This is a genomic window from Yimella sp. NH-Cas1, from assembly GCF_022359705.1.
Lineage (GTDB): Bacteria > Actinomycetota > Actinomycetes > Actinomycetales > Dermatophilaceae > Yimella > Yimella lutea.
The window spans coordinates 2,520,626-2,576,276 of record NZ_JAKSGG010000003.1 but is presented as its reverse complement, the minus strand read 5'-3'; the positions used below and the strand labels follow the sequence as shown (position 1 = coordinate 2,576,276).

The following is a 55,651-nucleotide window of genomic DNA, read 5'->3' as shown; positions in this document are numbered from 1 at the left end:
GCTCGCACCCGGCGCGCTCGCAAGACCTACCGGGTGCTCGCCGACTTCTACCCGTACGCGCACTGTGAACTCGACTTCGAGACGCCGCTGCAACTGCTCGTGGCGACGATCCTGTCGGCCCAGACGACGGACGTCGGGGTCAACAAGGTGACGCCGGTGCTGTTCGAGCGCTACCCCGACGCGAAAGCGCTCGCGGAGGCCGATCGCACCGAACTGGAGGAGCTGTTGCGTCCCACCGGGTTCTTCCGGGCCAAGGCGAACTCGGTGCAGACACTCGGCCAGGTGCTGGTCGAACGATTCGGGGGCGAGGTGCCGAACAAGCTCGCCCACCTCGTCACCCTGCCCGGTGTGGGCCGCAAGACCGCGAACGTCGTGCTGGGCAATGCTTTCGACGTCCCGGGCATCACGGTCGACACCCACTTCGGCCGGGTCGCCCGACGGCTCGGCTGGACCGACGAGACCGACCCGGTGAAGGTCGAGCACGCGATCGGTGAGCTGTTCCCGCGCAAGGAGTGGACGATGCTCAGCCACGTGCTGATCTTCCACGGCCGACGCATCTGTCACGCCAAGCGTCCGGCGTGCGGTGCGTGCCCGGTCGCGCGGTGGTGCCCGTCCTACGGCGAGGGCGAGATCGACGAGGACAAGGCGCGCAAGCTGTTGAAGTTCGAACTGGCGCCCGGGCGTGAGGACGACCTCGCACGCCTGCGCGCGGAGTACTCCTCGTGACCGCTCCCGTCCCGGCCTGGCTGCCGAGGTTGATGGAGCGGGCGGGCGCCGACGACTCGTTCTTCAACTCCTTCGGCCTGCCCGAGGGGCGGCGCTCGGCGGTGCTGATCCTCTTCGCCCCGCACCCCGACGCAGGCGAGGACGTGCTGCTCACCCAGCGCTCGGAGGTGATGCGCAAGCATCCCGGCCAGGTGTCGTTCCCCGGCGGCGGCATCGACCCGACGGACGCCGACGCGACAGCGGCCGCGCTGCGCGAGGCCCACGAGGAGGTCGACCTCGATGCGTCCGAGGTCACCGTGCTGGGCGAGTTGGCACCCGTACCGCTCACCGTCACCGGCTACCACGTCACCCCGGTGATCGGGTGGTGGCACGACCCGGGCGAGATCCACGCCAAGAGCCGGCAAGAGGTCGACCGCGTGGTGCGTGTCGCCCTGTCGGACCTCACCGATCCGGCCAACCGGTTCAGTGCCGTCCACCCGGCCCGCACCTTCAAGGCTCCGGCATTCGAGGTCGACGGCCTCTACGTCTGGGGTTTCACCGCGATCCTGCTCGACGCCGTCCTCAAGCTCGCCGGCCTGGAGCAGCCCTGGGATGTCGAGGACGAACGTCCGGTGCCTGCACGCTTCCTGCTCCGTTGATGCTCTGACACAAACACGAAGTCTGCGGTCCCTCGCGGGTCCGGGGACTTCGTGTCTTGAGTCAGGAAGCCTTCGGCGGCTTCAGCGCGGCAATCGTCTTCTCCGCGTTGTCGATCGTCTTGACCGGCTTGCCCTGCATCTTGCTCAGCGCGCTCTTGCCCATCAGGGCGAGGATCAGCGTGATCAGCAGCAGCACGCCACCGACGATCAGGAAGGCCGCCCAACGCGGAAGGCCCGCAGCGAACAGGCCCCATGCGCCGGCAGTGAGCAGGAAGCCGAGCGTGAAGAGACCGAAGATCCCTGCGCCGACGAGCAGGCCTGCACCCTTGCCGCCCTTGCTGACGTCTGACTTGATCTCCATCTTGGCAAGGGCGATCTCACCCTTGACGATCGACTGAAGATCCTGCGACGCATCAGCGACCAGCTGACCGAGTGTGCGCTCCTGGGCCATTCGAATTCCCTCCGAGACTTGCCGGGGACGGTTAACTACGCCGTTTTCCGGCGTGACATCGCACCTACCCTAGCGTTCACTTCGCGCCCGTGGTCCCTGCGCGTCCACCGTCCTGAGCACGCTGGTAGACGTCCGGGATGCCATCGAGGTCGTCGTCGCGCGACTCCTGCTCGTGGATGCGCTTGTAGACCTTGTCGCGGCGACGCAACACGATCGTTGCCAGCAATGCCGCGGTGAGCGAGCCGAGAAGCACCCCGATCTTCACGTGCTCGTCGGCCTCGCTGCCGGGGCCGAACGCGAGCTCGCCGATCAGCAGCGACACCGTGAAGCCGATACCGGCCAGCAATGAGAGACCGAACACATCGGACCAGGCGAGGTCGTCGTCGAGGTCGGCGCGGGTGAACCTGGCGAGCACGTACGTCGAACCGAAGATGCCGATCACCTTGCCGACGACGAGGCCGACCATGATCCCGATGGTGATGGGGTCGGTCAGCGCGGCCAGGATGTCGCCGCCGACGAAGCTGACACCGGCTGCGAAGAACGCGAACACCGGCACGCAGAAGCCGGCCGACAGGGGACGGACGCGGTGCTCGATACGCTCGCCGAGGCTGTGACCGTCTGCGCCCCTGGCGGCCGGAACGATCAGGCCGAGCAGGACGCCGGCGATCGTCGCGTGGATACCGGAGTTCAGGACCAGCACCCACGTCGCAACGCCCAGCGGGATCAACAGCCACCACGGGTGACTGCGGGTGCGCGCCACCCAACCGAACAACGCCAGCGGGACGATCGCGAGCGCGAGCATGACCAGGTTCAGATCCGAGGTGAAGAACAACGCGATGATCGTGATGGCGATCAGATCGTCCACGACGGCGAGAGTCAACAGGAACGAGCGCAGCGCGGACGGCAGATGACTGCCGATGACCGCGAGCACGGCCAGCGCGAAGGCGATGTCGGTGGCCGTCGGGATCGCCCACCCCTTTGTGTTGCCGTCGAGCACGAGCTGGGCGACGACATAGAGAAGGGCCGGCACGGCCACACCACAGGCGGCGGCGACAATCGGCACAGTCGCCTTCGCGGGGTCGCGCAGGTCACCGTGCACGAACTCGTGCTTGAGCTCCAGCCCCACCACGAAGAAGAAGACGGCGAGCAGGCCGTCGGCGGCCCAGTGCGCGAGCGAGAGCTCGATACCGAGCGCAGGAATGTCGAGGTGGGTCTTCGACAACGAGGTGTAGGCGTCGCGCCACGGCGAGTTGGTCCAGATCAGCGCGAGCACGGTCGCGATCAGCAGCAGCGCACCGCCGACGGTTTCGAGCCGGAGCAGCGCGGCGATGCGCTGCGCTTCGGGCCATTCGCCGCGAGAGAACAATTTCGGACGGGTGGGAGTGGTCATCGAGCCTCTTGTCGATCGGGGTCGGTCAGGACGTTGCCGACCAGACTTCCCGGCTCACCATGAGCTTCGAGTTTACCGGGGCCTACCGTTGTCGCGTGTCCGACGTCCATGCTGCAGTCGCCCAACTCGCTCGTCTTCCGCAAGTGCCGCAGGCGGTGGATGCGGCCCGCGAGGCCTGCACCGCCCTGCGCTGGCACCCGGCGCTGCGCCGGCGCATCCCGGAGGCGTCGGCCGAGTCGCGTGTGCGTGGAGCGACGGCGAGCGCGGCACTGGACGGCGCACAGATGTCGGTGACGCTCGTGCGCGATGTCTTCCGTGGGGCGCGCCGGCTGCCGGAGCACCCGGACCCTGTCGAGCGGACGATCGGTGCGGCCCTGCGTGCCACCGCGGAAGCCGAACATGTGCGAGCGATGGTCACCTCCGCGCCCCGGCAGGCGTTGGCCCGGCTGCACGTGGCCGCGATGGCGGATCTACTTCCGCCGGACCAGGTCGGACGGCCGCGCACCGGTTCGGAGGACAGCCGAGAGATGCTCGAACTGGGCCCGGCGCCGTCCGCGTCCGACGCGGGGGAGCGACTGACCCAGTTGTGCGAATTGCTCCAGGGCTCAGCGCACTTGCCGACCGTCGTCGTCGCGGCGATCGTCCATGCGGAGCTTGTGGCGGCACGCCCGTTCGTCCATGGCAATGCACTGGTTGCTCGCGCGTTCGAACGCGCCTTGGTGTGGGGCAGCGGGCTCGACCCCACCGGAGTCGCGGTACCGGAACAAGCGCACCACTCGATGGAGACCGACTACCACGGCGGGCTGGCGGCGTACGCATCCGGTGACCCGCAGGGCGTGCGGTTGTGGATCCTGCACGAAGCGACGGCTCTCACCCGGGCGGCGGGAGCCGGGCACGATGTGTGCGACGCAGTGCTCGCCGGAAGACTCACATCGCCTCCCTCTGCATCTCTTGATTCCCGGCCGACGCAGGAGTAGACCTGTTCTCAGGCGAAAGCCTGAAGACCACCGCAACTGAACAGGGCACCCACGCGAAGGCAGTTCACTAGTGAACCGCTCGTTCGACCCCTTGTGGGTCGGCGACAATCGGGAAATGCACGCTTGGTAACCCTGCAGAGGTGCGGTCGATGAAGCCCTGCTCCGATCTTTCGGAGCAGGGCTTCAACCCGGCGCGGCGCGTCCGGTCACCTTTCACCCGTTGTGGGGAAGGTAAGAACTTGGTATGGAGATGGTCAGGACGCTTGTCCCTGCCCACCTCGGCTCGCATGATTGACCTGTCGGCGCTCCCAAAACATGGTCGTAGCGCGGTGTTCGTCCCCATCCCCCTGGGCGAGGAGCATCGGGAAGGCCCCGTCGTCCCCCCGGCGGGGCTTTCCCCTGTTCACCTCTCAGGTTTGTCCACAGCCCGACCAGCGGTCGTCGGTTGTTCACAGCCGGTGATCCGCCCCTCGCCGCGCAGCAGTCCCGCAGGGTCGGATGCGGTGCATGAACGGTTTTGCGCGTGCTCTGCATCTGGTCGGTGGCGAGTTTGCCGCACCCTTGCGCGCGGCCACGGTCCGTGTCGCCGCGGAGCAGGGCCTGTCCCCGGTGCTCATCGATCTGTCTGCCTGGTCAGGTGGCAGCGATGTGTTGCTCGGTCTCGAACACGCGCCGGGGGTGCGCTGGCACGACCTCGACGGTGCCGATGGTGAGTTCGACGCCGACGGCCTGTTCGACAGACTGCCGGTCGGGCCGCTCGGCGAACGGGTGCTGGCGCATGACCGGCATGCAGCCTCACCGGTGTCGGACGGCATCGTCCGAGCAGCGGTGCACGCGCTGCGGTTGAGCGCGTCGTTGCTGATCATCGACGTCGTCAGTCCGGTCGCGTCCGCCGACATCCACCGCACCGGCGACGGCCTGTGGGTCATCGCCGGCGACGAAGTGCGCTCGACCGCGGCCGGAGTCGCTGCGGCGCAATGGTTCTCACGACACGGCTTCGTCCATGGCACGCTGCTGCTGGGCGACGGTGTCGGTGGCAGCGAGGACTTCGACACGATCGACGGAGCGGTACGGGTCGGACGCACCGACCGGCGTGACCTCGAGCGGGGAGTGCTCTGCGGACGACGTAGGTCATCGTTGCGCGCACCGGCCGAGCGGATGATCGCCGACCTGGTCGGTTCGGAGAACGCGGCATGAGCATCGTCGGCCGGACGATGTGGGAGCACATCCGTTCAGGCGAGGTGCCGACGAAGGATCGCATCACTGCGGTCGCCGGTGCGGAGGCGGCCGTCCTCGGTGAGCGCAGCGCCGGAGAGCTCGGACAGCGGTGGACCGCCGAGGTGCTCGGTGGCGGCCCCTTGCAGCCGTTGCTCGACGAGCCCGACGTCACCGACGTCTTGGTGAACGGACCGGGCCAGGTGTGGATCGATCGCGGCGACGGCCTGCAGCCGGTCGACCTCAACCTGGGCGACGAGGACGCGGTACGCCGCCTGGCGGTGCGGCTCGCGGCCATCGCCGGTCGCCGACTCGACGACGCGAGCCCCTGGGTCGACGGCCAGCTGCCGAGCGGTGTTCGCCTGCACGCGATGCTGCCGCCTCTGGTCTCCGATGGCCCGCACCTCTCCCTGCGGATTCCGCGTCGCACCGGAATCGGACTGTCCCAGTTGTGTGCTCGCGGACTGACCGACGCGCTCGGGGAGCGACTGCTGACTGCCTTGGTCGAACAGAAGGTGGCGTTCGTCGTGACGGGCGGCACCGGCAGCGGGAAGACCACGCTCCTGTCGTCGATGCTCGCGCTGGTGCCGGCGGCCGAGCGGCTGTTGGTCGTCGAGGACGTTCGGGAAATGATCGTCGAGCACCCGCATGTCGTGCGACTGGAATCGCGGCCGCCGAACGTCGAGGGTGCCGGCGAGGTCACGCTGGCGGCGCTGGTCCGGCAGGCGCTGCGGATGCGCCCCGACCGAGTGGTCGTGGGTGAGGTGCGGGGTGCCGAGGTGCGGGAACTGATGAGCGCTCTGAACACCGGTCACGAGGGCGGCTGCGGCACGCTGCACGCGAACTCGCCAGTCGATGTCATCTCCCGGTTCGAAGCACTCGGTGCCCTGGGCGGTATGGCCCCGTCGGCCGTGCGTTCGCAGCTGGCGAGTTCGGTGCGTGTGGTCGTGCATGTGCAACGGACGCCGGCCGGTCGGCGTCTGGCCCAGGTGGGTGTCATCGGCGTCGACGAAGGCGAGCTTCGCGTCCGTCCGGCACTGCGGTGGGAGGCCGGGCAGGCCGTCCCGATGGAGGGTCTGTCTGCCCTCGAATCTGTGCTCGGACGGGCGGTCCGGTGATGGTGCTGGCGACCGTATTGGCCTTCGCGGCAACGCTGCTGTGGTTCACCCCGGTTCGAGTCACACTTCCCCGTTCACGGCGGCTGAGGCCCGAAAGACCGGCAAGCACCACGCTGGACGTGTGGTCGGTGCTGGTGGAGTCGATCGCGACCGGGGTCCGTTCGGGCGCTGCGCCGACCTTGGCCTGCGCGGCGGCGTGCTCCGCAGTGGGCCAGTCGATGACCGAACCACTGCCGCAGATCGGTCGCCTGCACGCGGCGGCGGTGTCGGGTGGGGATCTCGCAGCGGCGTGGCGCGACGCGGCGGACAGCCTTGATGATCCGGGTCTGTGGGCGGTTGCGTCCGCGTGGGCACTGTCCGATTCCACCGGTGCTCCCTTGGCGGACGCCCTCGCGGTGGCCTCCCGGTTACGCCGCTCGGAGACCGAGCGTGCCGCGCGTGCCAAGTCTGCCCTCGCGGCTCCGGTGACGTCCGTCAATCTGCTCACCGGCCTCCCGATCTGCGGAGCCGGGCTCGGCGGCCTGCTCGGCGTCGATGTCTGGTCGGTGTACGCCTCTCCGCTGGCCGTCGTCACCGTCGTGCCCGGCGTTGTGCTGATCGTCGCCGGACGCTGGTGGTGCAGAAGATTGGTCGCCCGCGCCGGCCGCACGAGGCGACTGACATGAGCGAATCCACGGTCTTGGACGCCGCTGCGGCGATCGATCTCGTCGCGATCGCGCTCGGTGGCGGCCTCCCCTTGGCCGATGCGCTCGGTGCGGTCGCGCAGGTGAGCAGGGATCGCATCGAGCACGATCTGCGCCTGGTCGAAGCAGCCCTGCGGTGGGGCGTCGAGCCGTCCGTCGCCTGGCGCGAGGCGGGCGAGGTGTGGGCCGCGGTCGGAGTTGCCTTCGCCCTCGCCGGCGACCTCGGTCTGCCGCCACGCGGCCTGCTGCACGACGCCGCCGAATCGATCCGCCTGAACGAAGCCGCCCGCTCCGAGGCGGCGGTGGGACGGCTGAGCGTGCTGCTCGTCCTGCCGCTCGGACTGCTGTTCCTGCCTGCCTTCGCGCTACTGGCCGTGGTGCCGGTCGTGATCAGCCTCGCCCGATCGACGCTCGACGGCATCGGGTGAGACACAGACCACCGGAGGACATCCGGTCGGAATCAACAGAATCCGAACACGAAGGAGAACGAGATGAATGAGAAGACCCTGCCCGGCGTCCTCACCCGGCGTTGGCGCGCGGTGCGCGAGGGCGATGCCGAGTCCGGCATGGCCACGAGTGAGTACGCGGTCGGCATCCTCGCCGCGGTCAGCTTCGCAGTCGTGCTGATCGCGATCGTGAAGTCGGCGGCGGTCAAGACCGCGCTCACCGGGATCATCACCTCGGCCCTGTCGGTCGCGGGGTGAGCAGCGCAGCCGTCCGGGCTCGGCGACGGGACGCGGGCATGGTCTGCGCCGAGCTCGCGGCTGCGTTCCCTGTCGCGGTGTTCGCCCTTCTGCTGGTGCTCGGGGTGGCGCAGCACGCGATCACCGCCACCCGCGCGGAGGAAGCTGCGCGACTGGCCGCTCGGTCGGCGGCACGTGGCGACAGCCGGGCGGAGTCGATCAGCCTCGCCCGTCGCGCAGCGCCCGCTGCGTCCGTCGAGATCTCCGGTGAAGGCGAACGGGTACGCGTCCACGTCGTCCTGCCGGCGCGCGGGCCGACGGCCTGGCTGGTGCCTTCCGGCCGGTTCTCCGCCTCTGCGGTTGCGGCGATCGAGGAGGCACCAGGTGAAAAGCCCTGATCCGGAACGAGGTTCGGGCAGTGTGCTGATGCTCGGGGTTGTCGCGGTGGCGGTACTGCTGTTCGGTGCTGCAGCCACGTTGGCGAGCGCGCAGCAGGCTTCGGCGCGAGCGCGCACCGCCGCCGACCTCGCAGCACTTGCAGCTGCCGGCGCCGTCGCCCGAGCGGAGTCGACGGCTGCGTGTGCCGCCGCGTCCCAGGCGGCTGCTGCCAACGGTGCTGCCCTGGTCCGCTGCTCGGATCTCGGTGCGGGTGACTTCGAGGTCGTTGTCACCGTCCGGCCCCGGTCCCGCGTGCTCGGTCCGGCTACGGCTCGATCGCGGGCCGGACCGGAGGGCGCAGGTAGTCACGCACCAGCCCGAGCACCTTGATCGCACCGTCCTTGTCCAGCGGCTCGTTGCCGTTCCCGCACTTGGGCGACTGGATGCATGCCGGGCACCCGCTGCGGCAACGGCAGTTGCGCACGGCGTCCAGCGTGGCTTCGATCCACCGCGCCGGCTGACGGAATCCACTGTGTGCGATGCCGGCACCACCCGGGAACCCGTCGTAGACGACCACCGTCGGGAGGCCGGTGTCCTGGTGCAGCGCGGTCGAGACACCTCCGACGTCCCACCGGTCCGATTGGGCGACGAAGGACAGCAGGCCGATCGCGGCGTGCTCGGCGGCGTGCAGTGCGCCCGGCAGTGACGGCTCGTCGACGCCGGCCGCGGCGAGGACGTCGGCCGGCAGCGTCCACCACGTGCCCCGGGTTCGCAAGGTGTGCACCGGGAAGTCGAGCGGGTGCTGACCGATCACCTCACCGCCCGGCAGCCGCCGTAAGAACCCGGTTACCTGCTTGTGGACGACGATCTGCCCGTAGTGCCACTCCAGGTCTCCGTGCCGGCCGCCGGCCTCGACCTGCGCGATCTCGAACTGGGAGTCCGACGTCGCCCAGGTCGTCCAACCCGGGTCGCCGGGTGTGACTTCGGCCAGCGCTGCCTCGACGTCGTAGTTCGTCACGACGTAGGTCTTGCCTTGATGCACGTACACCGCACCGGTGTGCACGGTCGTCTCGGCACGATCACCGTCCACCGTTCCGAGCACCGCTCCGCTGCGCTTCTCGACGATCGCCACGGGAGTGCCGAGGTTGCCACGCAGGTTCAGATGGTCACCCGGACGGTCGTCGCGGTCCCAGAACCAGCCTCGCGGGCGGCTGCGCAGGATCCTCGCGCGGGCAAGGGTGTCGGCGAGTTGGGGCAGGCTCTCACCGAAGTACTCGACATCGTCCGGCGTGAGCGCCAGTTCGTAGGCGGCCGCCGCGAGGTGTGGTGCCAGGACGTGCGGGTTCTCCGGGTTGATCACCGACGGCTCGACCGGACGGCCGAACAGCGACTCCGGGTGATTCACCAGATAGGTGTCCAGCGGGTCGTCGGCCGCGACGAAGAGTGCCAGGGACCGCCGCCCGCTGCGACCGGCCCGCCCGACCTGCTGCCACAACGACGCGGTGGTGCCCGGCCAGCCGGCGACGATCACCGCGTCCAGGCCGCTGACGTCGATGCCGAGTTCCAGCGCGTTCGTGGCGGCCACACCGCGCAGCCGTCCGGTGCGCAGGTCTCGTTCGATCGCACGACGTTCCTCGGGAAGGTAACCACCGCGATAGGCGGCGATCTGCGTCGTCGGCTCGGTGACGTGGTGCCGCACCGAGTCGGCCACTCGTTCCACCCCGACGCGCGACTTGGCGAACGCCAGGGTCTGCACGCCGTCGTCGACCAGCCGGGTCATGAGATCGGCGGTCTCGGCGATCGCGCCGCGCTGCACCTCGCCCTGCGGTGTGTCGATCATGCCCGGCCGCCAGAGCCCGAAGGTCAACTCCTGGCGGGGAGACCCGTCATCGGTCACCGCGGTGACCGGTCGTCCCACCAGGGCGCTCGCATGGCCGGCCGGGGAAGCGATGGTCGCTGAGGCCAGCACGAAGACGGGATCGGATCCGTACCGTGCCGCCACCCGGCGGAGCCGGCGAAGGACCAGCGCCACGTGGGTACCGAAGACGCCTCGGTACTGGTGACACTCGTCCACGACCACGACCTGGAGCGAACGGAAGAACGATGCCCAGCGTTCGTGTGTCGGCAACAGTGTGTGGTGCAGCAGATCGGGGTTGCTCAGGATCAGACCCGCGTGGTCGCGGATCCAGCGACGTTCGTCGCGAGGGGTGTCACCGTCGAGCACCGCCGCCCGCACCGTAGGGATCGCCCAGGAACGGATGCGAGCCTCCTGGTCCGCGGCCAGGGCCTTCGTCGGTGCGAGGTACAACGCGGTCGCGCCGCGGCCGGTGGGTGCGTCCGCGCCCGCACTGACCGCGCTCAGCATCGGCAACTGATATCCCAGGCTCTTGCCCGAGGCGGTGCCGGTGCACAGGACGACATCCTCGCCGCTGTGTACCAGGTCGGCGGCTCGGCGCTGATGCGACCACAGTGAGGTCACGCCGGACCCTCGCACAGCAGCCTCCACCTGGGGATCCACCCAATCCGGCCAGTCACGCAGATCGGCGGGCCGACCCGGGATGGTTTCGACGTGTATCAGCCCGCCGGTGCCCGTGCCCGCGAGTCGTTCGAGGGCAGAAGCCGGCTCGAACGGGTCAGGCGCGGAACTGGTCATGGGCAAGCGTGGTCCTCGAACAACGGATAGGCGAAGTGCGCTACTTGAGCGTATGGTGCATTCGTGCGGCTCTTGCCGCGCGTGCTTGCACTGCCCTAATGACGACCATGGATGGGACCCTGCCAGTGGATCTGACGGTGACACGGCGCCAGGAAGACGGGCGCACGATTCTGCACCTTGTTGGCGAGATCGATGTCTCGACCGCTCCGAGGGTACGCGATGAGTTGAGCCGGGTGATCGCAGACGGCGGCCACGATCTCATCGTGGACCTGTCCGATGTGCCCTTCCTCGATTCCACCGGTCTCGGTGTGCTCGTCGGACGCCTCAAGGCAGTACGTCTGGTCGACGGTGACCTCGTGCTTGCGGGTGCTCAGGAGCGCACGTTGCGCAACTTCAAGATCACCGGCCTCGACAAGGTCTTCCACCTGTACGACTCGGTCGACGCCGCGCTCGCCGCGAAGGTCGAGCCGGACGCCGCTTCGTCGATGTGAACCACACCGGGCTGCACGCCGACCCGGAACTCTTCACGGCACTCGCCGCCGACCTCAGGTCGGCGGCGTTCACCGTTGACGGTGTCCAACAACGTCTCGGCCCGGTCGCGGCCGCCGCACTTCACCGCGAACAGGTCACGCCCGCGCGGCGGGTCGTCACCGACGACGATCCGCTCGACGTCCTGATCCGCTTCTTCGCCCTCGGCGACGCCGTGCCCGGTGAACTGCTGGACGTCGCGGTCCCGGGCCTGCGGTCGCACGGACTGCGTGAGCTGGGACTGCTGGCCGATGACGGGCGAGCACGATTCGACCTGCGACCGCACGCCGACGACACCCACGACTGGTGGGTCGTTTCCGACCTGTCCGAACTGGTCACCGGCGGACCCCTGCCCGACGACCACGTGCTCGGCATCGGGGGAGCCTCCACCACTCTCGCCTCCTGGACGGTGCGCCGCCCGGCGGCGCGCGCCCTCGACATGGGAGCCGGCTGTGGCGTCCAGGCTCTGCACCTCGGCGCGCACTGCGAACGGATCGTCGCCACCGATCTGTCGGCGCGGGCCGTCGAGATCCTTCGGTTCAACGCGGTGCTCAACGGCGAGCGGTGGGACGTTCGGTCGGGCTCGCTGTTCGAACCGGTGGCCGGCGAACGCTTCGATCTGATCGTCAGCAACCCGCCGTTCGTGATCACCCCACGTGTCGCCGGCGTGCCGTTGTTCGAGTACCGCGACGGCGGAATGGTGGGTGATTCTCTTGTCCGCACCGTCGTCCATCAGGTCGAAGCGCATCTCGAACCCGGCGGCGTCGCCCAACTCCTCGGCAACTGGGAGGTGCCGGCCGGCACCGACTGGCAGGACGTCGTCCGGCAGTGGCTCGCCCCGACCGAGCTGGACGCCTGGGTCGTCCAGCGCGAGACGCAGGACCCGGCCGAGTACGCCGAACTGTGGATCCGCGATGGGGGTCACCGTCCCGGTACCGAGGCGTACGAGCGCATGTATGCCGCCTGGCTGGACGACTTCGACGCCCGCGGCGTCGCAAGCATCGGTTTCGGCGTCATCACGCTGCAACGTCCGGCGACCAAGCGCCGCCGCTTCCAGGTGCTCGAAGAACACAGCGGCCCGGTCGCCTCGCCGATGGGCCCGGCCGTCGACGCCGAACTCGCGGCGCTCACCTGGTGCGCCGAGCATCCGGACGAGGTGCTCGACCAGAACTGGCGGGTCGCCGACGACGTCACCGAGGAACGGTTCGCCGCTCCCGGCGCCGACGACCCATCGGTCATCCGCATCACCCAGGGCGGCGGGCTCGGCCGGCAGCTGCACATCGACACCGCGATCTCCGCCTACCTGAGTGTCGCCGACGGCGACCTCACCGCCCGTCAGGCGCTCGTCGCCATCGCAACCCTGCTCGAACGCGACGAGCGCGATCTGCTCGAACGTGCGCAGCCGATCGTGACCCGGCTCGTGGAGACCGGCTTCCTGGTCGGCACCTGACGCGACGCCGGTGAGGTGCGCCACACCGGCGTGGGCCGATTCAGCGCAAACCTGCGGCAGGCGTTACCTTCAAGGCGGCTCGCGTCGAAGCAGCGACGAATCCGCTGCACGCAGCCGCAGACAAGGAGCACATCGAAGTGTCGCGCAAGCTGGTCATCGTCGAGTCGCCCGCCAAGGCGAAGAAAATCGGCAGCTTCCTCGGGTCCGACTACGTAGTCGACGCGAGCGCCGGTCACATCCGTGACCTGCCCACCCCGTCCGAACTGCCGGCCGACATGAAGAAGGGCCCGTTCGGCAAGTTCGCGGTCGACGTCGACAACGGCTTCGAGGCCTACTACGTCGTCGATGCCGACAAGAAGAAGAAGGTCTCCGAGCTCAAGCGCGCCCTCAAGGACGCCGACGAACTCCTGCTCGCCACCGATGAGGACCGCGAGGGCGAGGCCATCGCGTGGCACCTGCTCGAGGTGCTGAAGCCCAAGGTGCCGGTCAAGCGCATGGTGTTCCACGAGATCACCAAGGAAGCGATCCAGCGCGCCGCCAACAACACCCGCGACCTCGACACCTACCTGGTCGACGCCCAGGAGACCCGCCGCATCCTCGACCGTCTCTACGGCTACGAGATCAGCCCGGTCCTGTGGCGCAAGGTCCGTCAGGGCCTGTCCGGCGGACGCGTCCAGTCGGTCGTCACCCGGATGATCGTCGAGCGCGAGCGGGAGCGCATGGCGTTCCGGGCCGCCTCCTACTGGGATGTCGACGGCGAGTTCACGGTCAACGGTGGGCAGCAGTTCGGCGCTCGCCTCACCGGTCTGGACGGCACGCGGGTCGCGACCGGCCGCGATTTCAATGACGCCGGTGAACTCACCGCCAAGGACGTCGTCCACCTCGACTCCCAGCGCGCGAACGCGGTTGCCGAGGCTGCCCGTGCCAGCCACGCCGACGTGACCTCCGTCCAGGAGAAGCCGTACACCCGGCGTCCGAGTGCGCCGTTCATCACCTCGACGTTGCAGCAGGAAGCCAGCCGCAAACTGCGTCTGTCCAGCCGCGACACGATGCGGGCCGCGCAGCGCCTGTACGAGAACGGCTACATCACCTACATGCGTACCGACTCTGTCGTGCTCAGCGAGTCGGCGCTCACCGCTGCCCGAGCTCAGGCTCGTGATCTGTACGGCGCCGAGTATGTGCCGGACGCCCCGCGTCGATATGCCGGCAAGTCCAAGGGTGCGCAGGAGGCGCACGAGGCGATCCGCCCCGCCGGTGATCGTTTCCGCACTCCGGCACAGGTGGCCGGCGAGTTGCGCGGCACCGAATTCGCTCTCTACGAACTGATCTGGAAGCGCACCGTCGCCTCGCAGATGGCGGACGCCCGCGGCTCGACCGCGACCGTCAAGCTGGCCGTCCCGGTCGACGCGGCGGGTGCGAAGTCGGCGGAGTTCACCGCCAGCGGCACCGTCATCACCTTCCGCGGCTTCCTGGCTGCGTACGAGGAAGGCCGCGACGTCGAGCGGGGCGCCGACGGCACCCCGACCGAGCGCCGTCTGCCGAAGCTGTCCGAGGGTGTGCGCCTGGAGGTGTTGGACGCCGAGGCCAAGGGGCACGAGACCTCCCCGCCGCCGCGCTACACCGAGGCTTCGATCGTGAAGGCGATGGAGGAGAAAGGCATCGGCCGCCCGTCGACCTACGAGCCCACGATCGCCACCATCACCAACCGCGGCTACATCAACAAGCGCGGGTCTGCGCTCATCCCGACCTGGCTCGCGTTCGCGGTGACCCGGCTCATGGAGGAGCACTTCCCGAGCCTGGTCGACTACGACTTCACCGCCTCGATGGAGGAGGACCTCGATCAGATCGCCAGCGGTGACGAGCAGCGTGTTGCCTGGCTGACCAAGTTCTACTTCGGTGGACCACAGGAGTCGCGCGAGGGTCTGCGCCGGATGGTCGAGGACCTCGGTGAGATCGACGCCCGCGAGATCTCGACCATCCGGATCGGCGACAACATCGCGGTCCGCGTCGGGCGGTACGGCCCGTACGTCGAGGAGCTCGCCCCGGCGGGCATCGACCCGAACACCGGCGAGGTCACCGAGGGCGCCGAGGTGAAGGACCCGCGCCGTGCGTCCATCACCGACGACATCGCGCCGGACGAGATGACGCCGGAGAAGGCCCGCGAACTGCTCGAACAGGCCGGCGACGACGGACGCGTGCTCGGCACGGACCCGCAGTCCGGCCACGAGATCGTTGCGAAGGCCGGCCGTTACGGCCCGTACGTCACCGAGGTGCTGCCCGAGCCCGAGGGCGAGGAGAAGCCCAAGCGTGGCGCCAAGAAGGCGAAGCCGCGCACGGCGTCGCTGTTCAAGGACATGGACCTGGGCACGATCGAACTCGACACCGCGCTGAAGCTGCTCAGCCTGCCGCGCGTTGTCGGTGAGACGACGGACGACAAAGGTGAGACGGTCGAGATCACTGCCCAGAACGGCCGTTACGGGCCCTACCTGAAGAAGGGCACCGACTCACGGTCGTTGCAGACCGAGGCGCAGATCTTCGACATCACGCTGGACGAGGCGCTCGCGATCTACGCACAGCCCAAGCAGCGCGGTCGCGCGGCGGTGGCACCGTTGAAGGAGCTCGGAGAGGACCCCGCGTCGGGCAAGCCGGTCGTGGTGAAGGACGGACGGTTCGGGCCGTACGTCACCGACGGCGAGACCAACGCGACGCTGCGCAAGGACGACGACCCGTCGACGATCACGCCCGAGCGCGGGTTCGAACTGCTCGCCGAGAAGCGGGCCAAGGGACCGACCACCCGTAAACGGGCGGCGAAGAAGACAGCCAAGAAGACGACGAAGAAGGCTGCTGCCAAGAAGACGACCGCGAAGAAGGCCGCTGCCAAGAAGGCGAGCGGCTGAGGGTTCGGTGAAGTTCGGCTTGCGTCACCCCCGTAGGCAGGAAAAACCGGTCAGGATCTGTTCGGAACTACGGGGAACCGAACTGCCGGGGATGTCGTCACACAGGCAGTTCCGCTTCGACACACAGGGAGAAACAACATGTCCAGCACCGCCATGCGCAACCGCGTCGCCGTCACCTCGCTCGCACTGGTCGGCGCGCTCGGCCTGACCGCTTGCAACAGCGACACGACCGTCACCAACTCTTCGAGCACGTCGTCCTCGACCAGCTCGGAGTCCACCAGCACCTCCGAGTCGCCTTCCAGCTCGCAGACCTCGACATCCACTTCCGAGTCGAGCACGACCTCGGAGTCGCCGACCAGCTCGGAGACCTCGTCGGCGTCCTCGGAGTCCAGCACCACCGCTGACTCCGGCCCGACCGACGTCACCCCGCGTGGCACCACCTTGAAGTTCAACCAGCCGGCCGTGATCGACGAGAGCGGCAAGGTCTTCCGTCTGACCGTAAAGGAACTGAAGGTCGCCCCGGAGTCGATCTACAGCGAGAAGAACCTGAAGAAGTCCGACGGCACCGTCTACTACATCAACTTCGATGTGAGCCCGGTCAAGACCAGTGGCAGCTTCTACTCCAGTTCGGTGAACGGCCTGTGGCTGTACCCGTCCTTCGGTTCGGGCCAGAAGGCGAAGCGCATGTACGGCTCGACCGACGACTGCAAGAGCAGCTACGAGAAGATCGAGGTCGGCCAGTCCGGCAGCGGCTGCTACATCTACCAGATCACCGGTGCCACCTCGAAGACGGTGACCTACGCCAACTCCAAGAACCGCCTCACCTGGGAGTGACCCCTTCCTGAGCGGGCGATCGAGAACGGGCGGAGCCGGTCGGCTCCGCCCGTTCTTCGTGTCCGGTGTCAGCCGAAGGGCAACGGCTCACGCGTGAACTTGTAGGTGGCCCAATTCATCTGTCGCACAGCACCGTTCGAGTCACGGCGGACGACCAGGCGTTCACCCTTCTCACGCCCGGCGATGGTGCGGAAGACGTCGTCCCCCAGCTTCTCGAAGACCGACCACTTCGCGGTGTCCGGCGCACGGTCGAGCTTGGCCTGCAGTTGTCCGTCGCGGATGACGAACGTGAAGCCGGACCCTTCGGAGAACCAGCGCCCGGTGAGCTCGGTGAAGCCGTCGGGTGTCGTGGAACCGGGCATCCACGGCTTCGGCATCGCCGGATCCTCCTGTGCCACAAAGGATCCGAGCTGGACCGCTGTGACATCGGGTTCGATCGCATTGGTGGCGTTCATGAGGACGCCGGCGCTGACACCCGAGTCCGCATGGGAGAAGAAACCGGTGATGCCGCCGGGCAGGCCGCCGGTGTGGCCGAACCAGGTGCGTCCGTCCTTGCGGACGAGTTGGAAGCCCAGGCCCCAACCGCCGCCCCACGATCCGTCGACCAGCAATTGCGGTGTGGTCATCTCCTCGACGGTGTCCTTGCGCAGCACACTGTCGTCGGGATCGAGCAGGAACTGGTGCCAACGCATCATGTCGCCGAGAGTGCTGCACAACGCACCCGCGGCGGACGTGGCTCCCTTGTCCAACAACGGTTCTCGCACCGGTACATCGGTGAACGGTGCCACGTAGTACTGGCCGGAGTGCGGTGCAGCGAGCTGCAGCGTGGACCGCTTGAGTCCGATCGGGTCCAGGAGCCGGGTCTGCAGCGACTGCTCCCACTCGCGGCCGTCGAGCCGCGCAACCAGCTCGCCCAGCAGTGCGTACCCGAGATTCGAGTAGTGCCACACAAGGTGCGGTCGGCCGATGCGTTCGGCCTCGTTCCAGCCCGCGACCAGGCCCTCTCGGTCCGGGAATTGCAGTGTGTCCCAGACGTCTCCGACGGGTTCGCGCTGCATCCCGCTGCCGTGGATCAGCAACTGACGGACGGTCACCGCACCGTGCTCGACGCCGGGGAGGTGCTGGTCGAGCCGATCGTCGAGGTCGACTTTGCCCTCGTCCCGCAGCTGCATCACCAGCGCCGCGGTGAACGTCTTGGTGTTGGACGCGACCAGGAACTGGGTGTCGTCGCCGAGCGGCACGGACGGGTCGTCGAGATCGGCGGACCCGACGGCCGTCGACCACGCGATCGCGCCGTCCCGGGCGACACCCGCTACGAGTCCCGGTGTGCGACTGTCGATCTGGGCCCTGCGGGCGATTCGTTCCAGGTCTCGGGTGAGCGGTTCGGCGAGTCGACTCTGCATGGCCCGACCCTACGCCCGAGATGTTCACCTCGACGTTGCCGTGGCGTCGGACGGGTCGCGCACGATGGCTTGATACCAGGGGTGGCGACTGCAAGGGATGGCGATGAGCGACACGGCAGAGGTGAGTGTGCCCTGGCACGTCGCCGACCGCGGCTTCGTCCTCGTGCCGGAAGTCGGCGCGATCCGGTTGTCCTGGAAGCCCTTCGGTCCGGTGTCTGCCTACGAGGTGCACGGTGTGCAGGGCCGTCGGGAGAACTGGCGTCCGAACAGCGCCACCCTGCTCTCGGTGACGACCGGGACCCGTTTCGTCCACCGCGGTCTCGGTCCCCGCTCCGGCACGTGGTCCTACCGCATCATCGCGGTCACCAGTCACGGCGAACACCTCATGACCACCATCGCCGTGGCGTCCTCACGGACATCGGTCACGGTGACCGGTCGGCCGGTGGCCGTCGTCGGTGCGTTCGACGGCAACGGCCTCGACCTGGCGATCAGCACCTGGGGTTTCGTGCACTACCGGACGACGTTCCCGGCCGATGTCGACTTCCGGTACGGGTTCGACCGCCCCGACCGACGCTGGAGCTATGTGCAGCCCGGACCGGAGGACGCCTGGGCCGGTCGCCGCAGTCACCGCTTCCGGCTGCGTTTCGACCTCGACCAGATCCCTACCGACGACCTCGACCTGGCACTTTGGCTGGTGGATCGACATCCCACCCGCGCCGGCTCGGCCAGCATCGAGGTGAACGGGCAGGCGCTGGAGTCGCTGTTGTTCGACGAGACCATCGGCGAGGTGTACGCGAGCCTCGTCGTCCCGGGTTCGGGAGCCGGGCCGGCCCACTTCGAGGCGGCCGTGCCGCGCGAGGCTCTACGTCTCGGCGAGAACGTGCTCGACATCGCCAAGGACCACGGCAGCTGGATCGCATACGACGCGGTCGGCATCTTCGCCCGCTGAGCGGTCTGCGGGATCCGCAGGGCGCGTGTCGGTGGGCTCGCCTAGGCTTGCCGCCATGTCGAACGCCACCGGTTTCATCGTCTTCGAAGGTGGCGACGGCGCCGGCAAGACCACCCAGATCGAGGCGCTGGCCCAGTGGTTGCGCTCGGTCGAGCGCACAGTGGTGGTCACCCGTGAACCCGGCGGCACCCCCTTGGGCGCCCAGATCCGGCAGTTGCTCCTGCACGGCGATCACGTCGAGCCGCGAGCCGAGGCGCTGCTGTTCGCAGCCGACCGTGCCCACCACATCGCGACGCTGGTCCGTCCGGCGCTCGAGCGCGGTGACGTCGTGCTGCAGGACCGTTACCTCGACTCCTCGGTTGCTTATCAGGGGAGGGGCGTGATCTCGATGCCGACGACGTCCGCCGCCTGTCGATGTGGGCGACCCACGATCTGGTCCCCGACCTGACGATCGTCCTGGACGTCGACCCCGCCGTCGGCAGGGCCCGCCGCGGCGACTCCCACGACCGGCTGGAGCGGGAGGCGGACGACTTCCATCACCGGGTCCGTCAGCAGTTCTTGGCCATGGCGCGCCAGGCACCCGAGCGTTACCTCGTCCTCGACGCCGCACGCGACCGGGACGAGCTCGCCGGCGAGATCCGCACCCGTGTCACCGCGTTGCTCGGGATGAGGGCATGAGTCCGGCCACCGGAGTGGAGTCCGGCGTCTGGGCCGATGTCGTCGGTCAGCCCGAGGTCGTCGCCACGCTGCAGCGAGCAGTCACCACCCCGGGCTCCATGACGCACGCGTGGTTGTTCACGGGCCCGCCTGGTTCGGGACGCTCCACCGCGGCCCGGGCGTTCGCCGCCGCTCTGCAGTGCCCCGACAACGGGTGTGGCGCCTGCCGGGAATGTCGAACGGTGATCGACGGCTCGCACGCCGATCTCACCGTGTTGGCCACGCAGGGTCTGTCGATCCAGGTGCGCGACGCCCGCGAACTCGCCGTCGCCGCTCAGCACTCGCCGTCCGTCGGGCCGTGGCAGGTCATCCTCATCGAGGACGCCGACCGCCTCACCGAGCGCGCCGCCGATGCCCTGCTGAAGGCCTTGGAGGAACCGGTCGCCCGCACCGTGTGGTTGCTGTGCGCACCCAGCCTCGAGGACGTCATCATCACCATCCGCTCCCGCTCAAGGCACGTGCGGTTGCGCACCCCGTCCATCGAGGCGGTGGCCGACCTGCTCGAGCGTCGCGACGGCGTCCCGAAGGAACAGGGTCTGCTCGCCGCTGCAGCGGCACAGTCCCATGTCGGTCTGGCCAAGCGCCTGGCCAAGGACGACGCCGCCCGGGGGCGGCGCTCCGACACCCTCAACCTCGCCGGGTCCATCCGGTCGCTCGGCGACGCGATCCGCGCGGCCGAGGCACTCGACAGCCTCGCCAAGCAGGAGTCGGCAGCAGCCGCAGGTGAACGCGACGCGGCCGAACGCGAGCGACTGCTCGAGCAGCTCGGCGCCGATGCCGCAGCCCGCACCCAGCCACCGCACGTCCGTTCACAATTGGCGGCGCTGGAGAAAGAACAGAAGACCCGCGCCACGCGCATCACCCGTGATGTCATCGACCGGTCTCTGGTCGATCTGATGTCGATCTACCGCGACGCGCTGGTGACGCAGACGGGTAGCCCGGTCCCATTGATCAACCAGGATCACCGCGTCCAGGTCGAGACCCTCGCGCAGCACGCCCCCGAATCGTTGCTCGGGGCGATGGACGCGATCGGCACCGCCCGCGAGCGCATCGACGCCAACGTCCCGCCGCTGCTGGCCCTGGAAGCGATGATGATCTCGCTGCGCGTGCAGGCATGACCTGACGTAGCGTTGAGGACCATGAGCCGCACCTCACTCACCTCCTCGCGCCGAACCGGACGGTCGACGCTCGCACTGCTCGCCGCGTCCGCGCTGGCCCTCAGTGCCTGCAGCGGTGGTTCGGACGACGGGGCGAGCACCTCGTCCCCGGTCGGCTCCCAGCCCTCGTCCGGCGCCGCCACGACATCCGGTTCTTCTTCGACCGGCGCGGCGGACCCGGCCAAGGCGCTGGAGAAGTTCTACACGCAGAAGCTGACGTGGGGCGACTGCGAAGGCGTGAAGTGCGCCAAGCTCACCGTTCCGGTCGACTACGCCGACCCGGGTGGCCAGACGATCCAACTCGCGTTGTCGAAGGTCGCCGCGAAGGGCAAGGCCAAAGGCTCCCTCGTGGTCAACCCGGGCGGTCCCGGGGCGAGCGGCTACGACTACGGCGCGATGGCCGACGGGGTCGTGACGCCGAAGGTGCTCGAGTCGTTCGACGTCGTCGGGTTCGACCCGCGCGGCGTGGGGCGCTCGGCGCCGATCACCTGTGCGTCCGACGCCGAGATGGACACCATGCTCGGCATCGACCCGACTCCCGACGACAAGACCGAGCAGTCCTCGGTGCAGAAGTCGGTCGGCACCTTCGCGCAGGCCTGCAAGGACAAGGCCGGACCGCTGCTCGGGCACGTCTCCACCGTCGAGGTGGCCAAGGATCTCGACGTGCTGCGCGCCGCACTCGGCAGCGAGAAGCTGGACTACCTCGGCTTCTCCTACGGAACCTTCATCGGATCGACCTACGCCGACCTGTTCCCCCAGCGCGTCGGACGCTTCGTGCTCGACGGCGTGGTGCCGCCCGACGTCACCTCCCAGGAGATGAACCTCGGACAGGCCACCGGATTCGAGGCAGCGACCCGCAGTTATGTCGAGGACTGTGTCAGCAAGGGCGACTGCTATCTCGGCTCGACCGTCGATGCCGGCATGCAGCGCATCCGCACATTCCTGAAGCAGCTCGACGCCAAGCCGTTGCCGATCTCCGGCGAAGGCCCGGTCACCCGGTTCACCGAGGGCTGGGCCACGCTCGGTCTCGCGCTCGGGTTCTACTCCAAGGCGAGTTGGCCGTCCCTGACCGAGGCGCTGAAGGCGGCGATGGGCGGCGACCCCAAGCCGTTGATGGCAATGGCCAACCAGTATGCCGGCCGACAGGCCAACGGTGCCTACCAGGACAACTCGATGCAGGCGTTCTACGCGGTGTCGTGTCTCGACCGTAAGGCGAGCAACAACCTGGACGAATATGCAAAGGACGCAACGGAGTTCGCCAAGAAGGCGCCGACCTGGGGCAACATGCTGGCCTGGGGTTCGCTCACCTGCGGTGAGTGGAAGGTGCCGGCGACCGGCAAGCAGAAGAAGGTCACCGCCGACGGCGCCGGCCCGATCTTGGTGATCGGCAACACCCGTGACCCCGCGACGCCGCTCGCCTTCGCGCAGCGTCTGGCAAAGGACCTCAAGCACGCGCGCCTGCTCACCTTCGACGCCGACGGACACACCGCCTACGGCCAGAGCGAGTGCGTCAACGACGCCGTCGACGGGTACTTGCTGAACGGCACTCTGCCGCCGGACGGCCAGACCTGCTGACGGCGAACCTCGCCCGCACGACCGCGCACCTCGCGGGCAGTCGTACGGTTCTCGGGTGAGTTTTCGACCCGTTGCCCTGTTCGACTTCGACGGCACCCTGGCCGACACGATCCCGCTGATCGTGCAGTCCTACCACCACACCTTGGAGACCTCCGGGTTGCCGGCGGTGGACGAGGTGGAGGTGCGTTCGTGGATCGGGCGTCCGCTGCAGCCGGTGTTCGAGGAGCGTTACCCGGGCCGCGGCGAAGAGCTGACCGCGACCTACCGTGACTGGAACCTCGCCCAGCACGACGCCCTGATCGAGCGCGTCGAGGGGATGCCGGAGCTACTGAAGTCGCTGTCCGGCAAGGGGATCCGGCTCGGTGTCGTTTCATCGAAGAAGGCGTCCACCGTCCTGCAGGGATTGCGGGTGGTCGGGTTGGACGAGGCGATCGACGTGCTGGCCGGGATGGACGAGACGGCCAAGCACAAGCCCGAACCCGACCCGCTGCTGTTCGCCGCCGATGCTCTCGGTGCCGACCCGTCGGATTGCGTGTACATCGGTGACGCGGACGTCGACGTGCTGGCCGCTCGCGCGGCGGGCATGGCGTCCGTCGCGGTGACCTGGGGTGCCGGTACGCGCGAGGTGCTGGAGTCACTGGACCCCGACGCGATCGTCGACACGGTGGACGAACTGCGGGAGTTCCTGCTCAGAGGCTGACCCGTGCGGCCTTGGCGTTGAGGTAGCGCTGCTCGGGGATGCTGTGCGTCAGGCTCGCCGCGAGAGCGAACGCCGCCGCGGGCCGGCTCATCCTCCCCGGCGAGTTCGAGCAGGTGCGCGCGGGTGGCATGGAGTCGGTGGTTGCCCCGTTGTGCCGGGTCGGCGAGCAGCGGTCGGTCGGCGCGGTGAGCCCGGCCTCACGGATCGTGGTCTTCGCGCGACTGATCCGTTGCCCGATGGTCGCCGAGGGCATGAGCAGCTGATCGTCACTGGTCCTCGCCGCCGGGCCACATCGTCGGCCGCAACTCGATCGTCTCGCCCGGACCGGCGAACTTCACCGCGACTTCTTCGGCGCGAGCGCGGTCCTGCACATCGATGAGGAAGAAGCCGGCGAACTGTTCCTTGGTCTCGGCGTACGGGCCGTCGGACGCGATCGGGTCGCCGTTCTTGACCCGGTAGAGGGTCGAGGACTTCGGGTCGCCCAGTGCTTCGCCGCCGATCAGTTCACCCTGCTTGCCCAGTTCCTCCAGGAACGCGTCGGGCGTCCACCCGTGCTGTAGTTCGCCGGCGTCATGCATCCCGAACGCCGGAATCTCGGGATCGTCGTGGCCATGGGGCTTCGAACTGCAGCAGTTTGCGTACGACTCACCGTGGATTCCGAAGTGGATCGACGAAGAAAGGCCCCCGGCGGACCGGGGGCCTTGACTGAGCCGCTTGTCGGAATCGAACCGACGACCTATTCATTACGAGTGAATCGCTCTGGCCAACTGAGCTAAAGCGGCGCCGCAACCGGCAGCGCGGACGCGCACGGATGCGATCAGCGAGTATACGCGCCGGGTGTGTATCCGCCGAATCGAGCGGCCGGACTACGGCCGATCGCTCGGGGCTGCGATCATCGAGGGGTGAACGAGCTCGCCATGTTGCCCGCGAAGTCCGAAGCTCTCGGGATGGGACCGACGTTCATCATGTTCTCGATGGGGTTCGTCGCGATCTTCGTGATCATGGTGATGATCGGCGAACGCCGTAATCGCAACAAGCCGCGTCAGGAGCCGATCCGCAAGCCGGTGCTGGTGCAGAAGGACGAGGAGCGCAAGCGTCGCAAGGAGCAGGGCGACCTCTGAGTGCTGCCGGGACGACACCGATCCACCACTGCACGCCGAGTGGGCTCGGCATCGCAGCGCACCTTGGTTGAGCCGCGCTGCCTCCTTCGTCGGCAGCGCGGCTCAACCAGCGGCGTGGGTGGTTCGGCTCAGCCAGCGGAATCTGTAGCGCGGCTCAGTCAGCGTTGACGCGCTCGATGATCGCCTCGGCGACGTCGTCCGTGCGGGTCTCGGGCAACCAGTGCCCGGCCGGCAACTCGATGAAGTGGTACGGCCCGTCGCAGAATTCCTCGGTCTTCTCCGCCGCCGCACGGCCGAGTGCGAAGTCCTTGCTGCCCCAGATGTAGGTCGCCGGGATCGACACGTGCTTTGCGCCGCCGCCGTCCGACTTCTTGCGTCCGGGCTTGGCGTTCGCGACCAAGGAGGCGCGGCTGGACAAAGAGCGGTACCAACCCAGCGGTCCGTGCAACGACTCGCGGGTGCTGAAGCGAGCCACGTAGCGATCCGCGTACGAGTCGGGAAGTCCGGTGCGGGAGAACATCTTTCGCATCCCGCGCGACATCTGCAGTTCGGGCAGGAAAGGCACCTGGAACGCTGCCATGTACCAGCTCTTGCGCCACTGCCCGCCGTGCTGCAGTGCCCAGGCCATCGCAGCCGGGTGCGGCGTCGACAACACGGTCACCGTCGAGACCAGGTCGGGCCGGTGCGCCGCCATCGACCACGCGACCGCGCCTCCCCAGTCGTGCCCGACCAGGTGCACCTTCTCGGCGCCGCTCGCCTCGACCAGTGCCGCGATGTCGCCGATCAACTCACGGATGTCGTACGCCGCCCGACCCTTCGGCGTGGCGCCGGGGGAGTAGCCACGCTGGTCGGGGGCAAGTGTGCGCAGCCCGGCGTCGTTGAGACGACCTGACACACCCGTCCATGCGGTGCCATCCTGTGGGAAGCCGTGCAGCAGAACGACCACCTCACCGTCGCGGGGGCCGCTGTCGGTCACGTCGAAGACCAGTCCGTCACGCGCGAAATTCTTCATGGGGACGAGCCTGACACGTCGAACCCACAAAGGAGGACGAAGTGAGCACGGCGCCGGTTGCGTATCCACTCGGCGGACGACGGGCCTGGTTCGTCTGGGGCGCAGCGCTGCTGGTCTACGTGCTCGCCGTCTTCCACCGGGCCTCGCTCGGCGTCGCGGGGGTGCTCGCTGCCGAACGCTTCCACATCACCTCGGCGCAGCTGGCCGCTTTCACCATGGTGCAGCTGCTGGTCTACGCCGCGATGCAGGTGCCGGTCGGAGCGATGCTCGACCGCTTCGGCTCGCGCGCCCTGCTGACCACCGGTCTGGCGATGATGACCCTCGCACAGGCCGGGTTCGCGTTCGCCCACACGTTCGGAGCCGGCGTGCTCGCGCGGGTGTTCGTGGGCATGGGGGACGCGATGGTGTTCGTGTCCGTGCTGCGACTGGTCGCGCTGTGGTTTCCGCCGGCGCGGTCCGCGATGGTCACCCAGGCGACCGGATGGGCCGGACAGGTCGGCTCGATCCTTGCCGCGGGTCCGTTGTCGGCCGCCCTGCACACGTACGGCTGGCAGCGATCGTTCCTGATCGCGTCCGGTTCCGGTGTTGTCGTCGCGATCGTCATGCTGCTGGTCGTCCGCGACACCCCCTACCTCGACCCGAATCGCACGAAGCTGCGCATGCGCGCTGTCGGACGCGCGTTGCGTTCGGCCTGGCGGACGCCGGGTACCCAGCTCGGCCTGTGGTGCCATTTCACCGCCCAGTTCAGCGCGACGGTCTTTGCGATGATCTGGGGATTCCCGTACCTGACCGTCGGATTGGGGATGTCCTCGGGGAGGCGAGTGCCCTGCTCACGCTGATGGTGATCACCGGGATCATGGTCTCGCCGTTCATCGGCGGGTTCACCGTCCGCTTCCCGTATTCGCGATCGACGCTCGTGCTCGGCCTCGTCCTCGCCATCGTGGCGACGTGGACGGTCGTGCTGCTGTGGCCTGGACGGCCGCCGACCCCGCTGATCGTGCTGCTCGGCATCATGATGTCGATCGGCGGACCCGGATCGATGGTCGGCTTCGACCTCGCCCGCACCTTCAACCCGCCGGACCGCATCGGCTCGGCCACCGGCATCGTCAACGTCGGTGGGTTCACCGCATCCCTGTGCACCGTCGTCCTGATCGGCGTGGTGCTCGACCGTGTCTCCCCGGGTGGGCCTGCGACCTGGACCAACAACAGCTTCCGAGCGGCGTGGTGCGTCCAGTACATCGTCTGGACGATCGGCATCGTGCAGATCGTGCGGCTGCGTCGTCTGGCCCGGGCGGAGATCGACACCAACCCCGAGATGGAGCACCTGCGTCGCCGGATCTCCAAGCGGCACGGCTGACCAGCCCGCCGCCGTTACGCTCGCACCTGACGTACGAGCGTGCGGAAGGGAAGCAGTGCTGAAACGAGTGTTGGCCGGTGGCGCCGTCGTTCTGCTGGCTGTCGGCGGTTACGGCGTGCTGGACGTTCACGACAAGGTTCCCGGCATCCTCACCCTCGACAGCACCAGCCCTTCACCCGTGCCATTGCCCTCGCAGGCCACCCCGGCGCCGTCGTACCCGGCTCCGAAACCGCCGTCCGCGCCGCCCGCAGTGCCCGTCGCGTCCGGGCAACCGTTGAGCGCCCCGCAGGTGGCCGCTGCGTTGAAGGGACCGCTCGCGTCCAAGAGCTACCTGAAGGACACCTCGGTCGTCGTACGCGACGCGGCGACCGGCGCGACCCTCTTCGACCAAGGCGGCGCGCGCGCCCTCATCCCGGCATCGACCACGAAACTGCTCGCGGCCTGGGCTGTCGCCACGACCATGGACCTGAACAAGCCGTTCACCACGAAGGTGGTCGACGACGGCGGACAGCCCGTGCTCGTTGCCGGCGGAGACACGGTCCTCGCGCCGGGCAAGGGTGATCCGAACCAGATCGTCGGTCACGCCGGCGTCGCCGATCTCGCCGCACAGGTCGCGACCGGGCTGAAGAAGCAGGGTCGCACCTCGGTGACCGTCGGCCTCGACACCACCACCTACGCACCCGGTCCGGACGCGGTGAGGACCTGGCACCCCGACTACCTCGGGATGGGATTCTCGGCCCGGATCGCGCAACTCGGCCTGTCCACCGAGCGCTCACAGCCCCCGAAGCCTGCCGCAGCCGACCCGAACAGGTCGGTGTTGAACGCGTTGGTCTCCGAACTCGGCAAGCGCGGCATCACCGCGGTCGCCGGCGGCGAGGTCAAGTCCGCAGCCGGAGTCCCCGTACTTGGGTCGGTGCAGAGTGCCCCGTTGATCGACGTGCTCGGTCAAGCGATGCGTGACAGCGACAACGCGATGATCGAATCCCTCACGCGCGCAGCTGCGTTCGGTCAGGGCGTACCCAGTGACTCTGTCACGACATGGGTGAGTTCTCTGCTCGAGAAGGACGGGTTCGACACCACCGGCGTGAAGCTCGCCGATGTCAGCGGACTGTCCGACGGCACCACGATCCCGGCGAAGCTGTTGAGCGACCTGCTCGTTGCCGGCACGACCGGAAGGAGCAAGCCCTTTCAGGAAGTGCTCGCCCGCGAGTCGGTCGCTGCCTGGAACGGCACCCTGCACGACCGCTACTCCCTCGACTCCGACAAGTGGGCCGCCGGTGAGGTGCGGGCCAAGACCGGCAGCCTGCCCGACGTCAGCTCACTCGCCGGCACGGTCGTCACCGATTCCGGACGCCTTCTCGTCTTCGCGATCATCAGCAACGGCCCGATGAACGGGGCCGGCGCGTGGGGCGTCCGCGCCGCGATCGACAACACCGTCGCGGCGCTCGCGAAGCTCTGACCGAACCGTCGCTTAGGTTGGCTGACATGTCGTACGTGGATTGGACCGTCGCCCGCCGCATCGGACGACGCGTGGCCGTTGACGGCCCGACCGTGAGTCTGGGGGAGGCGCACGCCGTCACCGAGGATCTTCGAATCGCGGCAGAACGCGCCTACGAGCCGGTCGCTTCCACTGCTCGCCTCGACACCGCCGGTCATCCGCACTCGCCGGTGCACGTCGTGGACCGGGGCACCTGGATCGACGTCAACGTCAACTCGTTCGCATCGCTGACCGACCCGGTGATGGACAAACTGCTGGCCAAGCGGGCCGGCGGCCGGGCCACCCGGGCCGTGACGTCCAAGGTCTCCGGCACCGAGGCCGGCGGGTTGCTCGGATTCGTCTCGTCGAAGGTGCTGGGCCAGTACGACCTCGCCCCCGGTGGACAGCCGAGCCTGCTGCTCGTGGCTCCCAACATCGTTGCGGCAGAACGAGAACTGAACGTAGACAGCCACGACTTCCGGCTGTGGGTGTGCCTGCACGAGGAGACCCACCGAGTGCAGTTCACTGCCGTCCCATGGCTGCGTGATCACATGATCGACAGTTCGAGGTCACTGATGGTCGACCTGGTGCCCGACCCCGAGGCCGTGCCGCAGAAGCTGAAGGAGATCAGCTCTCGGTTGCCGGCCGCGCTCAAGGAGGGCGGCAGCGGGCTCGCCGACGTGTTCGTCACGCCCGAGCAGCGCGAACGGGTCGCTGCGCTGACCGCCGTCATGTCGCTGCTGGAGGGCCACGCCGATGTCGTGATGGACGACGTCGGCCCTCAGGTCGTGCCCAGCGTCGAGGAGATCCGGCGCAAGTTCGACCAGCGGCGCAAGGGTGCCGGCTCGGTCGACCGGTTGTTGCGCCGATTGCTCGGGCTCGAGGCCAAGATGCGGCAGTACCGCGACGGCGCCGTCTTCTGCCGCGCGGTGATCGACAAGGTCGGTGTCGACGGACTCAACGAGGTCTGGACCTCACCGGAGACCCTCCCGACCGCCGTGGAGATCACCGAGCCCGAACGCTGGCTCGCCCGCGTCCATGGCTGAGTGGTCGGTCAGCGGTGCCCGGGCCTGACCCCGCGGTCGCCGCCATCCGGTTGGCCGTGCGGACCGCGCTGCGGGACAACGGGTTACGCCGGGTGATCCTCGGGTGCTCGGGCGGCGCAGACTCCACGGCCCTGGCTGCCGCCGTCGCCTTCGAGGCACCCAAGCTGGATGCAGAAGCGCTGGCGATGGTCGTCGATCACGGGCTCCAGGACGGCTCGGCACAGATCGCGCAGGACGCGGCCGAACGCGTCCGCCGCCTCGGACTGTCCGCGCAGGTGGTCGCGGTCGAGGTCGCCGACAGCAAGGACGGTCCGGAGGCGGCAGCCCGCGCAGCACGGTACGCGGCGCTTCGAGAAGCCGCGGGGCGGACGGAAGCGGACGCAATCCTGCTCGGCCACACCCAGGACGACCAGGCGGAGAGCGTGCTGCTCGGGCTCGTGCGGGGGTCCGGGCTCCGGTCCATCGCGGCGATGGCACCGGCCGGGCACGGCCTCGTCCGACCGCTGCTGCGCATCAGCCGACAGCAGACCCGGCAGGCGTGCGCGGCCGAGGGATTGGTGTTCTGGGACGACCCGCACAACGACGACCCACGCTTTTCCCGGGTGCGTGTGCGTCGCGCGCTCGCCCATCTCGAAGGTGATCTCGGTCCGGGATTGATCAAGGGTCTTGCCCGCACGGCCGACCTCGCCCGCCAGGACGCCGACCACCTCGACGCCGAAACAGCAGCGCTGCAGGACCGCCTGGGTGGTGCGCCGTGGCCGGTGGAGGAGTTGACGGGCGTCCCGATCGCGATTCGCACCCGGTGGTGGCGCGGAGCGCTTGCGGCGCAGGGCGCGGTCATCGCCGACCTGTCCTCGACACACGTGGCGTCCCTGGAGACCCTGCTCACCGGTTGGCGCGGGCAAGGACCCGTGGACGTCCCCGGACGGCTTCGGGTGCGACGAGGCACCGGGCAGATCCACGTCGAGCCCAGCGGTCAGGTTGAATAGGCCCATGGATTCCGCGCACCTCGGTGACGACCTCGACCACGTCCTGTACACGCAGGAGCAGATCCACGCCCGGCTCGAGGAGCTCGGCAAGGAGATCTGGGCCGACTACCACGACAAGGAAGTGCTGCTGGTCGGCGTCCTGAAGGGCGCGGTGTTGGTGATGGCCGACCTCATGCGTGCGCTGCCCGGCACCGTGACCATGGACTGGATGGCTGTGTCGTCGTATGGCTCGGGCACCAAGTCCTCCGGCGTCGTCCGCATCCTGAAGGACCTCGACACCGACATCTCGAACCGGCACGTGCTGATCGTCGAGGACATCATCGACTCTGGGCTGACCCTGAACTGGATCCGCAGCAACCTGCTGTCCCGCAACCCGGCTTCGCTGGAGATCTGCACCCTGCTGCGCAAGCCCGAGGCCGCCAAGGTCGAGATCGATTGCAAGTACGTCGGCTTCGAGATCCCCAACGAGTTCGTCGTCGGTTACGGCCTGGACTTCGACGAGAAGTACCGCAACTTGCGCGACATCGGCGTGCTCGCGCCGCACATGTACTCGTAGGCTTCGCAGGCTCAGCCCTGTCCTCGGCGTGGTCTCGATCGCGCTCGGTCGGTAACCTCCCTCGCTACTCGACCACCGATGTGAGGTAGCCGGAACACAATTCGTCCCTGGTCCGTTGGGGCTGGGAGGATGGACCGATCGGTTTGCGCCGGTCCACCACGATGTAGCGTCGGTCAGCGAGTCGGCTGTCGGTCAGCTGGTAATGCACAGTGAGCAGGAGGCACGGGGCGACCACCCCGCACGTACATGAAATCGAAGCGTCTCGTCCGCGGCCCCTGGCTGCTGATCGCCCTCGTCATCGCGGGTGCGTTCATCTGGTTCTCCGTCGGCAATGCCGGTGGCTACCAGAAGATCGACACCTCAGAAGCCCAGAAGCTCATCGCCAACAAGCAGGTGGAGTCGGCCAAGCTCACGCCCGACAGCATCAACCTGACGCTGAAGACGGCGTACACCGGTGGTGAGGCCAAGGACGCCAAGAAGGTCCAGGCCGATTACGTCACAGCCCGCGGCAACCACATCGTCCAGCTGCTGGAGAAGAACCCGCCGGCGAAGGGCTTCACCGACGACCCGGCCCGGCAGAACGTCTTCGTGTCGTTGCTGTTCACGATCCTGCCGCTGCTGCTGGTGCTCGGTGTCTTCTGGTTCATCCTGAGCCAGATGCAGGGCGGCGGTTCGCGCGTCATGCAGTTCGGCAAGTCGAAGGCAAAGCTCGCCACCAAGGACATGCCGACCGTCACCTTCTCCGACGTCGCCGGCGCCGATGAGGCGGTCGAGGAACTCCACGAGATCAAGGAGTTCCTGGAGTCACCGAAGAAGTTCCTGGACGTCGGCGCGAAGATCCCGAAGGGCGTGCTGCTCTACGGCCCGCCCGGTACCGGTAAGACCCTGCTGGCCCGCGCCGTTGCCGGCGAGGCCGGCGTCCCGTTCTACTCGATCTCCGGTTCCGACTTCGTCGAGATGTTCGTCGGTGTGGGTGCCTCTCGCGTCCGCGACCTGTTCAACCAGGCCAAGGAGAACGCCCCGGCGATCATCTTCGTCGACGAGATCGACGCCGTCGGCCGCCACCGTGGTGCCGGTCTGGGCGGTGGCCACGACGAGCGCGAGCAGACCCTCAACCAGTTGCTGGTCGAGATGGACGGCTTCGACGTCAAGACCAATGTCATCCTGATCGCGGCGACCAACCGTCCCGACATCCTCGACCCGGCGCTGCTGCGTCCGGGACGTTTCGACCGTCAGATCGCGGTCGAGGCGCCCGACATGGCCGGCCGTCATCACATCCTGCAAGTGCACGCCAAGGGCAAGCCGATGGCGAACGACGTCGACCTGCTCGCCGTCGCCCGTCGCACCCCGGGCTTCTCCGGTGCCGACCTCGCCAACGTGCTGAACGAGGCGGCGCTGCTGACCGCCCGCAGCAACGCGCAGATCATCGACAACCGTGCGCTCGACGAGGCGATCGACCGCGTCATGGCAGGCCCGCAGAAGAAGACCCGTGCGATGAGCGCCAAGGAACGCAAGATCACCGCGTACCACGAGGGTGGTCACGCGCTCGTCGCCGCGGCGATGAACCACACCGCGCCGGTCAGCAAGATCACGATCCTGCCGCGCGGCCGCGCTCTCGGGTACACGATGGTGCTGCCGATCGACGACAAGTACTCCACCACCCGTAACGAGTTGCTCGACCAGCTGGCGTACGCGCTCGGCGGACGTGTGGCCGAGGAGGTCGTGTTCCACGACCCGTCCACGGGTGCGTCCAACGACATCGAAAAGGCGACCGGTATGGCGCGCCAGATGGTCACGCAGTTCGGCATGAGCGAGCGCGTCGGCGCGGTCAAGCTCGGCTCCGGTAACTCCGAGGTCTTCCTCGGGCGCGACATGGGCCACGAGCGCGACTACTCCGAGGCGCTCGCGAGCGTCGTCGACGACGAGGTGCGCCGCTTCATCGAGGCCGCGCACGACGAGGCGTGGCACGCGATCAACGACAACCGCGACATCCTCGACGCCCTCGTGCTCGAACTCCTGGAGAAGGAGACGCTGAACGCCGAGCAGCTCGCCGAGATCTTCAAGAACGTGCACAAGCGTCCGAAGCGTCAGGTGTGGCTGTCCAGCGACCGCCGGTTCGTCAGCGACCGCCCGCCGGTCATGACCGAGGCCGAGAAGCGTGCGCTGGCCCAGGGCGTCGACCTCGACAAGGACGAGGAGCGTCCGGTGGAGGCAATCGTCGAGGTGCCGGACGGTGGACGCATTGACCCGCCGGGCATTTGATCGTGATCGCGCCGCCGCGGCGGTGCGTGAACTGCTGATCGCGGTCGGGGAGGACCCCGACCGCGACGGCCTGGTCGACACCCCGATGCGGGTCGCCAAGTCGTTCGAGGAAGTGTTCTCCGGCCTGGATCAGGATCCCGCCGAGGTGCTCTCGCGCACCTTCGAGATCGATCACGACGAGCTGATCATCGTCAAGGACATCGAGCTCTACAGCACCTGCGAGCACCACCTGGTGCCCTTCCACGGCGTCGCACACGTCGGATACATCCCGGCCAAGGACGGACGAGTGACCGGGCTGTCGAAGATCGCCCGCCTGGTCGATGTGTTCGCCAAGCGTCCGCAGGTGCAGGAGCGGCTGACCACGCAGATCGCCGACGCGATCATCACCCACCTGGATGCCCAGGGCGTGCTGGTGGTCTTGGAATGCGAGCACCTGTGCATGTCGATGCGCGGCGTGCGTAAGCCCGGCGCCACGACGATCACCTCCGCGGTGCGAGGCGTGCTGCGTGACCCGGCGACCCGGTCCGAGGCGATGAGCCTGATGAAGGCTTCCTCCCACCGATGACCGCCCGGTCGTTGCCGAAGCGGCCCGCCGACCGCCCGTTGGTCATGGGCGTGGTCAACGTGACCCCCGATTCGTTCTCCGACGGCGGACGCTGGTTCGACCACGAAGCCGCGATCGCGCACGGTCGCGACCTCATCGCCCAGGGTGCCGACATCCTGGACGTCGGTGGCGAGTCGACCCGTCCAGGTGCCGAACGACCGTCCGCCCAGGATGAACAGGCCCGCGTGCTGCCGGTGGTCGAGGCTCTTGCTGCCGACGTGCCGATCTCGGTCGACACGATGCGCGCATCCGTGGCGCACGCGTGCGTCGAGGCCGGAGCGGCGATCGTGAATGACGTCAGCGGGGGCCTGGCCGACCCGGAAATGGCGACCATGGTTGCCGAGGTCGGGGCGGCGTACGTCGCCATGCACTGGCGCGGTCACAGTCACGACATGCAGACCCGCACGCAGTACGACGATGTGGTCGAGGACGTCCTGCGTGAGCTGAGCGAGCGCCGGGACGCACTGTTGGACAGCGGGATCCGTCCTGAGCTGTTGGTGCTCGACCCGGGCCTGGGTTTCGCCAAGACAGCCGCTCAGAACTGGGCGGTGTTGCGTGCCACGCCGCGCTTCATGGAACTCGGTCACGAATTGTTGGTCGGGGCCTCCCGTAAGTCCTTCCTCGGTCCGGTCGGATCGGTGGACGGTTCGCCGTTGCCCGCCGACCGGCGTGATGCCGCGACGGCTGCGGTCAGCGTGGTGCTGGCCCAGGCCGGGGTCTGGGCGATCCGCGTGCACGAGGTGCGCTCCACCAGGGCGGCCTGCGACGTCGTCGGCTCGCTGCGGGCGGCGCGATGAGCGACACGATCACGATCACCGGCCTCGAGGTCACCACCTGCCACGGCGTGCTTGCGAGCGAGAAGGTCGAGCCGCAGCGTTTCCTCGCCGACATCACGTTCGGCATCGACGTCCGCCGGGCCGGCGAGTCCGATGACCTCACCAGGTCGGTCAGCTACGCCGACGTCGCCCAGGCGGCCGAGGCCGTCCTGCGCGGCGAACCGGTCGATCTCATCGAGACTCTGGCCGAGCGCATCGCCGCGTCCACGCTTTCCTTTCCCGGGGTCGAGTCCGCCACCGTGACCATTCGCAAGCCGCAGGCTCCTGCCGGCGTCCCGTTCCACGACGCCCGGTTGGGTGGGCCCGCGGTCACCGTGCACCGCGAGCACGACCGCCCTGTCGTCATCGCAGCAGGCGCCAACCTCGGCGACCGGCAGGCCACGCTGGAGGCCGCGATCCGCGCGCTGGACGAGACCGACGGACTCACCGTCGTCGCGGTCGCGCCACTCGTCGAGACCGACCCGGTCGGCGGACCTGACCAGCCCGACTACCTCAACACCGTCATCCTGGGCCGCTCGCGCCTGGCGCCGCAGACGCTGCTCGACCGGCTGCACCAGATCGAGCGCTGGCACCACCGCACCCGCGAAGTCCGTTGGGGGGCAAGGACGCTCGACCTCGATCTGATTCAGGTCGGCGACCCGTCCGACGGCTCCGATCTGAGCAGTGACACCGACGAGCTGACCCTCCCGCACCCGCGAGCCTGCGAGCGCGGTTTCGTGTTGGTGCCCTGGGCGAACCTCGACCCGGGTGCCCGGTTGCGCACCGCGGACGGCGTCCGCGCGGTCAGCGATCTCGCCGCCGAGGTCGACATCACCGGAGTCCGGGCGGTGAACGACTGATGCAGGACGGTGTCCAGGTACGACACCCGGTGATCGCCGGCGTCATCGCTTTCGTGCTGTCCTACGGTTTCCTGCGCTTCTGGAGCACGCAGGGCAACACGATCCCGCAGATCAGTTGGTTCACTGTCGCGGTCATTGCGCTGATGGGCGGGCTGGTCGTCGCCGGCGGTTGGCAGATCCGCTCGTACCGCCGGCACACCGCGCGCCGGATGCCTGCGCCCCAGGTGGCCCGTCGGACGTTGGTCGCCGCACAGGCGTCCGCCCTCGTCGGCGGCGTGCTTGCCGGTTGGTATGCGGGTCATGCAGCGGCGGCATTGCACAACCTCGACTCCGACCGTCTGCGCGGCATCGCGATCGTCGCGGCGGCCTCGGCTCTCGCGTCCGTCGGTCTGGCGATCATCGGCTTCGTGGTGCAGCAGTGGTGCCGCATCGACGAGGACGACGACGACAAGAAGCCGAAGGGCGACGCCACTCCCGCGTGAGGCCGTCCGTGCGCGGACAGATCGAGGGAGAATTGTTCCGTGAGCAGGAGAATTTCCCTGCCGGTGAGGAAAATCCCTTCCCGTAATCAGCGGTCGATGTCGCCGACGACGAAGAACATCGATCCCAGGATCGCGACCATGTCGGCGACCAGGGTCTCCTCGAGCACTTCACTCAGGACGGCCACATTGTTGAACGATGCCGACCGGAGCTTCAGGCGCCATGGCGTCTTGTCACCGCGGGAGACGAGGTAGTAGCCGTTGAACCCCAACGGGTTCTCGGTCGCGAAGTAGTCGGTGCCCTCGGGCACCTTCAGCACCTTCGGCAGCTTGACGTTGACCGGTCCGGCCGGCATCGAGCGCAACCGCTCCACGCAGGCTTCGGCCAGGTCGAGGCTGACATGGATCTGCTCCAGGAGCACTTCCAGGCGTGCCTCGCAGTCGCCGGCGGTGCGGGTCACCACGCGTCCGGGGCCGCCGGGCCCGAACAATTCACCGTAGGCAAGGTAGGGCTGGTCGCGACGCAGATCGACGTCGAGCCCGCTGGCTCGTGCGATCGGTCCGCTGACTCCGTACGCCTTCGCGGTGCGAGCCGGCAGCACGCCGATCCCACGCGTGCGGGCGCGCAGGATCTCGTTGCCGATCAGCAGCGATTCGAGTTCGGGCAGGCGACGACGGACGGCCTCGATCGCCGCGTCCACCCGCTGCAACCAGCCGGCCGGCAGGTCGTCGCGCAGGCCACCGACGCGGGAGAACATGTAGTGCATCCGTCCGCCGGAGATCTCCTCCATGACGGCCTGCAACTCCTCGCGCTCGCGGAAGCTGTAGAAGATCGGGGTGATCGCACCGAGCTCGAGTGGGTAGGAGCCGGCGAACATCAGGTGGTTCAGTACGCGATTGAGTTCGGCCAGCAGAGTGCGCGTCCAGGTGGCCCGTTGGGGCACGTCCATGCCCAGCATCCGCTCGACCGTGAGGGCGACACCGATCTCGTTGCTGAACGCCGACAGCCAGTCGTGTCGATTCGCCAGCACCATGATCTGCCGGTAGTCGCGCACCTCGAACAACTTCTCCGCGCCGCGGTGCATGTAGCCGATGACCGGTTCGGCGTGCTTGATCAGCTCGCCGTCGAGGGTGAGCCGCAGACGAAGGACGCCGTGCGTCGCGGGGTGCTGCGGACCGATATTGAGCACCATGTCGGTGGTGGAGAAACCGGTGCCGCCCACCGTCGCGGTCACCGACGGAGAATTTTGTGGTCCTGTGTCCGACCGGTTGCCCGCAAAGCGTTCGTCGTCGGAGCTGGAGGGCATGGGGCCAGTTCATCCCACCCGGGCGCAGCGTGCAAGCCGCCTCGCTGAGGGTGGCGGAAGGTACCGTGGGCGGCGTGAACGATCAGATGGGGGACCAGGGGCCGCAGACGCCGCCGCCGTCGCAGGACCGCTATTACCAGCGGTACCTGCAGGACACCGACCCGACGCTTCGGAGTTCGGGTGGAGCAGGCACCGGTGGTCGCAACGCGCTCATCGCCGCAGGAGTCGTCGCTGCGCTCGCGCTCGGTGGAGTCGGCATCTGGGCGTTGACCGGCGGTGGCGACGAGCAGGTCCAGGGCGGCGCTTCGCCGCCAACCACCGCCACCACGACACAGACCACGACCACATCGGCGTCGACGACGAGCACCACCACGTCGAGTTCGCCGACTGTCGATCTGCAGCAGGTTCGCGCCGAGCAGTACGGACCGGCGCTGAAGCCGGGTTGGAAGATCGTCGCCGGCACCTCGAAGTCGAACGCCGCCTATGACGTTCCGGACAACGACAAGTGGGAACCACCGAAGCACTCCGGTGACCTGCAGGGGTGGTTCGCCGACAACAAGGAGGACAAGGGCGTGGTCGCCAGCGCGCCGTCCGAGTACGGCAAGGGTCACTGTCCGACGGCGAAGACCGCCGCCACCGGATTCATCGGCTTCGTGAACATCGGCACCCGCGACCCGGCGGAAGCCGCCCCGTCCGTCATCGAGAACGTCGCGAAGCTGATCACGTACGACAAGAAGACGAAGAAATATCTGAAGTACAGCCCGGCCCGAACGCGTCAGATCACCGTGAACGGCGGGAAGACGCCTGCGATCGAGTCGCTGATGACGATGGACGTCGCGAACCCCGAAGCGAAGAGGTGCGAGGGGAAGAAGGCCGAGGCCCGGGTCGTCGCCTTCTCCGGGAGCGGGGTATCGGTGATGCTGTTGATCTCACGTGAGATGGACACCAAGGAGAAGATGTCCGACCAGGACATCCTCGACATCATCAACTCGTTGCGTCCGAAGAAGTGACCCGCTCCAGCGACCAGTAGAACGCGCCCAGTCCTGCAGGCTCGGTGAACGACGCGTAGGCGGAGCGTCGGCGCAGCATCAACAGGTACTTGGTCGGATCGATGCGCGCGAGCTCATGATCGGGTCGATCGGGAGTGACGAGGTATCGCGCGGCGATGTCCTTCTGCTGCAACAGTTCCGGTACACCGAGCGAGTCCATCGACACGTGCGCGGTGAGGTCGGTGGAGCCGTCGAAGCGGGGCTCGCAGATGGCGCCGGCCCGGTAGCCGGTGAAGGTCGAGTCCGTCGGCCGGTCCTCGATCGTGTGCCCGTAGTCGACGCAGATCAGCAGTCCGTCGGCGATCCGTGATCGCAGTTCGCAGTAGGCGTCGTCGCGCGTGGTGCCGATCTCGGCTGCTTGCGCGTCGGGCCAGTGCTGTTCGCACCACTCACGCTCCCGGTCGCTGAGTTCTCGGCCCGGACGCGACCCACCGTCGGGCGCGACCTCCAGAACGCGAAGGCCGTCGCACGTGGTCACGGCGATCTCGCATGGCACGACGTCCAGCCATTCGTGCGCCAGCACCAATGTCGACCTCAGATCGGTCAGTTCGTCCGGGAGGCTTGCGCCGCCGGGCGAACGGACCCACTCCACGGACGCAGGCAGTCCGGCCGGACGATCGACGACGTCCACACCGGTCAGCTGAAGGCGCTGCGACCGCTGAGCAATCAAAGCCAGCAGTTCACCTCTGCCACAGCCGATTTCGACCACGTGATCCAGCCGGTGCTCTTCGGCGATCGCGATGATGCACTCGGCGAGGAGTTCATCCACCCCGGGCAGGCCCTGCGCCGAGGTGCTGAAGTGGGCCGCCGGTCCGCCGGGTTGCCGGTAGAACCCGTCAGCCCCGTACAACGCCTCGTGCCACGCCTGGCGCAGCGGGCGCGTGGTCGGTGAATTCGGCACCAGCGCAGCGTACGAGGTGGGTCGGGTCGGCCCACAGGTAACGTCGTGCAGGTGATGAATTCGCCCCCTGCCCTGCGCATCGGACTCGTCGGCGTCGGCAAGGTCGGTGCTGTTCTCGGGGCTGCGCTCGCCGCATCCGGCCACCGGATCGTCGCTGTCTCGGCGGTCAGTGAGGCCTCCCTCGAACGGGCTGGGGCCATGCTTCCCGGCGTGCCGATCGTCCCGATCCCCGAGGTGGTTGCCTGCGCGGACGTGATCCTGATGACTGTCCCGGACGACGCGCTCGGCCCACTCGCGGACGGATTGGGAGCCGAAAATGCCTGGGCCGGTGGGAAACTGGTCGTCCACACCAGCGGATTTCACGGCCCCTCGGTTCTGCAGGCGGTGCTCGACGCCGGCGGGGACGTCGTCGCGATGCACCCCGCGATGACGTTCACCGGTGGGCCGAAGGACCTGCCCCGCCTGGCCGGCACGCCCTTCGCGGTCACGGCATCGCCGGGGGCGCAGTTGATCGGCGAGGCACTGGTCGTCGACATCGGGGGCGATCCGTTCTATCTCGCCGAGGTCGATCGGCCGCGCTATCACGCGGCCCTCGCCCACGGCTCGAACCACTTGGTCACGCTCGTCGCCCAGGCTCAGCAGGTCTTGCGGGAGGTGGGTATCGACGATCCGTCGCGCATCCTGCGCCCGTTGCTCGAGGCGAGCCTGGACAACGCGCTGGAGCGGGGCGACAAGGCACTCACCGGGCCGGTGGCCCGCGGTGACCTTCAAACAGTGCGTGCCCATCTCGGCGTACTGACGGACGACGCGCTGATGGCCTATCGTGCGATGGCTCTGGCAACGACGCAGCGGGCGGCGACGCGACGCGTCCTGCCGGCCGAAAAAGTAGACCCGATGACCGACCTGCTTTCCAAGGAGAACCGATGACCCTGAGGATCGCGCGCACCCGCGAGGAGCTGGCGAACGCTCGCCGCGAGCTGACCGGCACCGTCGGGGTGACGATGACCATGGGTGCGCTGCACAGCGGTCACGCCGAACTCATCGAGCAGGCGCGCTCCAGGGTGGATCATGTGATCGTCACGATCTTCCTCAACCCGCTGCAGTTCGCTCAGGGGGAGGACCTGTCGCGGTACCCGCGCACGTTCGAGTCCGACGTGGAGATCTGCCGTGAACACGGTGCGCCGATCGTCTTCGCTCCGAGTCCGGACGTCGTCTACCCCGAGGGGGAGCCGGGAATCCGGGTCTCGGCCGGACCACTGGGTTCTGTGCTGGAAGGTGCGTCGCGTCCGGGGCACTTCGACGGAGTGCTGACCGTCGTGGCGAAACTGCTGCACCTGGTGCGGCCGGACAAGGCGTTCTTCGGCCAGAAGGACGCGCAGCAGCTGCTGCTGATCCGGCGCATGGTGCGCGATCTCGATTTTCCCGTCGACATCGTTCCCGTCGAGACGGTGCGGGAGGACGACGGTCTCGCACTCAGCAGCCGCAACACCTATCTGTCACCGTCCGATCGAGAGGTGGCTCTCAGCCTTTCTGCTGCGTTGAAGGCCGGTGCCGACATGGCGCAGACCGGACCGGCCGCGATCCGTCGCGCGGCCCGCGACGTGCTGGTGCGCGAGCCGCTGGCGATCGTCGACTACCTGGTGCTGGTGCACCCGACGACGCTGGAAGAGGTGCCCGAGTGGTACCGCGGCCCCGCCCTGCTCGCGGTCGCGGCGAAGGTCGGCACGACCCGGCTGATCGACAATCTGCCCCTGGTCGTCGGCCCCGGCGGCGGCGCGCGCCCGGTGGTCGAATACGCCGACTGACCGGCCGCTCGGTGAGGGTGTCGGTCATGCCGCGTGAAGGGGTGCGCCGAACGGCGTTCTATCCTTGGTGATCGTGTGGCCCTACATCGCAACCCTCCTGCCGTCCATCGGGCTGCTCTATCTGTTCTACGTGATCATGAAGCACATCCTCGAGGGCGATCGCCGCGAGCGAATTGCCCAGGCTCAGTGGGAGCGCGATCAGCAGGTCGGTCCGCCGCCGTCGGATCATTCCTGAGAACCACCGCAGCCCATTTTTTGGCCGGAGTTTCTTTCTGCGCTGATTCGTGACTAAATTGGTCTCCGTAATTCTGGAAGACCGATCAGACGGAGGAAATGATGGCGCAGCGGGTTCAGATCAAACTCATCGACGACCTCGATGGCGCGGACGCCGACGAGACTGTGTCGTTCGGACTCGACGGAGTCGTCTACGAGATCGACCTTTCGCAGTCGAATGCGGCCCAGTTGCGCGATGACCTCGCGAAATGGGTCGGAAATGCACGTCGGGTCAAGGGTCGCGCCTCGCGCAGTGCACGCCCTGCCGGTGTGAAGGACGACCTGAACAAGGTTCGTGAATGGGGTCGTGCGAACGGTTTCCAGGTCAGTGAGCGCGGTCGTGTTTCGCGCGAGGTGCAGGAAGCTTACGCAGCCGCCAACAACTGAATGGTCAGTGTTCGATCGCATCCATCAGATCGCCGTCGCGGTCGAGGCGCTCGAGCACATCCTCGAAATCGAGTTGACGCAGCACCCCCGGGTGCTGCGTTTCTCGTTCCAGTTCGTCCCACGTGCGTGGCGCGGCCACTGTGGGACGCTCCTTCGCGCGCATCGAGTACGGGCAGACCGTCGTCTTGGCGGCGACATTCTGCGACCAGTCCAGCAGGATCTTGCCCTTGCGCAGATTGGTCGTCATCTTCCACACCACGAGATCGGGCATGTCCTTGGTGAGCGCCTGCGCCACCTCGCGCATCGAATCGCGCACCTCGTCGCTCGAACGGGAACCATCCAAAGGCGCGTACAACTGCAGGCCTTTGCTGCCCGAGGTGACCGGAACACTGGTGTCATGTCCGAGGTCGGTCAGTCGTTCGCGGACAGCCAGGGCGAGAACGGCGCATTCGTGCAGACCGGCCGGCGCGCCGGGGTCGAGATCGATGACCAGGCGGTCCGGATTCTTGGGGGTGAGGTTTTCGTCGACCCGCCACTGCGGTACGTGCAACTCGATGGAGGCCAGATTGGCCAGATAAGTGAGCCCGGCCACATCTTCCACCAGCGGGTAAGTCACCTGATCTCCGCCGCGCGAACCACGCGAGTCGATGGTCACCCGCCCCAGCCAGTCCGGTGCACCTTGGGGCAGATTCTTTTCGAAAAAGCTGATCCCACCCACGCCCTCGGGAAATCTGATCCGGGTCAACGGCCGGTGCTCGAGTTGCGGCAACAACACCGGGGCGACGGTGGCGTAATAGTGCAACACCTCACCTTTTGTCGTTTCGGTCGCCGGAAACAGCACTTTGTCCAGATTCGACAGGCCGAGTTTGCGGCCGTCCACCTCGACCGTGACGGTCTGTTTCTCCGGTGCCATCATTCGTCTCCGTTCGGGGAAGCCGCATGAAGCTGCAGGTCGGCCACGGTCAGATCCGAGCGCAAGCCGCGCCAGGCGGGCTGCCGTAAGCGGCCGGCGTCGGAAAGGCCGTGGAACTCGACATCGGCAACAAGGTGCGGCTCGACCCAGATCGCATCGCGCGCGTCGACGTCCGGCACACCGGTGACCACCGGCGGAGTCTCACGACGCAGCGGGAGCAGGTCGCGGGCGAGCGTCACCCCCTTGCGACCGGCCAGGCCGGAGCCGACGCGTCCGCGATAGGCGAGCCCGACCTCGGTGGGCTCGGCGAGCAGCACCGATCCGAGAACAGACCCGGCCTGTTGACGCCGCCACCCGACGATCACGTAACTGCCGGTGCGCCGGTGCACCGTCTTGCGCCAGTCGTCGCTGCGCAGGCCGGGCGAGTATTTCGAGCCGATCCGTTTGGAGACGATGCCCTCCATGTCCTGGTCGGCGGTGGCGTCCAACAGGGCCTTGCCGTCGGCGAACTCGGGCGGCACCGACACCCACTTCGACGTCGGGGCGATGGAGTCGAGCAGGTCGCGTCGTTCCCGCCAGGTTCGGCCCGTGACCGGGCTCCTCATCACGCGCAGCACGTCGAAGACCATGGCGGTGACGGGCGCGGTCGAGGCCAGTTCGTCGGCGGTGTTCGGGTCGACGACATTGAACCGCTCGGCGAGCGCCGCGAACGAGGGCCGGCCCGCTCGCATGACGACGATCTCGGCGTCGAGCAGCAGATCCTCGAAATCAGCGAGCCCGGAGGCGGGCGATGCCAACTCGGGAAAGGCGATCGTGACGTCCCGTTCGGTGCGGCTGAAGACGCGGACGTGGTGATCACGTACGTCGATCAGGGCGCGCATCCCGTCCCACTTGATCTCGTGTCGCCACTCGTCGCCGCGAGGAAGGACCTCGGCGGGGGTGGCGAGCATGGGGCGCATGGGGCAATCTTGACGGATGCGAGCGATCTGGAAGGGCGCGGTCTCCTTCGGCCTTGTCAATGTGCCGGTGCGGTTGTACTCGGCCACCGAGAACCATGATGTCCAGTTCCGTCAGGTGCACCGCACCGACGGCGGCCGGATCAAGTACCAGCGGGTGTGTTCGATCGACGGCGAGCAGGTCTCGTACGACGACATCGCCAAGGGCTACGAGACCGACTCCGGCGAGATGGTGGTGCTCGACGACGACGATCTCGCCGACCTGCCGATCAGCACCACCAAGGAGATCGCGGTCGACAAGTTCGTTCCTGCCGAGCAGATCGACCCGTTGGTGCTCGACAAGTCGTACTACCTGGAGCCCGACAAGAGCGCGGTGAAGCCGTACGTGCTGCTGCGTGAGGCACTCGAACAGACCGATCGCGTTGCCCTGGTGACGGTTTCGCTGCGTACCCGTTCCACCGTGGCGCTGTTGCGGGTCCGCGACGACGTGATCGTGCTGCAGACGATGTTGTGGCCGGACGAGGTGCGCAAGCCCGAGTTCGGGGTGCTCGACGACGACGACACGAAGATCAAGAAGGCTGAGCTCGAGATGGCTCACATGCTGGTCGAGTCACTCGCCGGCGATTACGAGCCCGACGAGTACTCCGACGACTACGAGCAGGCGGTCAAGGAGGTCGTGAAGGCGAAGCTCAAGGGCGGTGAGGTCAAGAAGCCGGCCGCTGCGGCAGAATCCGAGGGCGAAGTCATCGACCTTCTCGCCGCGTTGCAGCAGAGCGTGGATCGCGCCAAGAAATCGCGCGGCGAGGCCAGCTGAACGGAGCCTGCCCAGTGCCCAAGGTGCTTTTCGTGTGCACCGGGAACGTCTGTCGTTCCCCTTTCGCCGAACGACTGGCCCGATTGCTGTCCGACGGCTCGGTTGACTACGCGTCCGCCGGCATCCAGGCGCTCCACGGCGAGCCGATGGATCGACCGATGGCCGACCAACTGTCGGCCCGGGGAGGCACGTCGGAAGGTTTCGCCGCACGCCAACTCACCGCTGCCATGGTGCGCGAGGCTGATCTGCTGCTGTGTATGGAGTCTCGGCACCGGCTGTGGGTCGTGGACGAGGCACCGGTCGCCCTGCGTCGTACGACCCTTCTCACCCACTTCACCGCGGTTGCTGCGGAGCAGCCGGCGCTGCGCGGTGACCAGATCGTCAAAGCGGCTCTGGCACAGCCGATTCCGCGGGGAGTCGAGGACATCGCCGACCCGTATCGCCAAGGTGACGAAGCCGCGGCACTGGCGGCCGAGGTCCTGGCTCAGCACGTCCGGCAGGTGGTCATCGCCCTGGAGGGGTGACTTCGTCGCATTCGCGCAGCACCGAATGGCTGATCAACTGTTCGACCGACGAGTTGACGATCTGTGTGTCGTCCGGGTGCGGTCCGAACTCCTCGCGGCATCGCTGCAGAAGATCCTCGATCCGGGTCGGCTGTTCGGCGTGCTGCCACAGCAGCGCACCGACGCCGTCAAGCACCACACTCTGAGTGCCCAGCAACAACATGACGCGCCCGTCCGCTTCGACGGCGTCCAGATACGGGCTGCGCTGGACGACCCGTGGGTCGGTCACCGGTTGCGCGGCCACCGTCTCGTCGGTGAACAACTCCGCGGTCGGTGGCAGATGCACGAACTCGACCTCGGGTGCGGTCGAGCCGAGCGCTTCACGCAACAGTTCGACGGACTCCTCGATCTCCGAGTACTCCAGCCGCAGCGGTCCGCCGACTCGCGCGACGGCGGAGGCGAGAGTGCGCAGTGGGTGCGTGATGCGCGGCAGGGCGGAGGTCTGGGGGAGCAGGTCGACCAAGCCGTCGATCAGGTCGATTCGGGTCAGCGTCGGGGCGACATGTTCGTCACGGCGCCGCGTCAGCAGCACGACGGCACCCAGCCCGAGGTGTCCTTCCGGCGCCGGAGCCATGCCCAACTCGTCCGGACCGTGTTGCGACTTCTGCGTGGGGTGCGCCGGATCGATGACCACCGACACCGGCTTGGGATAGGCGCGAACACTCAGGTCGTCGTCGACCGCGATCGTCTCGTCGCTGACGTAGCCGAGTCCGACCTGGCTCAGCCGTACGGAGGCCGTCGTCTTCCCGGTGCCGGACGCGGCCACGAGGACCGCGACGTCGCGGGACTCTGGATCGGCCAGGCCGCAGGCGTGAAACATGAGGCGTTCCCCGGCTTGTGCGTTGATCGCGGCGAGTGTGACGGCGGAAGACAGCGCGTAGTCGGCCGTATCGACGAGCTCGCCGCCGCTGTGTTCGACTCGCTCGATCTGCTTCGGCTTGTCGACCGGTTCGGTGAGGCAGCGTGACCACTGCTGCCGAAGGCGATCGAGATCACTGGCATGGCACTTCACGGACACCGCCGTGCCGAACGCATCGACGACGAAGCTGGCCATGTCCCCGATCCTATGGGCAGGTCACGGGCGCACCGATTGCGCGACGATTGAGCCCTGGGCGTAACGCGTGATCGGCATTCGGTGGACGGATCTCGGAACAGAGGCGGCGGGGCTCGCGTTGTCACCGGCAGAGTTCGCCACCCCGAATCTCCACCGGTGTCCGCAGGGGCTCCACCGGCGTCCGGGGTGACGACTAGCATCGAGCGAAGAAGCAGCCGAGGGAGAAGACGATGTTTGAACGGTTCACCGACCGTGCCCGCCGGGTTGTCGTGCTTGCGCAAGAAGAGGCGCGCATGCTCAACCACAACTACATCGGGACCGAGCACATCCTGCTCGGCCTCATCCACGAGGGCGAAGGAGTCGCCGCCAAGGCCCTGGAGCAGCTCGGTATCTCCCTGGAGGCCGTGCGCGAACAGGTCCAGGAGATCATCGGCCCCTCCAACCAGCCGCAGTCGGGACACATCCCGTTCACTCCGCGCGCCAAGAAGGTGCTGGAGCTGTCGTTGCGTGAGGGTCTGCAGCTGAACCACTCCTACATCGGCACCGAGCACATCCTGCTCGGCCTCATCCGCGAGGGCGAGGGTGTTGCCGCCCAGGTGCTGGTGAAGATGGGTGCCGACCTGCCGCGCGTGCGCCAGCAGGTCATCCAGCTCGTCTCCGGTTTCAACAACGGTGAGAAGGGCGAGAAGGCCGGCGCAGGCGTCGGCCAGGGCGGCCCCGAGGCCGGTCAGCCGGCCGGTTCGCTGGTGCTCGACCAGTTCGGTCGTAACCTCACGCAGGCTGCCCACGAGGGCAAGCTCGACCCGGTCATCGGGCGCGAGAAGGAGATCGAGCGGGTCATGCAGGTGCTGTCCCGCCGTACCAAGAACAACCCGGTGCTCATCGGTGAGCCCGGCGTCGGCAAGACCGCCGTCGTCGAGGGCCTCGCCGCAGACATCGTCCGCGGCGACGTCCCCGAGACGCTGAAGGACAAGCAGCTGTACACCCTCGACCTCGGTTCGCTGGTGGCCGGTTCGCGCTACCGCGGCGACTTCGAGGAGCGCCTGAAGAAGGTGCTCAAGGAGATCCGCACCCGCGGCGACATCATCCTGTTCATCGACGAGATCCACACCCTCGTCGGTGCGGGTGCCGCCGAGGGCGCGATCGATGCCGCATCCATCCTGAAGCCGATGCTGGCTCGCGGTGAGCTGCAGACGATCGGCGCGACGACGCTCGACGAGTACCGCAAGCACATCGAGAAGGACGCCGCGCTGGAGCGCCGCTTCCAGCCGATCCAGGTGCAGGAACCGTCCATCCCGCACGCGATCGAGATCCTCAAGGGTCTGCGCGACCGGTACGAGGCGCACCACCGCGTCACGATCATCGACGCCGCGCTGGTGTCGGCGGTCAACCTGGCCGACCGATACGTCAACGACCGGCACCTGCCGGACAAGGCGATCGACCTCATCGACGAGGCGGGCGCGCGCCTGCGGATCCGTCGCATGACGGCCCCGGCCGACCTGCGCGAGTTCGACGAGAAGATCGCGCACGTGCGCCGCGAGAAGGAGTCGGCCATCGACGGCCAGGACTTCGAGAAGGCCGCGTCCCTGCGCGACGACGAGAAGAAGCTCATCGACGCCAAGACCGAGCGTGAGAAGGCCTGGAAGTCCGGCGACCAGGACCTCGTGGCCGAGGTCGACGAGGAACTGATCGCCGAGGTGCTCGCTGCGTCCACCGGTATCCCGGTGTTCCAGCTCACCGAGGAGGAGTCGGCTCGTCTGTTGCGGATGGAGGAGGAGCTGCACAAGCGCATCGTCGGTAACAACGACGCGGTCAAGGCGCTCTCCCAGGCCATCCGCCGCACCCGTGCCGGCCTGAAGGACCCGCGTCGTCCGGGCGGTTCGTTCATCTTCGCCGGCCCGACCGGCGTGGGTAAGACCGAGCTGGCCAAGGCCCTCGCCGAGTTCCTGTTCGGCGACGAGGACGCGCTGATCACGCTCGACATGTCGGAGTTCTCCGAGAAGCACACCGTGTCGCGCCTGTTCGGTTCGCCTCCCGGTTACGTCGGTTACGAAGAGGGCGGTCAGCTCACCGAGAAGGTGCGCCGCAAGCCGTTCTCGGTTGTGCTCTTCGACGAGGTCGAGAAGGCCCACCCCGACATCTTCAACTCGCTGTTGCAGATCCTGGAGGACGGTCGCCTGACCGACTCCCAGGGCAGGGTCGTCGACTTCAAGAACACGATCATCATCATGACCACCAACCTGGGTACGCGTGACATCGCCAAGGGCGTCTCGCTGGGCTTCGCGTCCGGCAACGACACCGCCACCGGCTACGACAAGATGCGCGCGAAGGTCAACGAGGAACTCAAGCAGCACTTCCGCCCCGAGTTCCTCAACCGTGTGGACGACACCATCGTCTTCCCGCAGTTGTCGCAGGAGGAGATCGTCGAGATCGTCGACCTGATGGTCGCTCGTCTGGACGAGCGTCTGAAGGACAAGGACATGGCGATCGAGCTCACCCCCGTCGCCAAGGCGCTGCTGGCCAAGCGGGGCTACGACCCGGCGCTCGGTGCCCGTCCGCTGCGTCGCACGATCCAGCGCGAGATCGAGGACCAGCTGTCCGAGAAGTTGCTCTACGGCGACCTCGGCGCGGGCCAGATCGTCCTGGTCGACGCCACCGGCGAGGGCAAGGACGACACGTTCACCTTCAAGGGTTCGCCGCGGGCCACCGCACCCGACACCCTCGAGGCCGAGACAGCGGCTATCGCCGACGGCATCGACCTGGGCAAGGGCGAATAAGGTCGGTTCGTTTCGAGGGGGCGCTCATCCGGTTTCGGGTGGGCGCCCCTTCGCATGTCTTGTGCGCGGACGCGTCCGCGTGAGTCCGGTGTGGGTATTAGCGTTGGGCGGGTGAGTGAAACGCAGGTTCTCGTCCGGCCGGCCCGCGCGACGGACGTCCGCCGCATCCGGGAGGTCACGTCGCCGTACGTCGATTCCCGCGCGATCGTCCCCAAGCCGGCGGTGTCGTACTACGAGTCGCTGCAGGAGTTCCTGGTCGCGGAGATCGACGGGGTCATCGTGGGCTGCGGTGCGCTGCACGTGATGTGGGACGACGTCGCCGAGATCCGCACGCTCGCGGTCGACCGCAGCGCGAAGGGGCACGGGGTCGGCAGCCGCATCGTCCGCGAACTCCTCGACCGGGCGAGGCAGTTGGAAGTCGAGCGGGTCTTCTGTCTGACCTTCGAGACCGAGTTCTTCGGGCGGCACGGGTTCGTGGAGATCGAGGGCGCGCCGGTGGAGCCGGCTGTGTATGCCGAACTGCTGCAGTCCTACGACGAGGGTGTGGCCGAGTTCCTCGACCTCGACCGGGTGAAGCCGAACACCCTGGGAAACACCAGAATGCTGCTCACCTTCTGAGTCCTCTTCGAGGTACACCGATTGGTATCCTCCGCCGTATGACCGGCGTGTGGGCTGAACTCGACCCGGTGCGCGGGCGCGAGCAGTCCGTCCGCCGCCCGGCGCTGGTGATCGCGAGCGATCTGTACCTCGAGCAAGCCGACACGCTCGCGATCATCGTTCCTGCGACGACCGTAGATCGCGGCTGGCCCAACCACATCTTGCTCCGCGGTGCGAAGGTCGGTCTGTCGAAGCCGACCTTCGCGATGACCGAACAGCCCCGCACAGTGACTCGGGATCGACTGGTCGCCCGGATCGGAGTGGTCGACTCCGCCACGATGCGAGAGGTCGACGGCTGGCTGCGCGACTTCCTGGCCTTGCCCTGAGCATTCGCATAACCGACGCCGTGTGCTCCCGAGCGAGCTGATCGGTCAGTCGTCCCGGAGTCCGGGCATCGGACCGAGGAGACGCTCGGCATCGTCCGCGAGTGCTGCCAGGTCGGCGCGGTACTCCTTGATACGGCATCCGATGCCATTGGGTTTGAAGGTGATTCCCTCTTCCGCCCAGCGCGGGACCACTTCGTCCAGCAGGCGCTTGGGCGGGTCACCGTAGGAGTTGGTCACGCGCCACCACGGCAACTCGTCGGCCGGCTCACTGATCGACATGAGGCGTCCGACCAGTCGCGGATTGATGCCGAAGAGTTCTGCGATGTCGCCATAACTGATCACGCGTCCGGGTGGAACGAGACGGACGACGGCGTACACCTGCTCCCGTAGCTGCTCGTTCATGTCCGCTGCGCCAGATAGATACGCCGCACCACGTCCTCGATGTCGGGTTCCTCGATGGTCAGGTCGCGCACCTGCGCCCGTTCACCGACGGCGGCCAGCAGGGCGGCCCCGGTCGTGGCGGCGGGGTCGAACGCGAGTCGCTGGCGCATGCCGTCCGCCTCACTGCCCATGTGTTGGGTGTTCGGGATGTCGAGGAGGTCCGGACCGGCGTCCGCCAGGTCGAGCACGAGGACGCGTTGCGCACCCACCCGCGCCGACAGTCCCGGCAGGGTGCCGTCGTACGCCAGCTTTCCGTGGTCGACGACAAGGACGCGGTCGCACAGTCGCTCAATGTCGCCCATGTCGTGGGTTGTGAGCAGCAGCGTGGTGCCGTTCTGGGCGCGCTCGGCGATCAGGAAGTCGCGCAGCCGCTGTTTGGACAGCACGTCGAGACCGATCGTCGGCTCGTCCAGGATCACCAACTCGGGGGAGTGCAGCAGCGCCGCCGCGACCTCGGCACGCATCCGTTGGCCGAGGGAGAGTTGGCGGACGGGGGTGTCGAGGAACTCGCTCATGTCGAGGTGGTCGATCAGCTCGTCTCGTCGTGCTCTCGCCGCGGCGTCCGACAGCCGGTGGATCGCCGCGAGGATCGAGAACGATTCCTTCACCGGCAGGTCCCACCACAACTGGGACCGCTGCCCGAAGACGACGCCCACCCGGCGGGCCAGATCACGCCGCTGCGCGAGCGGGTCGAGGCCGCAGGTGCGCACCGTGCCGGAGGTGGGCACGATGATGCCGACGAGCATCTTGATCGTGGTCGACTTCCCGGCCCCGTTCGCGCCGATGTAGCCGACCGACTCACCGGCATCGATCTGCAGGTCGAGGCGGTCGACCGCGGTGAGGCTCGTGTGCTTCAGACCTTTCGCGCGCCGTTTGAACTCTCGGGTGAGCCCGCGGGTCTCGATGATCGCGGTCATCCGCCGCCTCCTTGGTAGTGCCGAAGTCCCCAACGCCAGGTGACCATCGCGGCCAGCCAGGTCCACAGCGCCGCGATCGGTGTGCACCACGCCAACCACGACGGGAAGATCGACGGGCCGACCTTGTCCAGGATCCAGAGCGACGGGATGAACGCGGCGAACGCCATCGGGAAGAAGAACCCGAACAACACCTTGAGCGGCTGGGACCAAACGGACGCCACCTGGGTGGACGCGTACCGACCGCTGTAGACGAACGCGTTGGTGGCCTCGGCCCCGTTGATCAGAAAGAACTGCAGGCCTGCCGCGACGATGAACTGTCCGGCGAAGATCGCCGTGCCACACACGATGCTGAGGCCGAGCAGCACGACTTTCGCCGGAGTCCAGTCGATATCGCCGGCCCATACAGCGGCGACGATGCAGGTGATCGCGACGCCCGCTCGGGTCATCCGTCTGAGCGAGATGTCGCTGGTGATCAGCTGCAGCAGGATCGGCTGCGGACGCAGGTAGAACACGTCGAGCGTGCCGGCGCGCAGGTAGGTCGGCAGGTTGTCGCAGTGACCGAAGACCAGATCGGCGATCGAGAAGGCCAGGTCGCCGATGCCGTAGACGAGCAGGATCTCGGTGAACGAGTAACCACCGAGCACCCCGACCGCGTGGAAGAGCACCCAGATCTCGGCGAGTTCGATGACTCCGATCAGTGCGGACGAGGCGAGGTCGAGTGCGAAGTTCGAGCGGTACGAGCGCTGGCTGCGGACGCGGGAGGCGAGCACGGCTCGGTACGGCGCGGTTCTTGACGGGAGAGTCTTGGGCGTCGCAAGTTGGTCAGCCACCTTGCACCTCCAGGCGCTGCCGCCCAAGACGTGTGAGCCACCAACCGGCCAGCCAAGTGAGGGCCAGCCAGAAGCACTGTGCGGCAACGCGCTCAATGCTGCCGGTCATGCCGCTGTGCTCGGTGAACACGTCGATCGGGTACTGCATCATCGACGGGAACGGGGTCGCGTGCGCGATCGTCGCCAACCAGTCGGGGAAGAGCGTGACCGGCACGAAGAGTCCGGCGAGGAAGCCCGAGAGCATCATGTACATCGTCTGCAGTCCGCGTAGTTCGACCAGCCAGAAGCCGGCGGTCGTGAGGACGTAGACGGTGGTCTGCGACACGACCATGCCGAGTGCGAGGCTGACGAGCCCCAGCACCCAGCTCCACGGCGACTCGGGCGTGCCGAGGCCTACGAACAGCGCTCCGATGAGAAGGCTGGGAACGCCGCGCGGAAGCAGCGCATAGACCGCCTTGCCGACCTCGGTCGCGATCGTCGCCGTCTGCACGTCGAGCGGACGCAGGAAGTCGGTGGTGATGTCGCCGGTATTGATCCGATCGGCCAGGTCCAGTCGTCCGTTGAGGTTCAACGAGCCCAGCATCCCTTGGCCGACCCAGACGTAGGTCGCCATCATGGCGCCGTCGTAACCGCCGACCGTCCCGCCGCCGGCGACGACCGTCGCCGACAGGATGGCGGTCTTCAGGAAGCCGAAGGTGGCGTTTGCGATGAGTCCACCGACCATGGCCAGCCGGTAGGTTGCCTGCTGTCTGATCCCTGCCACGAACAGGCGCCAGTACGGCAGCCAGGGGAGGGAAGACACAAATGCAAGACCCTACGCGTCCCTGGTTCGCTTGTCAGGTCGGTAGCGCGAACTGCTCTCCGTCGAGCGGTTCGACCAGGCCGTCCTCGATGAGCCCGGCGAGGCAGCGATGCCGTTGTGCTGCATCGCTCCACACCAGGTCGAGCGTGCCGCGGGAAACCGGACCGTGCGCATCGCGCAGGGTCTGCAGCAACTTGCCGCGCACCTGGCGGTCGGTGCCCGCCCACTTCTGAGCCTTGCGTGCCGGGCCGTCGTACGGTGGCGCGCCCGCCCGTTGCCAGGCACACAGGTCGAGCACCGGGCACGAACCGCAGGTCGGATTCCTGGCGGTACAGACGACGGCACCGAGTTCCATCGACGCGACGTTCCAGACGGCGGCGTCCTCGTCGTCGGCCGGCAGGACCGCTGCGGCCAACCGGGACTCGGCGGCGGTCAGGGTCGGTGCGGCAAGGGTGTCTCCGGTGAACAGACGCGCTTCGACCCGGCGGATGTTCGTGTCGACGACAACGGTTCGGACGCCGTAGGCGAACGCGGCCACGGCTGCCGCCGTGTAGGTGCCTATACCCGGAAGTGATTGCAGCACAACGGGATCGGACGGCACGACATTGTCATGATCGCGCGCGATGGCGGTGGCTGCTTCGTGCAGGCGCAGCGCGCGTCGTGGGTAACCCAGGCGTCCCCAGTGCCGGACGGCCTCGCCCGGAGGTGCCGCGGCGAGATCGGCGGGGGTCGGCCAGCGCTCCATCCACTCCAGCCAGATCGGAGCGACACGGGCGACCGGAGTCTGCTGCGACATCACTTCCGACAGCAGCACGCCCCAGGCCGAGCAGTCGGCGTTGCGCCAGGGCAGCTCACGTTGCTCGCGACGGTACCACTCGATGATCCGACAGTGGATCTCGCCGAGATCGTCGATGCTCAACGGTTTCGGTTGGGTCAGACGTAACGCTCGAGGATGCTGCTCTCGGCGAGACGCGACATCCCCTCGCGCACTGCGCGGGCCCGGCTCTCACCGACGCCGTCGACGGCCATCAGATCGTCGAAGTCGGCGGCGAGCAGGGCCTGCAGCGAACCGAAGTGGTCGATGAGGCGCTCCACGATCGCACCGGGCAGGCGTGGGATGCGGCTGAGCAGGCGGTATCCGCGGGGGCTGACCGCGCTGTCGAGGGAGTCTCCGCTGACAGAGAAGCCCATCGCCCGTGCGCCCGCCGACAGGTCGAGCAGGTCTGACGAGGACAGCGCGCCGAGGCGGTCGAGAGCCTGGTCGACGGACAGCGGTTCCTTGGCCGACTCGACGTAGTCGCGCACGACGAGCGTGCGGTCGTCGCCGAGGCCGGTGACGAGTTCATCCAACTGGAGTGCCATGAGGCGCCCGTCGACGCCGAGTTCGATCACGTACTCGGCGATCTCCTCGCTGATGCGGCGGACCATCTCCATCCGCTGCACGACGCTCGCGACATCGCGGATGGTGACCAGGTCTTCGATCTCCAGGGCGCTGAGGGTGCCGGCGACCTCGTCCAGCCGCTCCTTGTAACGCTCCAGGGTCTGCAATGCCTGGTTGGCGCGGGACAGGATCGCAGTGGAGTCCTCGATGACGTGACGCAGGTTGCCGACGTACAAGGCGCAGATGTGCATCGACTGGCTGACCGAGACGACCGGGTAACCGGTCTGCTTGGCCACGCGCTCGGCGGTACGGTGACGGGTGCCCGACTCCGACGTCTCGATGGAGGCGTCCGGCACCAATTGCGTTGCTGCGCGGACGATTCGGCTGACATCGCCGTCGACGACGATCGCGCCGTCCATTTTGGCCAGTTCACGCAGTCGGGTGGCGGTGAGTTCGATGTCCATCGGGAATCCGCCGGTGCTGATCTGCTCCACGACCGGGTCGTTGCCGAGCACGATCAGCGCGCCCGTGCGCCCGCGCAGGATGCGCTCCAACGCTTCACGCAGAACGGTGCCCGGGGCGACGAGCGCGAGGGTGTCGTGCAGGATCTCTTCGGGTGTGCGCTCCACCCGCACAGACTAGGTGACACAGGTGGGATCTCGCGGATGCACGCCGGTTCCGGCCGACCTGAGCGGTCAGACCAACCCGTCTCGCCGAGCGATCGCTGCGGCCTCTCGATGCCGAACGGGTCGGTCGACAGGCTCCGGATGTTCGGCCAGGTGGGCGAGCGCGTCCTCGTAGTGGCGTGCAGCGTCGGCCGGACCACGGGCTCCCATCGCGGCGTCGCCGGCCCGGGTGGACAACTCGAACGCGAGCGTCTCCTTCGTCTGAGGTAATGCCCCACATCGGGCAACTACCTCATTGGCGGTCAGTTTCTGCCTCAGACGGCTCAGGTGGCCCGCGACCGTCCGGGTGCTCCTTCGCGGGGGCGCAGTTCGGTGACGGTCGCCAGATTGAGCAGGCGAACTGCGGACGCCAGATCGGCCACCTCGCGCACATCCATCCCGTCGGGTGCTTTCTCCTCGCCAAGGGAGCCCTTGGGGATGATCGCCCGCTGGAAACCGATGCGCGCCGCTTCGGCCAACCGGCGCGGCACCCCCTGGACCGCGCGCACATCGCCCGCCAGTCCGACCTCTCCGAGCGCGACCGTCCCCTTGGTGAACGGCGCGTCGGCCAGCGAACTGGCCATCGCGAGAGCAAGCGCAAGATCGGCGGCCGGCTCGGCCAGGCGCACGCCGCCGACGGTCGAGACATAACACTCGGAGTTGCGGGTGGGCACCTGGCAGTGCCGGTCGAGGACGGCGAGGATCATCGCCACGCGCGAGGAATCGACCCCGCTGGTGGTGCGCCGCGGCGAGCCACCCTGCTCCGACTTCGCCAGCAGCGCCTGCACCTCGGTGACCAAGGGGCGGCGTCCTTCGAGCGTCACCGTGATGCAGGTGCCCGGTGCGGGATTCGCGGTGCGGGTCAGGAACAACCCGGACGGGTCGGGCAGGCCGACAATTCCGACATCGGACAGATCGAAGCAACCCACCTCGTCCGTGGGGCCGTAACGGTTCTTCACAGCCCGCACCATGCGCAGGCGCGAGTGGCGCTCGCCCTCGAACTGAACGACGACGTCGACGAGGTGTTCGAGCATCCGCGGACCGGCGATCGAACCGTCCTTGGTGACGTGGCCGACCAGCAGCGTGGCGATGTTTCTCTCCTTCGCCACCTGGATGATGCTCGCCGCGACCTC

At 67.8% G+C, this 55,651-nt stretch carries 59 protein-coding genes, 1 tRNA gene and 1 pseudogene (2 of these 61 cut by a window edge); 41 read left to right on the top strand and 20 right to left on the bottom strand.

Annotated features, from left to right (window positions below; genetic code table 11):
• Together nth and MF407_RS12730 are read left to right on the top strand one after the other, a co-directional pair.
• Positions 1–726 carry the 3' portion of an endonuclease III gene (gene nth / locus MF407_RS12735; RefSeq protein ID WP_129624186.1) on the top strand. Its footprint begins 36 nt before the window's first position, so 726 of the gene's 762 nt are visible here — the last part of the coding sequence; the start codon falls outside the window, past its left edge; its stop codon occupies positions 724–726.
• Complete coding sequence (locus MF407_RS12730) at positions 723–1,364, top strand: CoA pyrophosphatase (RefSeq protein ID WP_239702503.1); 642 nt, start codon at positions 723–725, stop codon at positions 1,362–1,364. Before nth ends, MF407_RS12730 begins: the two co-directional genes overlap by 4 nt.
• Before the next feature lie 61 nt (positions 1,365–1,425).
• On the opposite strand, the gene MF407_RS12725 is transcribed toward MF407_RS12730, so the two are convergent.
• Both MF407_RS12725 and nhaA read right to left on the bottom strand, forming a co-directional pair.
• On the bottom strand, positions 1,426–1,815 hold the full coding sequence (locus MF407_RS12725) for a phage holin family protein (protein WP_129624185.1): 390 nt from the start codon (positions 1,813–1,815) through the stop codon (positions 1,426–1,428).
• Between the two features lie 76 nt (positions 1,816–1,891).
• Positions 1,892–3,205 carry a Na+/H+ antiporter NhaA gene (gene nhaA, locus MF407_RS12720; RefSeq protein WP_129624184.1) on the bottom strand — a complete coding sequence of 438 codons (1,314 nt, stop codon included), beginning with the start codon at positions 3,203–3,205 and terminating at the stop codon, positions 1,892–1,894.
• Positions 3,206–3,300: 95 nt separating this feature from the next.
• Here nhaA and MF407_RS15930 point away from each other — a divergent pair, with 95 nt between their 5' ends.
• The 8 genes from MF407_RS15930 to MF407_RS12680 all read left to right on the top strand — a co-directional run bounded on the left by MF407_RS15930 (position 3,301) and on the right by MF407_RS12680 (position 8,649).
• Positions 3,301–4,182, top strand: a complete 882-nt coding sequence (locus MF407_RS15930) for a Fic family protein (RefSeq protein ID WP_239702502.1) — start codon at positions 3,301–3,303, stop codon at positions 4,180–4,182.
• Positions 4,183–4,689: 507 nt separating this feature from the next.
• Entirely contained in the window at positions 4,690–5,379 is a 690-nt protein-coding gene (locus tag MF407_RS12710; protein ID WP_239702501.1) for a hypothetical protein, read from the top strand.
• A complete protein-coding gene (locus tag MF407_RS12705) occupies positions 5,376–6,515 on the top strand; it encodes a TadA family conjugal transfer-associated ATPase (protein ID WP_239702500.1) in 1,140 nt (379 codons plus the stop codon). The genes MF407_RS12710 and MF407_RS12705 overlap by 4 nt, the downstream gene beginning before the upstream one ends.
• Positions 6,515–7,180 (top strand): hypothetical protein, encoded by a 666-nt coding sequence (locus MF407_RS12700; RefSeq protein WP_239702499.1) that lies wholly within the window; start codon positions 6,515–6,517, stop codon positions 7,178–7,180. The genes MF407_RS12705 and MF407_RS12700 overlap by 1 nt, the downstream gene beginning before the upstream one ends.
• A complete protein-coding gene (locus MF407_RS12695) occupies positions 7,177–7,626 on the top strand; it encodes a type II secretion system F family protein (protein ID WP_141927513.1) in 450 nt (149 codons plus the stop codon). Before MF407_RS12700 ends, MF407_RS12695 begins: the two co-directional genes overlap by 4 nt.
• Before the next feature lie 63 nt (positions 7,627–7,689).
• Positions 7,690–7,902 carry a DUF4244 domain-containing protein gene (locus MF407_RS12690; RefSeq protein WP_239702498.1) on the top strand — a complete coding sequence of 71 codons (213 nt, stop codon included), beginning with the start codon at positions 7,690–7,692 and terminating at the stop codon, positions 7,900–7,902.
• Positions 7,899–8,279 carry a TadE family type IV pilus minor pilin gene (locus MF407_RS12685; protein WP_239702497.1) on the top strand — a complete coding sequence of 127 codons (381 nt, stop codon included), beginning with the start codon at positions 7,899–7,901 and terminating at the stop codon, positions 8,277–8,279. The genes MF407_RS12690 and MF407_RS12685 overlap by 4 nt, the downstream gene beginning before the upstream one ends.
• Positions 8,266–8,649 carry an Rv3654c family TadE-like protein gene (locus MF407_RS12680; protein WP_239702496.1) on the top strand — a complete coding sequence of 128 codons (384 nt, stop codon included), beginning with the start codon at positions 8,266–8,268 and terminating at the stop codon, positions 8,647–8,649. The genes MF407_RS12685 and MF407_RS12680 overlap by 14 nt, the downstream gene beginning before the upstream one ends.
• On the opposite strand, the gene MF407_RS12675 is transcribed toward MF407_RS12680, so the two are convergent.
• Entirely contained in the window at positions 8,585–10,912 is a 2,328-nt protein-coding gene (locus tag MF407_RS12675) for a DEAD/DEAH box helicase (RefSeq protein WP_239702495.1), read from the bottom strand. The genes MF407_RS12680 and MF407_RS12675 overlap by 65 nt on opposite strands.
• 125 nt (positions 10,913–11,037) lie before the next feature.
• Here MF407_RS12675 and MF407_RS12670 point away from each other — a divergent pair, with 125 nt between their 5' ends.
• The 4 genes from MF407_RS12670 (at position 11,038) to MF407_RS12655 (ending at position 16,621) form a co-directional block, all read left to right on the top strand.
• A complete protein-coding gene (locus MF407_RS12670) occupies positions 11,038–11,403 on the top strand; it encodes an STAS domain-containing protein (protein WP_239702914.1) in 366 nt (121 codons plus the stop codon).
• The gene (locus MF407_RS12665) at positions 11,400–12,890 is read left to right on the top strand and encodes a class I SAM-dependent methyltransferase (RefSeq protein ID WP_239702494.1); all 1,491 of its coding nucleotides are present in this window, start codon (positions 11,400–11,402) and stop codon (positions 12,888–12,890) included. The genes MF407_RS12670 and MF407_RS12665 overlap by 4 nt, the downstream gene beginning before the upstream one ends.
• Positions 12,891–13,027: 137 nt before the next feature.
• Positions 13,028–15,787 carry a type I DNA topoisomerase gene (gene topA, locus MF407_RS12660; RefSeq protein ID WP_239702493.1) on the top strand — a complete coding sequence of 920 codons (2,760 nt, stop codon included), beginning with the start codon at positions 13,028–13,030 and terminating at the stop codon, positions 15,785–15,787.
• 138 nt (positions 15,788–15,925) lie between these two features.
• Entirely contained in the window at positions 15,926–16,621 is a 696-nt protein-coding gene (locus MF407_RS12655) for a hypothetical protein (RefSeq protein WP_129624175.1), read from the top strand.
• A 68-nt stretch (positions 16,622–16,689) separates the two neighbouring features.
• On the opposite strand, the gene MF407_RS12650 is transcribed toward MF407_RS12655, so the two are convergent.
• Entirely contained in the window at positions 16,690–18,024 is a 1,335-nt protein-coding gene (locus tag MF407_RS12650) for a serine hydrolase domain-containing protein (protein ID WP_129624174.1), read from the bottom strand.
• Between the two features lie 103 nt (positions 18,025–18,127).
• On the opposite strand from MF407_RS12650, the gene MF407_RS12645 reads away from it, so the two are divergent.
• The 5 genes and pseudogenes from MF407_RS12645 to MF407_RS12625 all read left to right on the top strand — a co-directional run bounded on the left by MF407_RS12645 (position 18,128) and on the right by MF407_RS12625 (position 23,122).
• Complete coding sequence (locus MF407_RS12645; RefSeq protein WP_168990099.1) at positions 18,128–18,973, top strand: polysaccharide lyase family protein; 846 nt, start codon at positions 18,128–18,130, stop codon at positions 18,971–18,973.
• A 55-nt stretch (positions 18,974–19,028) separates the two neighbouring features.
• Positions 19,029–19,651: pseudogene (tmk, locus tag MF407_RS12640) on the top strand (dTMP kinase).
• Positions 19,648–20,808 (top strand): DNA polymerase III subunit delta', encoded by a 1,161-nt coding sequence (locus tag MF407_RS12635; protein ID WP_129624171.1) that lies wholly within the window; start codon positions 19,648–19,650, stop codon positions 20,806–20,808. The pseudogene tmk and the gene MF407_RS12635 overlap by 4 nt, the downstream one beginning before the upstream one ends.
• A gap of 21 nt (positions 20,809–20,829) precedes the next feature.
• On the top strand, positions 20,830–22,422 hold the full coding sequence (locus MF407_RS12630; protein WP_129624170.1) for an alpha/beta hydrolase: 1,593 nt from the start codon (positions 20,830–20,832) through the stop codon (positions 22,420–22,422).
• 55 nt (positions 22,423–22,477) lie between these two features.
• The gene (locus tag MF407_RS12625; RefSeq protein ID WP_129624169.1) at positions 22,478–23,122 is read left to right on the top strand and encodes an HAD-IA family hydrolase; all 645 of its coding nucleotides are present in this window, start codon (positions 22,478–22,480) and stop codon (positions 23,120–23,122) included.
• Here MF407_RS12625 and MF407_RS12620 read toward each other — a convergent pair.
• The 3 genes from MF407_RS12620 to MF407_RS12610 form a co-directional block, all read right to left on the bottom strand.
• The gene (locus tag MF407_RS12620; RefSeq protein ID WP_129624168.1) at positions 23,112–23,375 is read right to left on the bottom strand and encodes a hypothetical protein; all 264 of its coding nucleotides are present in this window, start codon (positions 23,373–23,375) and stop codon (positions 23,112–23,114) included. The genes MF407_RS12625 and MF407_RS12620 overlap by 11 nt on opposite strands.
• A 13-nt stretch (positions 23,376–23,388) precedes the next feature.
• On the bottom strand, positions 23,389–23,700 hold the full coding sequence (locus MF407_RS12615; RefSeq protein ID WP_239702492.1) for a YciI family protein: 312 nt from the start codon (positions 23,698–23,700) through the stop codon (positions 23,389–23,391).
• 130 nt (positions 23,701–23,830) lie between these two features.
• Positions 23,831–23,904, bottom strand: a tRNA-Thr gene (locus MF407_RS12610).
• A gap of 120 nt (positions 23,905–24,024) precedes the next feature.
• Here MF407_RS12610 and MF407_RS12605 point away from each other — a divergent pair.
• Positions 24,025–24,243 (top strand): hypothetical protein, encoded by a 219-nt coding sequence (locus tag MF407_RS12605; protein WP_141927524.1) that lies wholly within the window; start codon positions 24,025–24,027, stop codon positions 24,241–24,243.
• A 154-nt stretch (positions 24,244–24,397) separates the two neighbouring features.
• Here MF407_RS12605 and MF407_RS12600 read toward each other — a convergent pair whose 3' ends face one another.
• Positions 24,398–25,255: an alpha/beta fold hydrolase gene (locus MF407_RS12600; RefSeq protein WP_239702491.1), complete on the bottom strand. Its 858-nt coding sequence runs from the start codon at positions 25,253–25,255 to the stop codon at positions 24,398–24,400.
• 41 nt (positions 25,256–25,296) lie between these two features.
• Here MF407_RS12600 and MF407_RS12595 point away from each other — a divergent pair, with 41 nt between their 5' ends.
• The 11 genes from MF407_RS12595 (at position 25,297) to MF407_RS12545 (ending at position 35,703) form a co-directional block, all read left to right on the top strand.
• Complete coding sequence (locus tag MF407_RS12595) at positions 25,297–26,094, top strand: MFS transporter (RefSeq protein WP_239702490.1); 798 nt, start codon at positions 25,297–25,299, stop codon at positions 26,092–26,094.
• Positions 26,094–26,612 (top strand): MFS transporter, encoded by a 519-nt coding sequence (locus MF407_RS12590; protein ID WP_239702489.1) that lies wholly within the window; start codon positions 26,094–26,096, stop codon positions 26,610–26,612. Before MF407_RS12595 ends, MF407_RS12590 begins: the two co-directional genes overlap by 1 nt.
• A 55-nt stretch (positions 26,613–26,667) precedes the next feature.
• Positions 26,668–28,071, top strand: coding sequence for a D-alanyl-D-alanine carboxypeptidase/D-alanyl-D-alanine-endopeptidase (dacB, locus tag MF407_RS12585; RefSeq protein WP_239702488.1), 1,404 nt, complete (start codon positions 26,668–26,670; stop codon positions 28,069–28,071).
• Positions 28,072–28,097: 26 nt separating this feature from the next.
• The gene (locus MF407_RS12580; RefSeq protein ID WP_129625167.1) at positions 28,098–29,135 is read left to right on the top strand and encodes a zinc-dependent metalloprotease; all 1,038 of its coding nucleotides are present in this window, start codon (positions 28,098–28,100) and stop codon (positions 29,133–29,135) included.
• Positions 29,136–29,149: 14 nt separating this feature from the next.
• Positions 29,150–30,124 carry a tRNA lysidine(34) synthetase TilS gene (gene tilS, locus MF407_RS12575; RefSeq protein WP_129625168.1) on the top strand — a complete coding sequence of 325 codons (975 nt, stop codon included), beginning with the start codon at positions 29,150–29,152 and terminating at the stop codon, positions 30,122–30,124.
• A gap of 4 nt (positions 30,125–30,128) precedes the next feature.
• Positions 30,129–30,680 carry a hypoxanthine phosphoribosyltransferase gene (hpt, locus tag MF407_RS12570; RefSeq protein WP_141927530.1) on the top strand — a complete coding sequence of 184 codons (552 nt, stop codon included), beginning with the start codon at positions 30,129–30,131 and terminating at the stop codon, positions 30,678–30,680.
• 246 nt (positions 30,681–30,926) lie between these two features.
• On the top strand, positions 30,927–32,942 hold the full coding sequence (gene ftsH, locus MF407_RS12565; RefSeq protein WP_129625170.1) for an ATP-dependent zinc metalloprotease FtsH: 2,016 nt from the start codon (positions 30,927–30,929) through the stop codon (positions 32,940–32,942).
• The gene (gene folE / locus MF407_RS12560; RefSeq protein WP_129625171.1) at positions 32,914–33,507 is read left to right on the top strand and encodes a GTP cyclohydrolase I FolE; all 594 of its coding nucleotides are present in this window, start codon (positions 32,914–32,916) and stop codon (positions 33,505–33,507) included. The genes ftsH and folE overlap by 29 nt, the downstream gene beginning before the upstream one ends.
• Positions 33,504–34,343: a dihydropteroate synthase gene (gene folP / locus MF407_RS12555; protein WP_168990181.1), complete on the top strand. Its 840-nt coding sequence runs from the start codon at positions 33,504–33,506 to the stop codon at positions 34,341–34,343. Before folE ends, folP begins: the two co-directional genes overlap by 4 nt.
• Positions 34,340–35,221: a 2-amino-4-hydroxy-6-hydroxymethyldihydropteridine diphosphokinase gene (gene folK, locus MF407_RS12550; RefSeq protein ID WP_239702487.1), complete on the top strand. Its 882-nt coding sequence runs from the start codon at positions 34,340–34,342 to the stop codon at positions 35,219–35,221. Before folP ends, folK begins: the two co-directional genes overlap by 4 nt.
• Positions 35,221–35,703, top strand: coding sequence for a DUF3180 domain-containing protein (locus MF407_RS12545; protein ID WP_239702486.1), 483 nt, complete (start codon positions 35,221–35,223; stop codon positions 35,701–35,703). The genes folK and MF407_RS12545 overlap by 1 nt, the downstream gene beginning before the upstream one ends.
• A gap of 86 nt (positions 35,704–35,789) precedes the next feature.
• Here the strand turns inward: MF407_RS12545 and MF407_RS12540 are convergent, their stop codons facing one another.
• Entirely contained in the window at positions 35,790–36,893 is a 1,104-nt protein-coding gene (locus MF407_RS12540; protein WP_239702913.1) for an NADH-quinone oxidoreductase subunit D, read from the bottom strand.
• A gap of 188 nt (positions 36,894–37,081) precedes the next feature.
• Between MF407_RS12540 and MF407_RS12535 the strand changes: the two genes are divergently transcribed.
• Entirely contained in the window at positions 37,082–38,017 is a 936-nt protein-coding gene (locus tag MF407_RS12535; protein ID WP_239702485.1) for a hypothetical protein, read from the top strand.
• On the opposite strand, the gene MF407_RS12530 is transcribed toward MF407_RS12535, so the two are convergent.
• Positions 37,992–38,957: an SAM-dependent methyltransferase gene (locus MF407_RS12530; RefSeq protein WP_239702484.1), complete on the bottom strand. Its 966-nt coding sequence runs from the start codon at positions 38,955–38,957 to the stop codon at positions 37,992–37,994. The genes MF407_RS12535 and MF407_RS12530 overlap by 26 nt on opposite strands.
• Positions 38,958–39,011: 54 nt before the next feature.
• On the opposite strand from MF407_RS12530, the gene MF407_RS12525 reads away from it, so the two are divergent.
• The 4 genes from MF407_RS12525 to MF407_RS12510 all read left to right on the top strand — a co-directional run bounded on the left by MF407_RS12525 (position 39,012) and on the right by MF407_RS12510 (position 41,422).
• Positions 39,012–39,884 carry a Rossmann-like and DUF2520 domain-containing protein gene (locus MF407_RS12525; protein ID WP_129625177.1) on the top strand — a complete coding sequence of 291 codons (873 nt, stop codon included), beginning with the start codon at positions 39,012–39,014 and terminating at the stop codon, positions 39,882–39,884.
• A complete protein-coding gene (panC, locus tag MF407_RS12520) occupies positions 39,881–40,762 on the top strand; it encodes a pantoate--beta-alanine ligase (protein WP_239702483.1) in 882 nt (293 codons plus the stop codon). The genes MF407_RS12525 and panC overlap by 4 nt, the downstream gene beginning before the upstream one ends.
• A 73-nt stretch (positions 40,763–40,835) precedes the next feature.
• Positions 40,836–40,997, top strand: coding sequence for a hypothetical protein (locus MF407_RS12515; RefSeq protein WP_168990178.1), 162 nt, complete (start codon positions 40,836–40,838; stop codon positions 40,995–40,997).
• A gap of 101 nt (positions 40,998–41,098) precedes the next feature.
• Complete coding sequence (locus MF407_RS12510) at positions 41,099–41,422, top strand: Lsr2 family protein (RefSeq protein ID WP_129625179.1); 324 nt, start codon at positions 41,099–41,101, stop codon at positions 41,420–41,422.
• Between the two features lie 4 nt (positions 41,423–41,426).
• Here the strand turns inward: MF407_RS12510 and ligD are convergent, their stop codons facing one another.
• On the bottom strand, positions 41,427–42,335 hold the full coding sequence (gene ligD / locus MF407_RS12505) for a non-homologous end-joining DNA ligase (RefSeq protein WP_239702482.1): 909 nt from the start codon (positions 42,333–42,335) through the stop codon (positions 41,427–41,429).
• Entirely contained in the window at positions 42,335–43,294 is a 960-nt protein-coding gene (locus MF407_RS12500) for a DNA ligase (protein WP_239702481.1), read from the bottom strand. Before MF407_RS12500 ends, ligD begins: the two co-directional genes overlap by 1 nt.
• A 16-nt stretch (positions 43,295–43,310) precedes the next feature.
• Here MF407_RS12500 and MF407_RS12495 point away from each other — a divergent pair, with 16 nt between their 5' ends.
• On the top strand, positions 43,311–44,105 hold the full coding sequence (locus MF407_RS12495; RefSeq protein WP_129625181.1) for a Ku protein: 795 nt from the start codon (positions 43,311–43,313) through the stop codon (positions 44,103–44,105).
• A 32-nt stretch (positions 44,106–44,137) separates the two neighbouring features.
• Positions 44,138–44,629: a hypothetical protein gene (locus MF407_RS12490; protein WP_239702480.1), complete on the top strand. Its 492-nt coding sequence runs from the start codon at positions 44,138–44,140 to the stop codon at positions 44,627–44,629.
• On the opposite strand, the gene MF407_RS12485 is transcribed toward MF407_RS12490, so the two are convergent.
• Positions 44,610–45,722, bottom strand: a complete 1,113-nt coding sequence (locus MF407_RS12485; RefSeq protein WP_239702479.1) for a hypothetical protein — start codon at positions 45,720–45,722, stop codon at positions 44,610–44,612. The two genes, MF407_RS12490 and MF407_RS12485, sit on opposite strands and share 20 nt — an antisense overlap.
• Positions 45,723–45,952: 230 nt before the next feature.
• On the opposite strand from MF407_RS12485, the gene MF407_RS12480 reads away from it, so the two are divergent.
• From MF407_RS12480 to MF407_RS12470, 3 genes are all read left to right on the top strand, one after another.
• Entirely contained in the window at positions 45,953–48,499 is a 2,547-nt protein-coding gene (locus tag MF407_RS12480; RefSeq protein ID WP_239702478.1) for an ATP-dependent Clp protease ATP-binding subunit, read from the top strand.
• A 111-nt stretch (positions 48,500–48,610) separates the two neighbouring features.
• A complete protein-coding gene (locus MF407_RS12475) occupies positions 48,611–49,117 on the top strand; it encodes an amino-acid N-acetyltransferase (RefSeq protein ID WP_239702477.1) in 507 nt (168 codons plus the stop codon).
• A gap of 38 nt (positions 49,118–49,155) precedes the next feature.
• Complete coding sequence (locus MF407_RS12470) at positions 49,156–49,482, top strand: type II toxin-antitoxin system PemK/MazF family toxin (RefSeq protein WP_239702476.1); 327 nt, start codon at positions 49,156–49,158, stop codon at positions 49,480–49,482.
• A gap of 45 nt (positions 49,483–49,527) precedes the next feature.
• On the opposite strand, the gene MF407_RS12465 is transcribed toward MF407_RS12470, so the two are convergent.
• From MF407_RS12465 to radA, 7 genes are all read right to left on the bottom strand, one after another.
• The gene (locus MF407_RS12465; protein ID WP_239702475.1) at positions 49,528–49,884 is read right to left on the bottom strand and encodes an MGMT family protein; all 357 of its coding nucleotides are present in this window, start codon (positions 49,882–49,884) and stop codon (positions 49,528–49,530) included.
• Positions 49,881–50,840: an ATP-binding cassette domain-containing protein gene (locus tag MF407_RS12460; RefSeq protein WP_239702474.1), complete on the bottom strand. Its 960-nt coding sequence runs from the start codon at positions 50,838–50,840 to the stop codon at positions 49,881–49,883. Before MF407_RS12460 ends, MF407_RS12465 begins: the two co-directional genes overlap by 4 nt.
• The gene (locus tag MF407_RS12455; protein WP_239702473.1) at positions 50,837–51,670 is read right to left on the bottom strand and encodes an ABC-2 family transporter protein; all 834 of its coding nucleotides are present in this window, start codon (positions 51,668–51,670) and stop codon (positions 50,837–50,839) included. Before MF407_RS12455 ends, MF407_RS12460 begins: the two co-directional genes overlap by 4 nt.
• Positions 51,663–52,472 carry an ABC-2 family transporter protein gene (locus MF407_RS12450; RefSeq protein ID WP_239702472.1) on the bottom strand — a complete coding sequence of 270 codons (810 nt, stop codon included), beginning with the start codon at positions 52,470–52,472 and terminating at the stop codon, positions 51,663–51,665. The genes MF407_RS12455 and MF407_RS12450 overlap by 8 nt, the downstream gene beginning before the upstream one ends.
• Before the next feature lie 34 nt (positions 52,473–52,506).
• Entirely contained in the window at positions 52,507–53,385 is an 879-nt protein-coding gene (locus tag MF407_RS12445) for an A/G-specific adenine glycosylase (RefSeq protein WP_239702912.1), read from the bottom strand.
• 20 nt (positions 53,386–53,405) lie between these two features.
• Positions 53,406–54,482: a DNA integrity scanning diadenylate cyclase DisA gene (gene disA, locus MF407_RS12440; protein ID WP_129625189.1), complete on the bottom strand. Its 1,077-nt coding sequence runs from the start codon at positions 54,480–54,482 to the stop codon at positions 53,406–53,408.
• A gap of 320 nt (positions 54,483–54,802) precedes the next feature.
• A protein-coding gene (gene radA, locus MF407_RS12435; RefSeq protein WP_239702471.1) for a DNA repair protein RadA crosses the window boundary here: on the bottom strand, positions 54,803–55,651 show its 3' portion. 576 nt of this gene lie beyond the right edge of the window; the window shows 849 of its 1,425 coding nt (coding positions 577–1,425); its start codon lies beyond the right edge, outside the window — the gene reads right to left on this strand; it ends in the stop codon at positions 54,803–54,805.

Coding starts and splice junctions, on each gene's coding strand:
- MF407_RS12485 (WP_239702479.1), bottom strand. CDS start 45,722: ATGGCCAGCTTCGTCGTCGATGCGTTCGGCACGGCGGTGTCCGTGAAG.
- MF407_RS12695 (WP_141927513.1), top strand. CDS start 7,177: ATGAGCGAATCCACGGTCTTGGACGCCGCTGCGGCGATCGATCTCGTC.
- MF407_RS12710 (WP_239702501.1), top strand. CDS start 4,690: ATGAACGGTTTTGCGCGTGCTCTGCATCTGGTCGGTGGCGAGTTTGCC.
- panC (WP_239702483.1), top strand. CDS start 39,881: ATGACCCTGAGGATCGCGCGCACCCGCGAGGAGCTGGCGAACGCTCGC.
- MF407_RS12690 (WP_239702498.1), top strand. CDS start 7,690: ATGAATGAGAAGACCCTGCCCGGCGTCCTCACCCGGCGTTGGCGCGCG.
- MF407_RS12635 (WP_129624171.1), top strand. CDS start 19,648: ATGAGTCCGGCCACCGGAGTGGAGTCCGGCGTCTGGGCCGATGTCGTC.
- nhaA (WP_129624184.1), bottom strand. CDS start 3,205: ATGACCACTCCCACCCGTCCGAAATTGTTCTCTCGCGGCGAATGGCCC.
- MF407_RS12465 (WP_239702475.1), bottom strand. CDS start 49,884: ATGAACGAGCAGCTACGGGAGCAGGTGTACGCCGTCGTCCGTCTCGTT.
- ftsH (WP_129625170.1), top strand. CDS start 30,927: ATGAAATCGAAGCGTCTCGTCCGCGGCCCCTGGCTGCTGATCGCCCTC.
- MF407_RS12725 (WP_129624185.1), bottom strand. CDS start 1,815: ATGGCCCAGGAGCGCACACTCGGTCAGCTGGTCGCTGATGCGTCGCAG.
- MF407_RS12655 (WP_129624175.1), top strand. CDS start 15,926: ATGTCCAGCACCGCCATGCGCAACCGCGTCGCCGTCACCTCGCTCGCA.
- MF407_RS12590 (WP_239702489.1), top strand. CDS start 26,094: ATGGTGATCACCGGGATCATGGTCTCGCCGTTCATCGGCGGGTTCACC.
- MF407_RS12580 (WP_129625167.1), top strand. CDS start 28,098: ATGTCGTACGTGGATTGGACCGTCGCCCGCCGCATCGGACGACGCGTG.
- MF407_RS12620 (WP_129624168.1), bottom strand. CDS start 23,375: ATGCCCTCGGCGACCATCGGGCAACGGATCAGTCGCGCGAAGACCACG.
- MF407_RS12705 (WP_239702500.1), top strand. CDS start 5,376: ATGAGCATCGTCGGCCGGACGATGTGGGAGCACATCCGTTCAGGCGAG.
- MF407_RS12460 (WP_239702474.1), bottom strand. CDS start 50,840: ATGACCGCGATCATCGAGACCCGCGGGCTCACCCGAGAGTTCAAACGG.
- MF407_RS12510 (WP_129625179.1), top strand. CDS start 41,099: ATGGCGCAGCGGGTTCAGATCAAACTCATCGACGACCTCGATGGCGCG.
- MF407_RS12630 (WP_129624170.1), top strand. CDS start 20,830: ATGAGCCGCACCTCACTCACCTCCTCGCGCCGAACCGGACGGTCGACG.
- MF407_RS12495 (WP_129625181.1), top strand. CDS start 43,311: ATGCGAGCGATCTGGAAGGGCGCGGTCTCCTTCGGCCTTGTCAATGTG.
- folK (WP_239702487.1), top strand. CDS start 34,340: ATGAGCGACACGATCACGATCACCGGCCTCGAGGTCACCACCTGCCAC.
- MF407_RS12675 (WP_239702495.1), bottom strand. CDS start 10,912: ATGACCAGTTCCGCGCCTGACCCGTTCGAGCCGGCTTCTGCCCTCGAA.
- MF407_RS12650 (WP_129624174.1), bottom strand. CDS start 18,024: ATGCAGAGTCGACTCGCCGAACCGCTCACCCGAGACCTGGAACGAATC.
- MF407_RS12600 (WP_239702491.1), bottom strand. CDS start 25,255: ATGAAGAATTTCGCGCGTGACGGACTGGTCTTCGACGTGACCGACAGC.
- MF407_RS12500 (WP_239702481.1), bottom strand. CDS start 43,294: ATGCGCCCCATGCTCGCCACCCCCGCCGAGGTCCTTCCTCGCGGCGAC.
- MF407_RS12470 (WP_239702476.1), top strand. CDS start 49,156: ATGACCGGCGTGTGGGCTGAACTCGACCCGGTGCGCGGGCGCGAGCAG.
- folP (WP_168990181.1), top strand. CDS start 33,504: ATGACCGCCCGGTCGTTGCCGAAGCGGCCCGCCGACCGCCCGTTGGTC.
- ligD (WP_239702482.1), bottom strand. CDS start 42,335: ATGGCACCGGAGAAACAGACCGTCACGGTCGAGGTGGACGGCCGCAAA.
- MF407_RS12540 (WP_239702913.1), bottom strand. CDS start 36,893: ATGGTGCTCAATATCGGTCCGCAGCACCCCGCGACGCACGGCGTCCTT.
- MF407_RS12615 (WP_239702492.1), bottom strand. CDS start 23,700: ATGCATGACGCCGGCGAACTACAGCACGGGTGGACGCCCGACGCGTTC.
- MF407_RS12545 (WP_239702486.1), top strand. CDS start 35,221: ATGCAGGACGGTGTCCAGGTACGACACCCGGTGATCGCCGGCGTCATC.
- MF407_RS12645 (WP_168990099.1), top strand. CDS start 18,128: ATGAGCGACACGGCAGAGGTGAGTGTGCCCTGGCACGTCGCCGACCGC.
- MF407_RS12525 (WP_129625177.1), top strand. CDS start 39,012: ATGAATTCGCCCCCTGCCCTGCGCATCGGACTCGTCGGCGTCGGCAAG.
- MF407_RS12700 (WP_239702499.1), top strand. CDS start 6,515: ATGGTGCTGGCGACCGTATTGGCCTTCGCGGCAACGCTGCTGTGGTTC.
- hpt (WP_141927530.1), top strand. CDS start 30,129: ATGGATTCCGCGCACCTCGGTGACGACCTCGACCACGTCCTGTACACG.
- MF407_RS12480 (WP_239702478.1), top strand. CDS start 45,953: ATGTTTGAACGGTTCACCGACCGTGCCCGCCGGGTTGTCGTGCTTGCG.